The sequence below is a fragment of the Variovorax paradoxus genome, assembly GCF_030815855.1.
In the GTDB taxonomy this organism is placed as follows: Bacteria; Pseudomonadota; Gammaproteobacteria; order Burkholderiales; family Burkholderiaceae_C; genus Variovorax; species Variovorax paradoxus_M.
This window is the reverse complement of sequence record NZ_JAUSXG010000001.1, coordinates 4,879,637-4,936,152: the sequence shown is the minus strand read 5'-3', so window position 1 is coordinate 4,936,152 and position 56,516 is coordinate 4,879,637. Positions and strand designations below refer to the sequence as shown.

Here is a 56,516-nt window from a genome sequence, read left to right as displayed (position 1 = left end):
TGCTGCCCCAGACGGGACCGGTCGCACTCACCGAGCGGAGCTGGTAGGCGACAGTGTCCGGGCCAGCCACGGCGGGGCTCATCACGCCGGCGCCGGTGGTGCTGTTGTTCGACGGCAGCAGGCCGACGTTGTAGGGCGTCGACTTGGAGCAGGTGACGTTGATGTTGCTGGAAGCAGACAGGGCCGTGGCCGAGGAATTGACCGAGCCGAAATCGATGTTGGATGCCGTGCCGGCGACGACCGAGCAGGCCTTGTTCACGGTGATCAGGACCTGGAACGTGGAGGTGGTCGTGGCCGCGAATGCGGCGCTGGTGGCCGTGACGGCAAGAACTGCTGCGAGGAGGAAAGAAGGATTTTTCATGGAAAATGGCGACAGATGTAAATAAAACGAGGATGGAACGGACCGGATAGTGCCAACGATCCCGCTTGGTGAATAGTAGATTAGTTCACACAAATGCACAATTTGTTGCAGTTCGAGCGAATTTGCAGCAGGCGAATGGTTACACGGCGCGAATCTCCGAACTCGCCCCTTCTGTATTGACGAGGTTTGCCAGGGCCCGAAAAAGGGAACAGCCGCCTCAAACACATTGAAAATGTTGACAGTTCGTCAACGAACCTCCGTGTACTGCACCCTCTTCGAGGCCGAACGCTCTTTGCGGATATTCATCCCTTCGTTCTGAGTTGAATCACTTCTCCAGATACCGCCTCGCCTCCTTCTGGGCGAACGCGGTGCTCGTCGTCTCCTTGGCGCTGCTGCTGGTCATGGTGGCCTTTTTCAGCGCGACCGATGCCGAGCACGAGTCGGCGGCTCTGCACATGACGCAGGCCGACTGGCAGGAGGAAGACACGCCGGCCATCCAGGAACTGCCGCTCGCCGTGGACAGCAGGGCCTTGCCGCTCGCCTGGCAACCGGTCGAACTGCCCCTGGCCCTCCCCATTGCCTTGCTGCGCCAGGCCGACAGCGCATCGAACGCGGGCGCCACCCGCACCACATGGCTCCGGCTTTCCGCACGCAACCTGCCCGCCACCCTGGCGCCGCTGGGGTTGTACGGCGCGCGGATCAAGACGGACGGGTCCATCGCGGTGTATGCCAACGGCCGGCTGGTGCAGCGCGCGCAGGTGCAGGGTCCGCTCTGGAACAGCACGCGCACGCCGCTGTGGGTCTTGCTGGGCAAGACGCCCGACGGCGCACCGTTGAACGAGATCCTGCTGCGGCTGGAGCACTCGCGAAGCGCGCAGGTGGCGGTCTCATCGCTGTGGCTCGGGCCCGTGGGAGCGCTGGAGGGCCGCTACCGCATGCGGCAGTGGCTCCAGCAGGAGCTGCCGGCGATGCTCAGCGCGGCCTTCATGGCGGTCGGCGTGTTCGCCTTGTTCGTGTGGTTCAAGCGCCGCCACGACACGGGTTACCTGCTCTTTTTCAACCTGGCGACCACGTCCTTCCTGCGGAGCCTGCATTTCTACGTCGGCGTTCCAATTGCCAACGACTGGTTTGCCTGGCTCACCGTCAATTCCTTGTTCTGGCTGGTCGCGGTGGTGCATTTCGCGCTGCGCCAGCTGCACGGCCGGCCGCTCGGATGGCTCACCTTTGCGGTGGTTGGGTGGACCGTGCTGATCGGCGTTCTGACGCTGCCGGGGCTGGCCATCCTGAGGAACACCCCGCAGGTCACGCCGTTGATCTACATCGGCGCGGCATTGATGGGGGTCGCCGTTGCGGTGGTGGGCGGCGTGAGTGCCTGGCGGCGTTCCAGCGAAGGGCGGCTGGTGGCCGCCGGCATCGGCGTGTGCGTGCTGCTGGGCGTGTCCGACTGGCTGCTGCAGAACAACTTCGTCAGCCCCGAGGGCTGGTACCTGGGGGCGTACACCAACGCCGTCACGTTCATCGTGTTCGGAGCGCTGATGTACCGGCGCTACGTCAACGCCATTGCCGAGGTGGAGCAAGTCAACGCCAGCCTGGCGCAACGCCTGCGGGCCCGCGAAGCCGAGCTCGACCGCAGCCACCAGCGGCTGCGCGAGGTCGAGAAGCTGCAAACCATCAGCGACGAGCGCCAGCGCCTGATGCAGGACATGCACGACGGGCTCGGCTCCTCGCTGATCAGCGCCATTCGCTCGGTGGAGGGTGGCGGCATGAGCGACGACAAGGTTTCGCAGCTGCTCAAGAGCTGCCTCGACGACCTGAAGCTGACCATCGACTCGATGGAGCCGCTCGAAGACGACCTGTTGCTGTTGCTCGCCACGCTGCGCTACCGGCTGGGACCCCGGCTCGAGAGTTCGGGTGTCGCCCTGCAATGGAACGTGCAGGAGCTTCCCGCGCTCGACTGGCTCGACCCGACCAGCGCGCTGCACATCCTGCGCATCGTGCAGGAGAGCATCGCCAACATCCTGCGCCACACCCGCGCCACCGAGATCCGCGTGGGCACCGCGGCAGAGCCCTCGGGCGTGCGGGTGACCATCGAGGACAACGGCCAGGGCTTCGACGTCGAGAAGGCGATGAGCGAGGCCGGCGGACGAGGCATGCAGAACCAGCAGCGCCGTGCCCAGGTGGTCGGGGGCGCCGTCTCGTGGCGCTCGGGGCTGGAAGGCACGCTGTTTACGTTGTGGCTGCCGCTGAAGCGCGGCGGACCGGCGGCGTAGAAACGGGCGGAGGCTCAGCCGGCGTCGACGTGCTCGTTGTATTGGGGCAGGTCGTCCGTGATCGTGAACCACGGTGCCTTGGAGCCGACAAAGATGTGCGCGTTCGGGCGGATGGACGGATTGTCGATCAGCGTGCCCAGGGTCACGTGCACGAACGTGCCGTCCCGCACCACCGAGTAGAGAAGCGAACCGCATTGTCCGCAGTGCATGTCGCCGGCATCTTTCTCGCCGAAAACCAGGAGCTTGTCCTGTCCTTCCGCAATGGCCAGCTGGTGCCGCTCGATGCCGGCAAAAGGCTTGAAGGCCGAACCAGTGGCGCGCCTGCAGTCGGAACAATGGCAGTTCAGTGCATAGGCGAATTCATCGGCCACCGTGTAGCGGACGGCGCCGCACAGGCATCGGCCGGCGAGACTGCGTGCAGCCGTTTTCTCCAGGCGCGTCACAGGCTCGCTTCCCAGTCCCATCTGAAGGCTGCTCAGCCCGCAAGGCCCACGAACACGTTCTGCACATCGTCATTCGCATCGATGGCGGCCAGAAAGACTTCGACTTCTTCCAGGTGTTCGGCGCTGAGGCTGGCCGGATCGACCGGGTTCTTGGGCTTGTAGCCCAGCTTGGCCGACAACACGGTGAAGCCCTGGGCCGGCAGCGCGCGGCTCACGAGGTCGAGGTCCGCGGGGTCGGTCAGAAACGTCGTGACGCCGCTTTCGCCCGCGGGTTCGAAGTCTTGCGCGCCGGCTTCGATGGCCGCCACTTCGGCGTCGGCACCCGCGCCCGAAGGTTCGGCTTCGATCATGCCCACGTGGTCGAAATCCCAGGACACCGAGCCCGAGGTGCCCAGCTGCCCCTTGCGGAACAGCACGCGCATTTCAGGCGCGGTGCGGTTCACGTTGTCCGTGAGGCATTCGACCATCACGGGCACCTGGTGCGGCGCAAAGCCTTCATAGATCACATGCTCGAAATGCACCGCCTCGCCCGAGAGCCCGGCGCCCTTCTTGATGGCGCGGTCCAGGGTGTCCTTGGGCATCGAGACCTTGCGGGCCTGTTCCACGACCAGCCGCAGGCGCGCATTCGAGGCCGGATCGGCGCCGCTGCGCGCGGCAATCATGATTTCCTTGGCCAGTTTTCCGAACAGACGGCCCTTGGCATTGGCGGCCAGATCCTTGTGTTTTGCTTTCCACTGTGCGCCCATGGCTGATGTTCCTGTGTTGGGTGTGCGGTGTCTCGCCTCGGGCCGCGTTTGAACGCTGGGCCGAAGGGCCGACAACCGTTTGGGGCGACTACTTTAGCCGGAGCGCGCGGACAGCAGTTTTTTCCAAGTCCTGGAGGCCGGGCATCTCCATGCTTGCCCGTTCCACCACGCCGCGAGGCCACGCCACCATGCCATCCATCCACACACGACAACAGCAGCAAGCAGAACTTTTTCACCGGCTGCACGCCGGCCCGGCACCGCTGGTGCTGGTGAACGCCTGGGACGCGGCCAGCGCGCGCATCGTCGAACGCGCGGGCGCGAAGGCCATCGGCACGACCAGCGCGGGCATGGCCTGGTCGATGGGGCACGCGGACGGCGAGCGCATGCCAGTGGACGAGCTGCTCGCGGGCTGCGCGCGCATCTGCCGCGTGGCGAGCCTGCCGGTCACGGTCGACATCGAACGCGGGTTCGGCGACAGCACGCAGGCCGTGTGCGAGGTCGTGCGCTCGCTGGTCGGCATGGGCGTGGCGGGTATCAACATCGAAGACGGCACGCTGCCGGGCACGCGCCGGCTCGCGCCGCCGGAAATTCTCTGCGAGCGCATCGCTGCGCTGCGCAAGATCGACGCGCGCCTGTTCATCAATGCGCGCACCGACACCTGCTTCGTCGCCAACGACGACCCCGCGGCACGCTATGAAGACACGCTGCGGCGGGCGCGGCTCTACGCCTTCGCGGGTGCCGACGGCATCTTCGTGCCGGGCATGGCGAGCCTCGACGAGATCGCGGGCCTTGCCGCCGCGGTGCCCCTGCCTGTGAACGTGTATGCCGGCCATTCCAAGGCACCGTCGGTCGACGTTCTTGCAGGCGCCGGCGCGCGGCGCATCAGCCTGGGCTGCGGTCCTTTGCAGGCGGCACTCGGGCTGCTCGGCCGCATCGCCGCGGAAGCTCTTGAATCCGGCCACGGAGGCTTTCGCACGATGGCCGGCGAGATGCTCCCGGCCGGCGAGATCAACGGGCTCTTTGCAGCGCGCTGACTGCGGAGCGGTGTCTGGCAGGCCGGCAGGGTTTGCCGACCCTGGCCGGTCGATTGTTTCAATTCCGTGAACGCCGTGGTTCCTTTTGATCAGGGTTTTTACTTAGATGACGGCGCACAATTCATCTCACAGACCGGCCCCCAAGCCGATCTGGGTGAACAGGGCCCCGAGCGAGGTGGCCGCCCCCGAAAGGGACGGTGACCCACCCAAGACCGGTTCGAAATCATCCAAAGTCAAAACTGAACTGAATTGAAGGAAATCCAAATGACCGCCTCGAAGATCCTCTCCGCCGTTGCTGTTGCCCTGATGGCCGTTGCCGGCGCCGCCCACGCTGAAACCTATGAAGGCGTGCATCAACTGACCTCGGCCGCAAGCCGCGCCGATGTCGCCGGCCAAGCCGTGGTTGCCGCGCACAGCGCCAATCCGTACGCCACCGGCGCCAACGCAGGTCCGGCCCGCGTGATCGTTTCGTCGACCAGCCGCGATGCGGTCCGTGCCGACGCCGTGGCCGCCGCCCGCAGCGCCGATCCGTACGCCGAAGGCGCTTCGGCCCGTGTGGCTCCCGTCGTCGCCAGCACGGTAGACCGCGCCACGGTGCGTGCCGCAGCCCGCGCCGCGGCTCGTGGCGACGCGCTGCCGCTGTAAGCGACCCTCAGCGAGCGTCCGCTCTAAAAAAAGCCGGCCATGCGAAAGCATGGGCCGGCTTTTTCTTGGTCTCGCCGTCAGCGAGGGGCCAGCAGCCGCAGGCCGGCGATGAAGAAGGGCGCGCCGTCCGCGACGGCCGTGTCGTGCAGTTCGACGAACCAATGTGCCGGCGGTGCGTCCGGGTTCGCGTCGTCGGGCTCGGGCCGCGCGCAAAGCTCGCACGCGTAGAGCACGCGGCCCATCCGCGTCGTGGCGTCGCGGAACGCGACCGCCTCGTTGCGGCATGCGTCCACCACCGTCCAGCCGCCGTCGGGCTCGCTGCGGATCGACCGCCGCACGAGCCGCATCGCGATGTGCTCCGGCGCCGCCGTGCGTTCGCCTTTTTGCGCTTCGGGCACCGTGGCGAGCAGGCGCAGTTCGATCGGCTCGCCGACCCGAAAGCCTTCGCCGCGCTCCAGCGACATGCCGTTCAGCGCCACGCGCACCTGGCGGCGCTCGCGCAGCGTCGTCACGACGAAAAAGACCGTCAGCACAGAGAAGGCCGCAAACACCGGCAGTCCGACCACCATCCAGAGCCATTGCCATCCGCCGGCCAGCGCCCACGTCATGGCGTTGAAGCCGAAGAGCGCGAAGAAGGCCAGCACCGCGAGCGCGACCAGCCATGCGATCCAGTCGCCGGCCGAACGGCGCACGCGTTCCGTGGCCTGCGGCGCTACGGACGTCCACTCGGCCGGCTGCAACTCGGCCAGCGGGGCAAGGCCGACCACACGCGGGTCGGGCCATGGCGACCAGAAATCCGCCGGCGCATCTTCAAGGGAAATCCGCTGCAGATCGGTCCAGGCCGGCAGGTACGCCGTGGCCGTTTCCTCGCCTTCCACCTCCAGCGTGGCGCCCTTGAAGCCGCGCGGGTACACGCCGGGCGCCCGGTGCAGCCGGCGTTCCCGGAGGTCGACGATGACGGTGGCGCCGCCGACCTCCGCGGCCTGGTAGCGGCCATCGGACGAGGCATGGCCATAGCCCGGCGTCTGTCCGGACAGATGGGCGATCAATGCGACGGACGGATGAAGCCGGGTCATGAAGAAGAGGCGGGAAAGGCGTCGAGCATGCCATGCGCAGCCGTCTGATAAGCTGCCTCGCCCTCTCCATTCGACCTGCTCTTTCCACCCCTGTCCCTGCGAACGCACCGCGCATGTCGTCCGAAGAAAACCGGCGCCGCGACGCGCTTGCCGCCGCAGAAAACAAGAAGAACACGGAAAGCGCTTCATGACCATCGACCTCCAGACGCTCAAGTGTGGCGAGTGCGGCAGCAATGCGCTGAAACGCACCGGCCCGAACCAGTACGCCTGCCAGCATTGCGGCTCGGTGACGCTGGTCGAAGACAACGTGTCCGACCGGCTCGATCGTGTGCTCGAGCAGGTGAAGAACGCGGCGGGGCAGCGCCTCGCGCAAGAGCAGGCGCTCAAGCAAAAAATGGTCATGCGCCATGCGGGCATCGCGGTGGCGGCGGTGCTCGGCGTGGGGCTGGTGGTGATGGTGGCCAGCCTGATCTCGGCGCGCGATGAGCGTCCCCGCGCGCAGCCCGCAAGGGCAACGGTGGTCGACCGCACGATCCCGTCCGACGGGCTCAGGCTCGGCGAGCCGCGCCAGGTGCTGGTGGGCAGCGGTGGTTCGGCGCAGGCCAGGCTGCTGGTGGTGGCGCGCAACGAAACCGGCAAGCCGCTGGAGCGCGCCAACATCAAGGCGGTGTTCTACGACGGCGATACCCGGCTCGAAGAGCGCAGTGAATCGTTGCCCATTGGCGTGCTCCAGCCGGGCGAGAGCGCGCCGGTGCTGATCGCTCTGCCGAGCGCAAGAACCGCAACGCGCCATGAGCTGGAGGTGCAGCGTCTTTCGGCGCCGTACCGCTTGGCGCAGGGGCCGCGGCTGGTCTTCGATCGCGTGCGGCTGGTGCAGCAAGGCACGGCCGGGGTCCGGCTGGTCGGCCGCGTCGCCAACGCGAAAGACAACAGCGCCACGCTGGCCGGCATCGAGGCCCTCGTGACGCTGTACGACGATGCGGGAAACGTGATCGGCATCGGCCATGGCTACGCGCAGGCGAGCGAACTGAAGCCCGGCGCGCGCACCTCGATGGACATTGGCATTCGCGATTTCGGCCGCGGCGCGGCGGTGGCGGCGTGGGACTACCGCATCGGCTACAGCACGCTCGAGGCCGACGGTGCGCGCGTGGCGGTGCTGGGCACCGACCGCGTGATCCGTGCCGTGGGCGGGCCGGAGGTGTTCAACCCCGAGTTGCGCATGGGCACCGATGACCTGCTGGCCGACGAGAGCGAGCGCTTCGACCAGGCCCAGTTGGAACTGCTGCCGCTGATCCCGGGGCTCAGCACGATTCACCAGCGCACCTACATGACCGAGCTGGTGAATCGCAGCAAGGACCAGATCGCCATTGCCCCGGCGGCGGTGATCTCGCGTTTCGACGGCAGCAAGCTCGACGGCACGACCGTGCTCGGCGGCCCGGCGTACCTGTATCCGGGCGAGCGCTTTCCGGTGCAGATCGATCCATCGCGCGCCGACCGCATCACGCAGACCCGCGTCGAATGGAAGCCGATGCGGCGCGCGGCGCTGCCCGGCCCGCGCACGCCGCTGGAAGTCACGATCGACAGCACCCGCGCGACCACGGGCAGCGTGCTGCTCAACTTCAGCCAGCGCTTTGCCTACAAGGCGGTGGACATCAAGGGCAGCGTGAAGAACCCCGGCACCGGCATCGTGCGCAAGGCCCGCGTGTGGGTCAGCCTGCGCGACCGGGAGGGCCGGCTCACCGGCTTCAAGATGGTGGAGAACCTGCCGGCCATCGCCCCAGGCGAGAGCGCACCGTTCGAGGTGAGCATCGAGCAGCAGGCGCGCGACTTTGCCACGGTGGAAGCTGTCTACCAGAGCACGGAATAGCCTGCACGAGCAAGGACGGCCGGATCGCGCCATCATCCGGCCCATGATTCCGTTCTCGATCCTCGACCTCTCCCCGATCACCGAGGGCAGCGACGCCGCGCAGTCGTTCCGCAACTCGCTCTCGCTCGCGCAGCACGGGGAGAAGTTGGGCTACCAGCGCTACTGGCTGGCCGAGCACCACGGCATGCCGGGCATTGCGAGCGCGGCCACCGCGGTGCTGCTTGCCCACATCGGCGCCGGCACCTCGACCATCCGCATCGGCGCGGGCGGCGTGATGCTGCCCAACCATTCGCCGCTGGTGATTGCCGAGCAGTTCGGCACGCTCGAGTCGCTGTATCCGGGGCGCATCGACCTTGGACTGGGCCGCGCGCCCGGCTCCGACCAGCGCACGGCGCGTGCGCTGCGCCGCAACCTCGAATCCGATGCCGACCAGTTTCCGCAGGACGTGGTCGAACTGATGGACTTCATGTCGAAAACGCCGCAGCAGCCCGTGCGCGCGGTGCCCGGCGCGGGGCTCGAGGTGCCGGTGTGGATCCTGGGCTCGAGCACCTTCGGCGCCCAGTTGGCCGCGCACCTGGGCCTGCCCTACGCCTTTGCCTCGCACTTCGCGCCGCAGCAGCTGATGCAGGCGATCCAGATCTACCGCGAGACCTTCAAGCCTTCGGCGCAGTTGCAGAAGCCGTACGTGATGCTGGGCTTCAACGTGTTCGTGGCCGACACCGACGAAGAGGCTGAGTTCCGCGCGACCTCGTGGCAGCAAGCGTTCGTGAACCTGCGCAGCGGCCGGCCGGGGCGCCTGCCACAGCCCATCGAAAACTACCGGCAGAAGGTCGGTCCGGCGGAGAACGCGCTGCTCGACTCGGTGCTGTCCTGTTCGGCCGTGGGTTCGCCCGCCAGGGTGCGCGAAGGCGTGCAGGCCTTCATCGAGCGCACGGGCGCCGACGAGTTGATGATCACCTCGCAGGTGTTCGACCACGTGGCGCGGCTGCGGTCCTACGAGCTGCTGGCCGGGTTGCGCCAGCAGGGCTGAATCCCCCACGCCGCCGGTCTTGCCGCCGGGCTGGGACAATGGCGGGCTTATGGCAAAGCAACGGATCGTGGTGGGACTGAGCGGCGGGGTCGATTCCGCGGTGACGGCGCACCTGCTCAAGCAGCAGGGGCACGAGGTGGTCGGCATCTTCATGAAGAACTGGGAAGACGACGACGACAGCGAATACTGCTCGTCGAACATCGACTTCGTGGACGCCGCCAGCGTGGCCGACGTGCTGGGCATCGAGATCGAGCACGTCAACTTTGCGGCCGACTACAAGGATCGCGTGTTCGCCGAGTTCCTGCGCGAATACAAGGCCGGCCGAACGCCCAACCCCGACGTGCTGTGCAATGCCGAGATCAAGTTCAAGGCCTTTCTCGACCATGCGATGCGCCTCGGTGCCGAGAAGATCGCCACCGGCCACTACGCGCGCGTGCGGCTGAACGAGGCCACCGGCAGGCACGAGCTGCTCAAGGGGCTCGACCCCTCCAAGGACCAGAGCTACTTCCTGCACCGGCTGAACCAGGCGCAGCTGTCGAAGACGCTGTTCCCCGTGGGCGAGCTGCACAAGACCGAAGTGCGCCGCATCGCGGAAGAAATCGGCCTGCCCAACGCGAAGAAGAAAGACTCGACCGGCATCTGCTTCATTGGCGAACGGCCGTTCCGCGAGTTCCTGAACCGCTACATCTCCAAGGAGCCGGGTCCGATCAAGGACGACCGGGGCCGCAAGCTCGGCGAGCACCAGGGCCTGAGCTTCTACACGCTGGGCCAGCGGCAGGGGCTGGGCATCGGCGGCGTCAAGGAGAAGGGCGCGCAGCGCGGCTCGGGCGACCATTCGCCGTGGTTCGTGGCGCGCAAGGATGTCGAGAAGAACACGCTGTGGGTGGTGCAGGGGCACGACCATCCGTGGCTGCTGTCGTCGGCGTTGACGGCGGGCGATGCGAGCTGGGTGGCGGGCGAGGCGCCTGCACCGGGCCGCTACGGCTCGAAGGCGCGCTACCGGCAGGCCGATGCGGGCTGCGAACTCTCCGATGGCGCGAATGGCGCGTTCAGCCTGCGCTTCGGCGAACCGCAATGGGCCGTCACGCCGGGCCAATCGGCGGTGCTCTACGACGGCGAGCGCTGCCTCGGCGGCGGAGTCATCGTCTGAGCCGTCCGAAGCCGGTGCGCTGCAGCCGTCAGCGCACCGATTCGTCGACGTGGATCAGGTCGAGCGGATACCGCTTCCCGGCCAGGTAGTCCTCGATGCACTGCAGCAGCAGCGGACTGCGATGCCGCGACACGCTGGCGCGGATTTCATCGGCCGTCATCCAGACGGTGCGCACGATGCCTTCGTCGAGCGCGCGGCCCGCTTCCCTCGCGCCGAGCTCGCCGGCAAAGGCAAAGCGCATGTAGGTCACGTCTTCCTTGTTGCCGGTGCGATGGCTCGAGCGCGCCATGTAGATGCCGATCAGCGCGGTGGGCGTGAAGGCGTGCGCGGTTTCCTCGAGCGTCTCGCGGACGCAGCCTTCGATCGGCGATTCGCCGGGGTCGAGGTGTCCCGCGGGAGTGTTGAGCCTGAGCCCCTGGGCCGTGTGCTCCTCGATCAGCAGGAACTTGCCGTTCTGCTCGATCACCGCGGCAACGGTGACATTGGGTTTCCAGCGCGATATCGTCATGTGTCTTCTTTTTCTAGCGCAGCACATAGCCGCTGAAGCGCCAGACGCGGTCGGAGTCGAGATGGAAGCTCACGAGTTCGCGCAGGGTGCCGTCCGGCTTCTTGCTGAAACGGGTTTCGTACTCGATGCTGACATATTGGCCGGCCGTGTCCGCGTCCGGGTCGGCGACGGCTTGGCGGTTGACCGCCACCCAGGTCCGTTGGACAGGCGTGCCGAGCGGCGAGCGGCTCTTCGAAACCTTGGCGACGAAGTCGGTGCGTGTGGTGCGCTTTCGGGCGGCGGCCGTGGCACCGTCCCAGAGTTCTTCGGCCTTCCCCTGGTCGATCATCCGGATGGCCTGCATGCCGCCCTGCACCATGTCGCTGGCTTCCACGTCCTGTGCAGCCGCGGAGCCCGCGAGGGCGCTCCAGAGCAGGGCGGCGATCAGCAGCAGCGACCTGGTGGTTGTTTTCATCGGCCTCATTGCGCGTGCAGCGGTGGAACGAAGCGGTTGGAGACGGTATCTCCGCAGAGATTCCCCGCCTGTGCGAACCGAAGCGGCCGAATCGGCGATGCGGCGCAGCGCCGCGAACGGAAGTTTGCCTGCCTACCGGGCGAGCCCGTCGGAAAGCGGGTTCGATTCGATGGTTTCGAGCCGATAGCCCATGCCGTAGATGGCCAACAGCAGGAATCCGCTCGCCGGGCGCAGGGCGAGCTTGGTTCTGAGGCGGGAGATGTGGGTGTCGAGCGACCGCGACAGCGCTTCCACGCCGAGCCCCCAGACCGCCTCGTGAAGATGTTCGCGCGACAGCAGGCGGCCCAGGTTCTGAAACAGGAACAGCGCCAGTTCGTACTCGCGGTTCTTCAGGTCGACCTGCACGCCCTTGACCTTGAGGATGCGCGAGGGCGGGTAGAAGTGGTAGTCGCCAAACACCAGTTCCACTTCGTGCTGGGCCGGGTAAGACCGGCGCAGCAGCGCATTGACACGCGCTTCGAGTTCCTTGGCGCGGCCGGGATTGGACATGAAATCGTCGGCGCCGGCATTAAGCCCTTCAACCACATCGGCATCGTCGCGTTGTGCGTTCACGAAAAGAATGGGCAGGCGGCTTTTGAGCTCGTTGCGAACGGCCTTCACCACGTCGATGCCTCGTATGTCGGGCAACCCCCAATCGAGAATTAGGAGATCGAAGGTTTGCCGGCGCAACGCCTGTAGCAGTGTTCGCCCTTCGGTGTAGGGGTGACATTCGTGTCCGAACCCCGCCATAGCCTGGTTGATCAGTTGAAGCTGATCAGGCTCGTGATCAAGTACTGCAATACGCATTCCATCCCCTTCTTCCGACCATCGCCAGCCTCTGGGTGCCGTCGAAAAGGAAGTGTATCTATCTGCGTCTGCGGCAATGAAGGTTGCCTGCAACTAATGCACGTAATCGGAGTTTTTCCCGTCAGAGTGGCTGCAGTTGCGAACAATTGAAAACAAATATCCGTTTGCCTGCGGCCAATCCAATCAATTCGAGGCTGCGATGAGGGACGTCTCATCGCGCATCGGAGCGAGCCAGCAAACGGCCGGGCCGTCATGCACACGGCAAGGCCATCGGCGCCACGTGCGCAACACCTCGCAGCGCTAGCATTTATATAGCTGGAAATGCAATGATCACGGTCATCAAGAGGCAAATAGATGCTGCATCCAGGCGACAGTGGCAGCCGTAATCTTGCTGTAAGCTCTGCCCGCGTTCCGTGTTGCCCTTGCCCTGAGGAGATCTCTATGCTGATAGGCGTGCCTGCCGAAACGACGGCCGGCGAAACCCGTGTGGCCGTTACACCCGAGACGGTGAAGAAACTTGTCACCGCGGGGCACACCATTCGCGTGCAGTCGGGCGCCGGCGTTGCGGCCAGCGTCACCGATGCCGCCTACCAGGCCGCCGGGGCCGAAATCACCGACGTGGCAGGCGCCTTCGGGGCCGACATGGTGCTGAAGGTGCGCACGCCCGGCGACGCCGAAACCGCATTGATGAAGCCGGGCACCGTGGTCATCGGCATGCTCAACCCCTTCGATGCCGCCGGCCTGCAGCGGCTGGCCACGGCCGGTCTGACGGCCTTCGCACTCGAAGCCGCGCCGCGCACCACCCGCGCGCAGAGCATGGACGTGCTCTCATCGCAAGCCAACATCGCTGGCTACAAGGCCGTGATCATCGCGGCCGACAAGTACCAGCGCTTCTTTCCCATGCTGATGACCGCCGCCGGCACCGTGAAGGCCGCGCGCGTGGTCATCTTGGGCGTCGGCGTGGCGGGTCTGCAGGCCATTGCCACCGCCAAGCGCCTGGGCGCCGTCATCGAAGCGTCGGACGTACGCCCGAGCGTGAAGGAACAGATCGAATCGCTCGGCGGCAAGTTCATCGAAGTGTCCTACGACACCGACGAAGAGAAAGAAGCTGCCGTCGGTGTCGGCGGCTACGCCAAGCCCATGCCTGCCAGCTGGCTGGCGCGCCAGCAGGTCGAAGTGGCCAAGCGCGTGGCGCTGGCCGACATCGTCATCAGCACCGCGCTCATTCCGGGCCGCGCCGCGCCCACGCTCATCACCGAAGACATGGTCAAGTCCATGAAGCCGGGTTCGGTGATCGTCGACATCGCGGCCGGCAAGGGCCCCGATGTGAACGGGGAGATGAAGGGCGGCAACTGCCCGCTGTCGGAGGCCGACAAGACGGTGGTCAAGCACGGCGTGACGATCATCGGCGAAACCAATCTGCCGGCGCTGGTGGCAGCCGATGCGTCGGCGCTCTACGCGCGCAACGTGCTCGACTTTCTCAAGCTCATCGTCACGAAGGAGGGCGGGCTCAAGATCGACCTCGAGGACGACATCGTCGCCGCCTGCCGCGTTGCGCAGGACGGCCAGGTCACGAAGAAATAAGCCACCCCCGGCACCCCCGCGAGGAGAAAAATCATGGATCCCGTTTCCCACACCGTCATCAACCTCATCATCTTCGTGCTGGCCATCTACGTGGGCTACCACGTGGTCTGGACCGTCACGCCCGCGCTGCACACGCCGCTGATGGCCGTGACCAACGCCATCTCGGCCATCGTGATCGTGGGCGCCATGCTCGCGGCCGCGCTCACCGAAACCACGCTCGGCAAGACCATGGGCGTGCTCGCGGTCGCGCTCGCGGCGGTGAACATCTTCGGCGGCTTCCTGGTCACGCGGCGCATGCTCGAGATGTTCAGGAAAAAAGAGAAAAAGGCCGCACCCAAGGCTGAATCGGGAGCCGCGCAATGAGCGCCGAACGGCCGCCCGAAGGCGCGGGCCCCCGGAGGGGGGTGCGCGAAGCACACGCAGTGGCAAGCCTGGGGGAGAACTGATATGTCCATGAATGTCGTCACGCTGCTGTACCTCGTTGCGAGCGTCTGCTTCATCCAGGCCTTGAAGGGCCTGAGCCATCCCACGACGTCCATCCGCGGCAATGTCTTCGGCATGGCCGGCATGGCCATCGCGGTGGTGACCACCGGGGCGCTGATCTACAACCTGGCCGGCGGCCACCTCATGGGCCTGGCCTGGGTGCTGCTGGGACTGGTGGTGGGCGGCGGCTACGGCGCCTACCGCGCCAAGACGGTCGAGATGACCAAGATGCCCGAGCTGGTGGCGTTCTTCCACAGCATGATCGGCCTGGCGGCGGTGTTCATCGCGGTCGCGGCCGTGGTCGAACCCGCGGCCATGCTCGAAGGCATCGCCAAGGGCGCGCCCATCCCCACCGGCAACCGGCTCGAGCTGTTCCTGGGGGCGGCTATCGGCGCCATCACCTTCAGCGGCTCGGTCATCGCGTTCGGCAAGCTCTCGGGCACCTACAAGTTCCGGCTGTTCCAGGGGGCGCCGGTGCAGTTCGCGGGCCAGCACATGCTGAACCTCGTGCTGGGCCTGGCCATGATCGGGCTCGGCCTTGTGTTCATGGCCACCGAAAGCTGGCCGGCGTTCTTCGCGATGCTGGCGCTGGCCTTCGTGATGGGCGTGCTCATCATCATCCCGATCGGCGGCGCCGACATGCCGGTGGTGGTGTCGATGCTCAACAGCTACTCGGGCTGGGCGGCCGCGGGCATCGGGTTCAGCCTGAACAACGCGATGCTGATCGTGGCGGGTTCGCTGGTGGGATCGTCGGGCGCGATCCTGAGCTACATCATGTGCAAGGCGATGAACCGCTCGTTCTTCAACGTGATCCTGGGCGGCTTCGGCGGCGAGGCGGTCAGCGCGGCCGGCGGCGCGAAGGAGCAGCGGCCGGTGAAAAGCGGCAGCGCCGACGACGCGGCCTTCGTGCTCGGCAATGCCGAGACGGTGGTCATCGTGCCGGGCTACGGCCTCGCGGTGGCGCGCGCGCAGCACGCGGTCAAGGAACTCGCGGCCAAGCTCACCGAGAAGGGCATCACCGTCAAGTACGCGATCCACCCGGTGGCCGGCCGCATGCCGGGCCACATGAACGTGCTGCTGGCCGAGGCCGAAGTGCCCTACGACCAGGTGTTCGAGATGGAAGACATCAATGGCGAGTTCGGCCAGGCCGACGTGGCGATCATCCTGGGTGCCAACGACGTGGTGAACCCGGCGGCGCACACCAAGGGCAGCCCGATCTACGGCATGCCGATTCTCGAAGCCTACAAGGCCAAGACGGTGATCGTGAACAAGCGCTCCATGGCGGCGGGCTATGCGGGCCTGGACAACGAACTCTTCTACATGGACAAGACCATGATGGTTTTTGGCGATGCGAAAAAAGTAGTGGAAGATATGGGCAAGGCCATCGAATAGGCCAAAGGACCGCGCCCGCGCAGCGCGGGCCAGATCATCGCGGCGCCATCCAGTGCGCCGTTTTCGTTTTTTGAATGACCCGATTTGGAGGAGACACATCCATGACCGATCGTCCCTGGCTCGGCAGCTACCCGCAAGGCGTGCCTGCCGATATCGATCCTCCGCAATACCCGTCGCTGGTGGCGCTCATGGAAGAGAGCTTCGCCAAGTACGCCGAGCGCACGGCCTACAGCTTCATGGGCAAGGACGTGAGCTACGGGGAGACCAACAAGCTCAGCAAGGCCTTCGCGGCCTATCTGCAGGGTCTCGCACTGTCCAAGGGCGACCGTGTCGCCGTCATGATGCCCAACTGCCCGCAGTATCCGATCGCGGTCGCGGCCATCCTTCGGGCCGGGCTGATCCTGGTGAACGTGAACCCGCTGTACACGCCGCGCGAGCTCGAGCACCAGCTCAAGGACTCGGGCGCCAAGGCCATCGTCATCATGGAGAACTTCGGCACCACGCTGCAGCAATGCATCGCGGCCACGCCCATCAGGCACATCGTGCTGGCGGCCATGGGCGACCGACTCGGTTTCCTCAAGGGTGCGCTCGTCAACTACGTGGTGCGCAACGTCAAGAAGCTGGTGCCGCAATTCAGCCTGCCGGGCGCGGTGCGCTTCAACGACGCGCTCGACCAGGGCGCGAGCCGCACGCTGCAGCTGCCGGTCATCGGTCCCGACGACGTGGCCGTGCTGCAGTACACCGGCGGCACCACGGGTGTTTCGAAAGGCGCGGTGCTGCTGCATCGCAACGTGATCGCGAACGTGCTGCAGTCCGAAGCCTGGAACAAGCCGGCCATGGCGAAGGTTCCGGCCGGCGAGCAGCCCACGGGCGTGTGCGCGCTGCCGCTGTATCACATCTTCGCCTTTACCGTGGGCATGATGCTGAGCATGCGCACGGGCGCGAAGCTGATCCTGATTCCGAATCCGCGCGACCTCGCGGGCGTGCTCAAGGAGCTGTCCAAGCACACGATCCACACCTTTCCCGCGGTCAACACGCTCTTCAACGGGCTCGCGAACCATCCTGATTTCAATACCGTCAACTGGAAGAACCTCAAGGTCTCGGTGGGTGGCGGCATGGCCGTGCAGGCCGCGGTCGCAAAGCTGTGGCTCGAGAGAACCGGCTGCTCCATCTGCGAAGGCTACGGCCTCTCCGAAACCTCGCCCTCGGCCACTTGCAACCCGACCGACAGCAAGGCCTACACGGGCACCATCGGCCTGCCGCTGCCGAGCACGTGGCTCAAGCTGCTCGACGACGACGGCCGCGAGGTGCCGCCGGGCCAGCCCGGCGAAATCGCGATCAAGGGCCCGCAGGTGATGGCCGGCTACTGGCAGCGCCCCGACGAAACCGCCAAGGTCATGACGCCCGACGGCTACTTCAAGAGCGGCGACATCGGCATGGTCGACGAGCGCGGCTACTTCAAGGTGGTCGACCGCAAGAAGGACATGATCCTGGTCTCGGGCTTCAACGTGTACCCGAACGAGATCGAAGACGTGGTGGCGCAGGTTCCGGGCGTGCTCGAATGCGCGGCGGTCGGCATTGCCGACGAAAAGACCGGTGAGGCCGTCAAGCTCGTGATCGTCAAGAAAGACCCGTCGCTGACCGAAGCGCAGGTGCGCGAATATTGCAAAGCAAATCTAACGGGCTACAAGCAGCCGCGGATCGTGGAGTTCCGCGCCGACATGCCGAAGACCCCGGTCGGAAAGATCCTGCGGCGCGAGTTGCGAGACAGCAAAAAGTAAGGGTTCGGCCCGGGTAGGGCGGCGGCATCGATCTTGCATATTGCGGGGCGATGCTTCGCTTCCTACTCACGCGCGTGAGCTTGCTGGTGCCGACCTTCATCGGCATGACGCTGCTTGCCTTCTTTCTCATCCGGCTGGTGCCGGGCGACCCCATTGAAACCATGGCCGGCGAGCGCGGGATCGACCCCGCGCGCCATGCGCAGCTGCGCGCGGCCTACGGCTTCGACAAGCCGGTGATCGTGCAGTACGGCATCTACATCGGCCGCGTGCTGCATGGCGACCTCGGCAAGTCGCTCATCACGCAGGACTCGGTGATGAGCGAGTTTCTGGCGCTGTTTCCCGCCACGGTCGAGCTTGGTGTGTGCGCGATTGCCTTTGCGCTGCTGCTGGGGCTTCCGGCCGGCATTCTTGCGGCGGTGCGGCGCAACTCCATCTTCGACCACGGCGTGATGGCCACCTCGCTCACCGGCTATTCGATGCCGATCTTCTGGTGGGGGCTGCTGCTGATCCTGTTCTTTTCGGTGCAGCTCGGATGGACGCCCGTTTCCGGGCGCATCTCGGTGCAGTATTTCGTCGAGCCGGAAACCGGCTTCCTGCTGATCGACGCATTGCGCGCCGGCGACACCGATGCCTTCTGGTCGGCGCTGCACCACCTGATTCTTCCGGCCATCGTGCTCGGCACCGTGCCGCTGGCCGTCATTGCGCGCATGACGCGCTCGGCCATGCTCGAGGTGCTGGGCGAAGACTACATCCGCACCGCGCGCGCCAAGGGCCTTTCGCACCTTCGCGTGGTGGGGCTGCATGCATTGCGCAATGCGCTGATTCCGGTGGTCACGGTGATCGGGCTGCAGGTGGGCGTGCTCTTCACGGGCGCGATCCTCACCGAGACCATCTTCTCGTGGCCCGGCGTCGGCAAGTGGCTCATCGAAGCCATCGGACGGCGCGACTACCCGGTGCTGCAGGGCGGCATGCTGCTGCTCGGCGGCATCGTGATGCTGATCAACCTGCTGGTCGACGTGACCTACGGTGTCATCAACCCCAGGATCAGGCACTGACGATGGCCTCTACCCAAGTCATTTCCGGGCCTGGTACCGGCCAGCCGCCGCCCGGTCCCTGGCGCGAGTTCTGGACCGCATTTTCCGCCAACCGCGGCGCGGTCATCGGGCTCGCCACCATCGCGGTGCTGCTGCTCGTGGCGTTGTTCGCGCCGTGGATTGCGCCGCATGCGCCGAACGAAACCAACAGCGCGGTCTTCCTGCTGCCGCCGGCATGGCAGGAGGGCGGTTCGGCCAGCTATGTGCTGGGCACCGACGCCATCGGGCGCGACATTCTTTCGCGGCTGATGTTCGGCGCGCGGCTCTCGCTGTCGATAGGCGTTGCCGTGGTGGCGCTGTCGGTGGTCATCGGCGTGGTGCTCGGACTGGTCGCGGGCTTCTTCCGCGGCGTGCTGGAGATCGCGATCATGCGGATGATGGACATCGTGCTCACGATGCCGAGCCTGCTGATGGCCATCGTGATCGTCGCGATCCTCGGGCCGGGGCTGATCAACGCCATGGTGGCGGTAGCCATCGTGGTGCTGCCGCACTATGTGCGCATCACGCGCGCCGCGGTCATTGCCGAGATCTCGCGCGACTACGTGACCGCCGCACGCGTGAGCGGTGCCGGCACGCTGCGCCTGATGTTCCGCGAAGTGCTGCCCAACTGCGCCGCGCCGCTCATCGTGCAGGCCTCGCTCGGCATCTCGACCGCCATTCTCGATGCGGCGGCGCTGGGCTTCATCGGCCTCGGCGCGCAGCCGCCGTCGCCCGAGTGGGGAACGATGCTGGCCGACGCACGCGAGTTCGTGCTGCGTGCCTGGTGGGTCGTCACTTTTCCCGGCCTCGCGATTCTCGCGGCCGTGCTGGCTTTCAACCTGCTCGGCGACGGCCTGCGCGATGCGCTCGACCCGAAGCTCAAGAGATGAGCCCCCGCCCGGCCGCTCCGAAGGGGGCTTGCACCGCAGTGCGAAGCACGGAGGTCGTGTTGTGACGATGCTTCTGGACATCAAGGACCTGCACGTCGAATTCCCGACGCAAGGCGGCGTGCTGCACGCCGTCGACGGCGTGAGCCTTTCGCTCGATGAGGGCGAGGTGCTCGGCATCGTCGGCGAATCAGGTTCAGGCAAGAGCGTGACGATGATGGCGCTGATGGGCCTCGTCGGCTTTCCGGGCCGCGTGCGCGCGGACCACATGCGCTTTGCGGGCAAGGAGCTGCTCGGCATTTCCGACAAGGCGCGCCGCACGCTGGTCGGCAAGGAGGTCGCGATGATCTTCCAGGAGCCGACCACCAGCCTCAATCCCTGCTTCACCATCGGGTTCCAATTGATGGAAACGCTGCGGCTGCACCTGCATCTCGACAAACGCACGGCGAAGAAGCGCGCGACCGAACTGCTCGAACAGGTCGGCATCCCCGCTGCGTCGTCGCGCCTCGGCAGCTATCCGCATCAGCTTTCGGGTGGCATGAACCAGCGCGTGATGATCGCGATGGCCATTGCCTGCAACCCGCGCCTCTTGATCGCCGACGAGCCGACCACCGCGCTCGACGTGACGATCCAGGCGCAGATTCTCGACCTGCTGCGCGAGCTGCAAAAAGAGCGCGGCATGGCGCTGGTGCTCATCACGCACAACATGGGCGTGGTCAGCGAAATGGCGCAGCGCATTGCCGTGATGTATGCGGGCCAGGTGATGGAGCAGCAACGCGTCGACCGGCTCTTTGCAAACCCGCAGCATCCCTATACCGAAGCGCTGCTGGCCGCGCTGCCCGAACGTGCCGCGCCCGAGGGCCGGCTTGCCACCATCGCGGGCGTGGTGCCAGGCGTGCACGACCGGCCGGAGGGCTGTCTCTTTGCGCCGCGCTGCAGCTATGCGACGACGAAAGCCTGCAACGTGCGTCCGGCGTTGCGCGCGGTTGCATCGCAGCAGGGCGCCGAAGTGCGCTGCCATTTCCCGCTCGGCGAGCCCGGGCGCATGGCGGCCATCGAGGCGGACCGGCCCAAAGCGGTGGAGGCATTGTCATGAGCGCAATGCCGGGTGATGTTGTCGTGGAGGCGCGCAACCTGCAGCGCACCTACGAAGTGCGGCGCGGCCTGTTCCGCGCGCCCGCGCAATTGCGCGCGGTGGGCGATATCTCGTTTCGCATCGAACGCGGCCGCACGCTGGCCGTGGTCGGTGAATCGGGCTGCGGCAAGTCCACGCTCGCGCGCATGGTCGCGCTGATCGAGAAGCCGACCGCGGGGCAGCTCACACTGGTCGGCCACGATGCCGTGAGCCCGCCGGCCGAGCACCGGCGCGAGCTGCGCCAGGCCGTGCAACTGGTGTTCCAGAACCCGTACGGCTCGCTGAACCCACGCAAGAAGATCAGCGCCGTGCTCGAAGATCCGCTCGCGATCAACACCGCGCTCGGCAAGCCCGAGCGCGCCGCCAAGGCCCGCGAGATGCTCGCGCGCGTGGGCCTGCGGCCCGAGTACGCGAACCGCTATCCGCACATGTTCTCGGGCGGCCAGCGCCAGCGCATTGCCATTGCGCGCGCGCTCATGCTGGAGCCGCGCCTCTTGGTGGCCGACGAGCCGGTGTCGGCGCTCGACGTGTCGATCCAGGCGCAGGTGCTCAACCTGCTGGCCGACCTGCAGGCCGAACTGGGCCTGGCCTATCTCTTCATTTCGCACGACCTCGGCGTGGTACGGCACATTGCGCACGACGTGCTCGTGATGTACCTCGGCCATGCGGTGGAGCAGGGGCCCAAGGCGCGCATCTTCGCGCGTCCGCTGCATCCCTACACGCAGGCTCTGCTGGCCTCCACGCCCGGTCTCAGCAGCCAGCGCATCGTGCTCAAGGGCGAGCTGCCGTCGCCGCTGAACCCGCCTTCGGGTTGCGTCTTCAGCACGCGCTGCCCGCACGTGACGCAGCGCTGCCGCGAAGAGAGGCCTTTGCTGCGCGCGCTCGACGAGCGGTTGGTGGCCTGCCATTACGCCGAGAAGTTTCTCGACGGCGCGCCGCCGGTCAGCGCCGATGTGCCCTTGTCCCCGCCGTTCGTCGCGCCTTTGGCGATGAACCCCTAGCTCACTTCAACCGTGTCCCAAGGAGTTGCCATGAAGAAGACCATTCAGCCATTCGTTTCGCGTCGCTCGCCGAGGCTTGCCGCGCTGCTCGCGCCGGCGGCACTCGCCGCGCTCGCACTGGCCTCGGGCGCCGTGTCCGCCAAGACGCTGGTCTATTGCTCGGAGGGCAGTCCCGAGAATTTCTATCCGGGCGTGAACACCACCGGCACTTCGTTCGACGTGACCACGCAGGTCTACAACACCATTGTCGAGTTCGAGCGCGGCGGCACCAAGGTCGTGCCCGGGCTGGCGGAAAAATGGGACATCTCGGCCGACGGCACGCAGTACACCTTTCACCTGCGCAAGGGCGTGAAGTGGCACAGCACCAGCAAGAGCTTCAAGCCCACGCGCGATTTCAACGCGGACGACTTCATCTTCATGCTCGAGCGGCAGTGGAAGGAGAGCGATCCCTTCTTCAAGGTCACGAGCCAGAACCACTCCTACTTCAACGACATGGGCATGCCCAAGCTGCTCAAGTCGGTGGACCGCGTCGATGACCTGACCGTGAAGGTCACGCTCAACCAGGCCGAGGCGCCGTTCCTTGCCAACCTCGCGATGCAGTACGCGGGCATCCAGTCGAAGGAATACGCCATTGCCATGCTGAAGGCCGGCACGCCCGAGAAGGTCGACCAGGACCCGGTCGGCACCGGTCCCTTCTACCTCGTGCAGTACCAGAAAGACGCGGTCATCCGCTTCAAGGCCTTCCCGCAGTACTGGGGCGGCAAGGCGAAGATCGACGACCTCGTGTTCGCGATCACGCCCGATGCCTCTGTGCGCTGGGCGAAGCTGCAGAAGGGCGAATGCCACGTCATGCCGTACCCGAACCCGGCGGACCTCGACGCGATCCGCAAGGACCCGAACGTGCAGCTGCTCGAGCAGCCCGGCCTCAACGTGGGCTATCTCTCGTACAACACCACGAAGAAGCCTTTCGACGACGTGCGCGTGCGCAAGGCCATCAACATGGCGATCAACAAGAAGGCCATCATCGACGGCGTGTACCTGTCGACGGGCGTGGCTGCGAAGAACCCGATTCCGCCGACCATGTGGTCCTACAACGACGCGGTCAAGGACGATCCGTACGACCCCGAGGCCGCAAAGAAGCTGCTGGCGCAAGCCGGTTTCCCCGATGGCTTCTCGACCGATCTCTGGGCCATGCCCGTGCAGCGGCCCTACAACCCGAACGCCAAGCGCATCGCCGAGCTGATGCAAGCCGACCTTGCCAAGATCAACGTCAAGGCCGAGATCAAGAGCTTCGAGTGGGGCGAATACCGCAAGCGCCTGCAGGCCGGCGAGCACCAGATGGGCATGCTGGGCTGGACCGGCGACAACGGCGACCCGGACAACTTCCTCTACACGCTGCTGGGCTGTTCCTCGGCCAAATCGGCGAGCGGCAGCAACATCTCCAAGTTCTGCTATCAGCCGTACGAAGATCTCGTGCTGAAGGCCAAGAGCACGACCAAGCAGGCCGACCGGGACGCGCTCTACAAGAAGGCGCAAGTCATCTTCAAGGAGCAGGCGCCTTGGTTCACCATCGCCCATGCCGTGCAGCTGAAGCCGGTGCGCAAGGAAGTGGTCGACTTCAAGCTCAGCCCCTTCGGCCGCCATACCTTCTACGGCGTGGACATCAAGTAGCCGATGAGCGCGCCCGTCGCCATCGTCGCTGCCATGCACGAGGAGCTGAGTGCGCTCCTCGCGCAAATGCCGGACGAGCAGCGCGTGCGCGCCGCGGGGCGCGACTTCTGGGTCGGCCATCTGCATGGTCAGCCGATCGTCGCGGTGCTGTCGCGCATCGGCAAGGTCGCGGCGGCGGTGACGGCCACGGTGCTGCTCGAGCGCTTCGGCGTGCGCGCGATCGTCTTCACCGGCGTTGCGGGCGGGCTCGCGCCGGGCGTGAACGTCGGCGACGTGGTGGTCGCAACGCAGCTGCTGCAGCACGACCTCGACGCCTCGCCGATCTTCCCGAAGTACGAGGTGCCGCTGATGGGCCTTTCGCGTTTCATGGCCGACGCCGCGATCAGCAATTCGTTGATGGCCGTTGCCGAAGAAGCGTTGCGCGATCCGGTGGCTTTGGTTGGGCAAAAGGCCGTCGATGAGTTCGGCCTTCGGTCGCCGAAGGTGCACCGGGGCTTGCTGGTGAGCGGCGATCGCTTCGTCTCGACGGCCGCCGAGAGCGCTGTCTTGCGGCGCAGCCTGCCCGACGCGCTCGCGGTCGAAATGGAAGGCGCCGCGATGGCACAGGCATGCCACGACTACGGCGTGCCCTTCGCGGCGGTGCGCACCATCTCCGACCGCGCCGACGACGCGGCGCACGGGGACTTCACGCGCTTCGTGGCCGAGGTTGCGAGCCGCTACAGCCTCGCGCTCGTCGGCGCATGGCTCGCCACGCTGCCTTCTTCTCCCGAAACGCCCGCCGCTACTTGAGCCAGCCGCGCCGGCGGAAGTACCACATCGGCACCAGCGCGCTCGCCGCCATCAGCGCCAGCGCATAGGGGTAGCCGAGCGACCAGTCGAGCTCGGGCATGAGCTTGAAGTTCATGCCGTAGATGCTCGCGATCAGTGTGGGCGGCAGCAGCGCCACGCTGGCCACCGAAAAGATCTTGATGGTCTTGTTCTGGTTGATGTTGATGAAACCGACGGTCGCATCCATCAGGAAGTTGATCTTGTCGAACAGGAAGGCGGTGTGGTTGTCGAGCGATTCGATGTCGCGCAGGATCTGCCGTGCCTCTTCGAACTGCTCGGCGTTGAGCATGCGGCTGCGCATCATGAAGCTCACGGCGCGGCGCGTGTCCATCACGTTGCGGCGGATGCGGCCGTTCAAGTCTTCCTGCCGCGCAATGGCGCCCAGCACTTCGCCGGCCAGCTCGTCGCTGACGTTGCCTTCGAGCACCTTCTTGCCGGCAATCTCGAGCTCGTCGTAGATGTTCTCGAGCGTGTCGGCCGAGTATTCGGCGTCGGCGTCGAACAGCTTGAGCAGCACTTCCTTCGCGTCTTCGATGAGCCCCGGCGCGCGGCGCGCACGCATGCGCAGCAGGCGGAACACGGGCACGTCTTCGTCGTGGATCGAGAACAGCACGCCGCGGCTGCGAAGCTCTGTGTTGTGCTGGTTCAGGATGAAGGCCACGCGCACCGAACGCGGGTCTTCGTCGTCGTCGATCAGGAAGTCGGAGCGGATGTGCAGTTCGCCGTTGTCTTCTTCATAGAAGCGGGCCGACTCCTCGATGTCCTCGTCCATCGCGTCTTCTGGAATCGAGAGGCCGTAGTACTGCTTGATCCAGCGCTTTTCCTCGAGCGTGGGCGATTCGAGGTCGACCCAGATCGGCTGGAACTTGGAAAGCTCCTCCAGGGACTCGATCTCTTCCTGGACGAGGCGGCCGTTGGCGAGCGTAAAGATATTGAGCATGGCTCACTCCCGTGAAATGACTGAGGCGATGGGGCGAGGGAGGGGCGCTTTCAATTCCCAGGCCCGGCAAGCAGGCGTCAAAGGGGAGTTGAAAGCTGCCGAGACGGGGCGGTTTCCATGATGCGGTCTCCAGTTGCAGCGAGCGGCGATTATGTCATCGGCCATGTGACGGCAGGCCGCCGATCTGGATGGACATACAGTAAAGTCACGGCCATGCAGACCGCTGCGCTCCCCGTTTTTTCCGCCGCCGGTGCGACTCAGGCCGAGCGCCTGGCCGCCGCGCTCGCCACCCTCAACGACGAGCAGCGCGCCGCGGTCGAGCATGGCATCGGCACGCTGGTCGGCCGTGACGAGCGTCCGCTGTTGGTGATCGCCGGGGCGGGCTCCGGCAAGACCAGCACGCTGGCGCACCGGGTGGCGCACCTCATTGCCGGCGGCGTCGATCCGCAGCGGCTGCTGCTTTTGACCTTCTCGCGCCGCGCCGCACAGGAAATGGAGCGCCGCGCGGGCCAGGTGCTGGCGCGTGTGCTGGGGCTCAAGTCCGAAAAGCCCCCTGCGCTGCCGTGGGCCGGCACTTTCCACGGTATCGGTGCGCGCCTGCTGCGCGAGTACGCCGCGCACATCGGCCTGAACGACAACTTCACGATCCACGACCGTGGCGACGCAGAGGATTTGATGGGCTTGGTGCGCCACGACCTCGGCCTGTCGTCGAGCGTGAACCGCTTTCCGCGCAAGGGCACCTGCCTTTCGATCTATTCGCGCTGCGTCAACACGCGCGCACCGCTGCCCGAGGTGCTTGCGGAGTCCTTTCCGTGGTGCGCCGAGTGGGAGGCCGAGCTCAAGCGCCTATTCGGCGCCTACGTCGAAGCCAAGCAGCAGCAGAACGTGCTCGACTACGACGACCTGTTGCTCTACTGGGCGGGCATGGTGGCCGAGCCTTCGCTGGCCGGACTGATCGGCGCACGCTTCGACCACGTGCTGGTCGACGAATACCAGGATACCAACCTGCTGCAGGCTTCGATTCTTCTCGCGCTGAAGCCCGACGGGCGCGGCGTGACGGTGGTCGGCGACGATGCACAGTCGATTTACTCGTTCCGCGGTGCAACGGTCCGTAACATTTTGGACTTTCCGTCACAGTTTTCGCAGGCGGCGCGCGTGGTCACGCTGGAGCGCAACTACCGCTCGACGCAGCCGATTCTCGATGTCTCGAACCGGGTCATCGCGCAGGCCACCGAGCGGCATGCCAAGACGCTCTGGACCGACAAGCCCTCAGCCGGGCGGCCGCAACTGGTACTGGTGCCCGACGAGGCGCAGCAGGCGGTGTGGGTGGCCGACAAGGTGCTGGCGCACCGGGAAGGCGGCCTCGCACTCAGGTCGCAGGCGGTGCTGTTCCGCACCTCCACGCACAGCGCGCCGCTCGAACTGGAACTCGCGCGCCGCAACATTCCGTTCGTGAAATTCGGCGGCCTCAAGTTCCTCGAGGCTTCGCATGTGAAAGACCTGCTCGCGGTGCTGCGCTTCGCCGAAAACCCGCGCGGGCGCATGGCGGGTTTTCGCGTCACGCAGCTCATCCCGGGCATCGGACCGGCCACGGGCGCGCGGCTGCTCGATGCCATGGACTCCGCGGCCGACCCCGCGGCGGCCGTGCGCGATTTCGTCCCGCCACCGGCTGCGCGCGCCGAGTGGGCGGTGTTTGCCGAGGCCTATGCCGCGCTGCGAGCGCCGTCTCTGCCTTGGCCGGCCGATGTCGAATTGGCGGTTCGCTGGTACCTGCCGCATCTCGAGCGGCTTTACGAGGACCCTTCGGGCGTACGGCGCGGCGACGTCGAACAACTGGCACGGCTCGCGTCGGGCTACGGCTCGCGCGAGCGCTTCCTGACCGAGCTCACGCTCGATCCGCCCGAGGCCACCAGCGACCGTCCCGGCCCGCCATTGCTCGACGAGGACTACCTGATCCTCTCGACCATCCATTCGGCCAAGGGGCAGGAGTGGAATTCGGTGCATGTGCTCAACGTGGTCGATGGCTGCCTGCCGGCCGACGTGGCGCAGGGTGCGCACGAACTCGAAGAGGAACGGCGCCTGCTCTATGTCGCGATGACGCGGGCGCGCGACCATCTGCACCTCTTGGTGCCGCAGCGCTTCTATGTGACGCAGCAGGCCGTGCGGGGCGACCGGCATCTCTATGCCAACCGCACACGATTCATCTCCGAACGCGATCTTGCCGGCTTCGAGCAACAGACCTGGCCGCCGCCACCGGAGCGGCCTCCCGCGGTGCCGCCGCCGGCGGCCGTGATCGACCTTCGCAACCGCATGCGCGCGGCCTGGAGTTGAAGCCCCCCGGGCATGTCAGGTATTGCAATACCGTGACAGCTTGGGCATAGTGAATCGACCTTCTCCTCTCTTCTCACTTTCTCCCCCTCTTCTCTTCCTTTCCCCCGCACCCATATGTATTTCGCCGGCCACGCTTCATTCCGGAGTGCTGGTCATTTCCCAACCGTCAATTCCAGGAGGTCTTTCATGAATTTGACGATCAGCGGTCATCACCTCGACGTCACACCTGCCTTGCGCACTTACGTCACGAGCAAGCTGGACCGGATCACGCGGCATTTCGACCAGGTGGTCGATGTGAAGGTGATCCTCACGGTGGAAAAGCAGAAGGAAAAGGAACGCCGGCAAAAGGCGGAATGCAACATTCACGTCAAGGGCAATGACATGTTCGCGGAATCGAGCCACGCTGATCTCTATGCTGCGGTCGATGAACTGGTCGACAAGCTCGACCGCCAAGTGGTGCGCCACAAGGACCGCCTGCAAGACCACCATCACGCAGCGCCCAAGCGCGTGATGTAGGCACGGGAAGGCTGCGGCCGACCCCTGCGCAAGCCGCCTACGGGCGGCTTTTGCTTTTTATTACGTCGTTTTCTGCCCTTGACCCACGGCCTGCCGGGCCACATGTAGATAAAAAGTAAGTAAAGGGGAGTGGGGTTTTTACCAAGCAGGTGCATAATCGCCCCCGCCACGCACCCACCATGAATCGCCTCGCGTCCATCCTGCCGCCCGCTCAAGTCCTCGTGAGCGTTGACGCTACGAGCAAGAAGCGTGCTTTCGAAGAAGCAGGCTTGCTGTTCGAAAGCCTTCACGGCCTCGGACGTGCCCTGATCACCGACAGCCTGTTTGCGCGCGAGCGGCTCGGCTCCACCGGCCTGGGCCATGGGGTTGCCATTCCGCATGGCCGCATCAAGGGCCTCAAGGCACCGATGGCCGCCGTCTTCCAGCTGGCGAACCCGATCGGGTTCGACGCGCCGGACGAGCAGCCTGTCGGCCTCTTGATCTTCCTGCTGGTGCCCGAGGCGGCCACCCAGAAGCACCTTGAAATCCTCTCCGAAATTGCCGAGTTGCTGAGCGACGCCGGCCTGCGCGAGCAGATCAAGTCGAGCACTGACGCCGCCGCGCTGCACGGGCTCATTGCCGGCTGGCAGTCCACGCAAGTCGCGTAGAGGTGCTTCGCGCACCCTTCAGGAGCCGCGCCAGCGGCCCCGCAGCGCCGGTTCCGGGTTATTCTGGCCTGCTCCAACACTAGGCGCTGAGCGCCATCTCCCGCACGCATGAAGCCGACCGTCATCAGCGCCGATGCCATGTTCGAGGAATTCCGCGGGTCGCTCCGCTGGGAGTGGCTCGCAGGACTCGGTGCCTCCGAGCGCCAATTCGATCCCGAAGTCATCAGCCGCGCCCAGTCGGCGGCCGATCTGGTCGGTTACCTCAATTACATCCATCCCTATCGCGTGCAGATCCTGGGCGCCCGCGAAGTGGCCTACCTCACGCGCGGCAGCCAAGAAGACTGCGCTCGCCGCATTGCCCGCATCGTCACGCTGGAGCCGCCGATGCTGGTCTTGGCCGACGGCCAGGCCGCGCCGGACGAACTGCTATCGATTTGCGAGCGCGCCCAGCTGCCGCTGTTCGCCACCCGCGAGTCGTCGGCCTTTGTGATCGACCTGCTGCGGGCCTACCTGTCCAAGCACTTCGCCGAACGCACCTCGATGCACGGCGTGTTCATGGACATCCTGGGCATGGGCGTCATGATCACCGGCGAATCCGGGCTCGGCAAAAGCGAACTCGGGCTGGAGCTGATCTCGCGCGGCAACGGCCTGGTGGCCGACGACGCGGTCGATCTGTACCGCATCAACCAGAACACCATCGAAGGCCGCTGCCCCGACCTGCTGCTGAACCTGCTCGAAGTGCGCGGGATCGGCCTGCTGGACATCCGCGCGATCTTCGGCGAGACGGCGGTGCGCCGGAAGATGCGGCTCAAGCTCATCGTGCACCTGGTGCGGCGCGACAGCTTCGAGCGCGACTACGAGCGCATGCCTTCGGCGCCGCTCACGCAAGACGTGCTGGGCATACCCGTGCGCAAGGTCATCATCCAGGTGGTGGCCGGCCGCAACATCGCCGTGCTGGTGGAAGCCGCCGTGCGCAACTCGATCCTGCAGCTGCGCGGCATCGACACCTATGCCGATTTCGTGGCGCGCCACCACAAGGCCATGGAAAACGGCCGCGACGGGGACTGACGGAGCGATGCGGCCGCCGCCGGGCCGCCCCAAGGCGGGCCGCGCCTCCCCCTCGGGGGGTGGAGTTACACGCAGCGAAGCGAAGTGAAAAGCCGGGGGGCCTAACGCTTGCTCACGCAGTCACCGCAGAGGCCATAGAGCGACATGGCGTGGTCCTGAAGGATCCAGCCCTTGTCCTTGGCAATCATCTGCTGGCGGCGCTCGATCTCGGCGTCATAGAACTCCTCGACCTTGCCGCACGACGTGCAGATCAGGTGGTCGTGGTGCGTGCCCTCGTTGAGTTCGTACACCGCCTTGCCGCTCTCGAAATGGCTGCGTTCGAGAATGCCCGCCTGTTCGAATTGCGTCAGCACGCGGTAGACGGTGGCCAGGCCGATGTCCGAGTGCTCGTTCAGCAGCACGCGAAACACGTCTTCGGCCGTCATGTGGCGCTGGCTGCCGGTTTGAAAGATCTCGAGGATCTTCAGGCGTGGCAATGTGGCCTTGAGGCCGGTATTCTTGAGTTCGTCGATATTGGCCATGATGGTTCCTGCGCCCAGTGCTGCAGGCGGGCCTCCCAGAGGCCAGCCGCTACAATGGCCGATCATATCGCTACCCCCTTTTTCTCCCATGCCTGCCATTCTCCAACGCCGTCCGTGGCTGCTGGCTGCGGCCGTCGCCGCGACGTTCTGCCTCAGCGCCTGCAGCGGCTTCAGCGATCGCACGCGGGGTGCGCTTGCGGCCATCACGCCCTACAAGGTCGAAGTGGTCCAGGGTAATTTCGTGTCGAAGGAACAAGTCGAGGCGCTCAAGCCCGGCATGTCGCGCCAGCAAGTGCGCGAAATCCTCGGCACTTCGCTGCTGACCGACGTTTTCCACAAAGATCGCTGGGACTACGTCTTCACGATCAAGCGCCAGGGCGTCGATCCGCAGGAGCGCCGCCTGACCGTCTTCTTCAACGGCGAGCTGCTCGAACGCTTCGAGGGCGACCCGATGCCCAGCGAAGAAGAATTCGTCGCCACGCTCGATACCCGCAAGAAGAGCGGCAAGGTTCCGCCGCTCGAGGCCTCGGAAGAAGAGCTCAAGAAATTCGCCCCCAAGGAAGACGCCAGCAAAAAGGCCGACGCCACCACCACGGCTGCGAGCCAGCCGCCGCTGCCGGCGGCGTACCCCCCGCTCGAAGCGGCGCGCTGAGCACGCGCCAACCAGCGAGGGCGGGCGCACCCGCCGAGTCAGGCGGGCGCGTGCCGGTCCCCATGCCCCAATTTCGAAGGCTGAATCCGCGTGACTGAATCCATTTCTTCTCCTGTTTCCGAGTCGTCCACGCCCGCCCTGCGGCGCATTGCGATTGCCGGAGCGTCGGGCCGCATGGGCCGCATGCTGGTCGAGGCCGTGCGCGAGGCGCAGGATTGCCGCCTCGCCGGCGCGCTCGACATGGCGGGCAGCGACGCCATCGGTGCCGACGCAGCCGCTTTCCTCGGCTTCACGAGCGGCGTGCCGATCGTCTCCGACCTGCGCACCGGCCTGCAGGATGCGCAGGTGCTCATCGACTTCACGCGCCCCGAAGGCACGCTCGCGCACCTGGCCATCTGCCGTGAACTCGGCGTGCAGGCCGTGATCGGCACCACCGGCTTCAGCGACGCGCAAAAGGCCGAAATCGCAGAGATCTCGAAGGACATCGCGATCATGGTTTCGCCCAACATGAGCGTGGGCGTCAATGTCACCTTCAAGCTGCTCGAAATGGCGGCCAAGGCCATGTCGACGGGCTACGACATCGAGATCATCGAGGCGCACCACCGCCACAAGGTCGATGCGCCCTCGGGCACCGCGCTCAAGATGGGCGAGGTCATCGCCGACGCGCTGGGCCGCGACCTGAAGGAATGCGCCGTCTACGCGCGCGAAGGCATCACCGGCGAGCGCGACCCCTCCACTATCGGCTTTTCCGCCATCCGCGGCGGCGACATCGTGGGTGACCACACCGTGCTGTTCGCCGGTACCGGCGAGCGCATCGAAATCACCCACAAGTCGGCCAGCCGCGTGACCTACGCACAGGGCGCGCTACGCGCGGTGCGCTTCCTGGCGGGCCAGAAGGCGGGCCTCTTCGACATGTTCGACGTGCTCGGCCTGCGCTGAAAAAAACACAATGACCGTGCTCGAACTGCTGACCCATGGCGACGGCGTCAGCCGCTCGGTGGCCGCGCTGCTGCTGGCGATGTCGATTTCGAGCTGGGTCGTCATTCTCTGGAAAGCCTGGTTGCTGCGCGGCGGCACGCGCGACGTGCTGCGCAGCATTGCGGCGTTCTGGCAGTCGGCCACGCTGGCCGACGCGGAGCAGCGGCTCAAGGCCTTCGACCGCGCCACGCTGGTGCTGCCGGCGGTGAGCGCCATCAAGAACGCAGCCGCGGACGTCCAGGGTGCGACGCTCGGCGCTGCGGGCGACCGCAACCAGCGCCTCACGCGGGTGTTGCGTGGGGCGCTGCATGGCGCGCTGCGCCGCCTGCAGTCCGGCCAGATCCTGCTTGCCACGGTCGGCGCCACGGCGCCTTTCGTCGGTCTGCTCGGCACGGTGTGGGGCATCTACGGTGCGCTCTCCGGCATTGCCGGCCAGACGGGCGGCTTCACCATCGACAAGGTGGCGGGCCCCGTGGGCGAGGCGCTGGTGATGACGGCTTTCGGCCTGGCCGTGGCCATTCCGGCCGTACTGGCCTACAACGTGTTCGGCCGCGTCATCGGCCGCGTCGAAGCCGAGCTCGAAGGCTTTGCGCACGACCTGCTCGGCAGCTTCGGCAGTGCGCCAGCACCGGCTGCGCCGCCGCCCGCACGGCCGATGCCGGTCTGATCGAACGGAGCACACACGCATGGCCTTCGGTCGCACCTCGCTCGGCAGCAGCGCCGCTGGCGGCGGACGCGCGACCGGCGCCGGCGGACAGCGGCCGCTGTCCGACATCAATGTCACGCCGCTGGTCGACGTGATGCTGGTGCTGCTGGTGATCTTCATCATCACCGCGCCGTTGATGGCGAGCTCGATCAAGCTCGACCTGCCGCAGACCGACGCCGGCCAGCCCAACGACACGCCCAAGTTCGTGAGCGTATCGATCGATGCATCGGGCAAGGTCTTCTTCAACGACCAGGCGGTCACCGACGAAGAGCTGGCGAGCCGGCTGCAGAAAGCCGCCGCCGACAGCAAGGACACCGAAGTCCAGCTGCGCGCCGACCAGACCGTGCCCTACGGCAAGGTGGTGGCGCTGATGGGCATTGCGAACAAGGCGGGCTTGAGCCGCATCGGGTTCGTGACGGACGCGCCTGCAGCGAATCCGGCACCGCCGAATTCGCGCTGACGCAAGAAGGCCGCCCGGCTCATTCGGGCGTCGATGCTTCGCGTTTCTTCAGGCCCGGCAGTGTCCAGCCCAGCGTCATGCCTGCGGCGGCCAGCAGAATGGCGGTCGCGCCGAGAAGCTGCGCTGGATGCAACCGCTGGCCGAAGGCCAGGTAATCCACGCCGATCGCCACCACCGGATAGATGAACGACAGCGCGCCGGCCATGTGCGTCGGGAGCTTCTGGATCGCGCCGTAGAGCAGCGTGAAAACCAGCCCCGTGTAGACGACCCCCATGGCCAGGTGCGTGCCCCACACGGCGCCGTCTTTCGGCAATTGCGCCAGGTTGGCGAACGGTGCCAGCAGCACGATGCCCACGCAGACCTGGACGAGCGCGATCAGGTGCGGCGGCGTGCCGTCGAGCTGCTTCGCAACGATGGCTGCAATGGCATAGAAAAATGCCGCCCCCAACGCCATCAGGATGCCGAGAAAGTACGAGGTGCCGCCCGTGCCGCCGCCCGGCTTGGCCTCGGCGATCAGCAGGACGCCCGCGAACGCGATGCCGAGCCACGCCAGCTTGGGCGCCGTCAACCGCTCCGAAAAGAACAGCGCGCCAAGACCCACCAGCATGAACGGCTGGGCGTTGTAGACCGCCGTCGCAATCGAGATCGACGCGTGCGAGAACGATGCAAAGATCAGCAGCCAGTTGAGCACCAGCGCTGCACCGCCCAATGCCGCCAGCGCGACGACGCGCAGCGTCAGCAAGCGCCTGCGAAGCAGCCCGAGCGCGGCGCAAACCGCGAGCAGCGTGGCGGCGCCGAAAGCGCAGCGCCAGAACAGCAAATCGACCAGCGGCTGGCCGGAGCGCACGACGAACCAACCGATGGTTCCGGAAATTACCATCGCCGCGCTCATTTCGAGCGCACCTCGCAGTTGTCTTTGCATGACCGAAGTTTGTGTGGAGCAAGCCTCAGGTTGCCACCGAATGCGCGCAAGGCCTATGATTTTCCGAAGGGAAAAATCTATTCGAGGCTTAAAAAACAAGGCGAAGCCGCCTTGCCTCCAAAGGATCTGAAATGCTGGATGAGGTCGAACAAAAGATTCTCGATGTGATGCAGCAGGACGCACGCATCTCGCTGAAAGACCTCGCGGCCCGGGTCGGCATGTCGTCGCCGAGTGTCTCCGAGCGCCTCCGGCGGCTCGAAGAGCGCCGCGTGATCCGCGGCTACACCGTCGATATCGACCCGAAGGCGCTGGGCTATCAGCTGCAGGCCATCGTTCGCATCCGTCCGTTGCCCGGCCACCTGCAGGCCGTCCAGGCACTGATCGAAAGCACGCCTGAATTCAGCGAGTGCGACAAGGTCACCGGCGAGGACTGCTACATCGCGCGCCTGTTCGTGCGCTCCATCGAGCAGCTCGACCAGGTGCTGGACCGCATCGCCGACAAGGCCGAGACGCACACGGCCATCGTCAAGTCACAGCCAATACGCCGGCGCATGCCGCCCCTGCGCATCGGCTAGCCCGGTTCAGCCCAGAACCACCGGCTTCGTCTTCCAGATTTCGTGCGCGTACTGCGCAATGGTGCGGTCCGAAGAGAACGCGCCCATGCCCGCCACGTTCAGGATGGCCATGCGCGTCCATGCGTCCGAGTCGCGGTACAGCGCATCGACCTCGGCCTGCTTCGCGACGTAGCTCGCGTAGTCGGCCAAGAGCAGGTAATGGTCGCCCCAGTTCACGAGCGCGTCATAGATGCCTTGGTAGCGCGCCGGCTCGCCGTGGGAGAACGCACCGTCGCGAATCGCATCGAGCACGCGCTTGAGCTCGGTGTTTTCTTCGTAGATGTCGCGCGGCTGATAGCCATGCGCGCGGATGTCCGCCACCTCGGGCGTGGTGTTCCCGAAGATGAAGATGTTCTCCGCGCCCACGTTGTCGCGCATTTCCACGTTGGCGCCGTCGAGCGTGCCGATGGTGAGCGCACCGTTGAGCGCGAACTTCATGTTGCCGGTGCCCGAGGCCTCGGTGCCCGCCGTCGAGATCTGCTCCGACAGGTCGGCCGCGGGCATGATCACTTCGGCCAGGCTCACGCTGTAGTTGGGCAGGAACACCACCTTGAGCAGCTTGCCCACGCGCGCATCGGCGTTGATGGTGCTCGCCACGTCGTTGATCAGCCGGATCACGAGCTTGGCCATGTGGTAAGCCGATGCGGCCTTTCCCGCGAACACCACCACGCGCGGCACGATGTCGAGGGTTTCGCCCGCGGCCTGCGCATCGAGGATGCGGTGGTAGCGCGTGATCACATGCAGCACGTTGAGCAGCTGCCGCTTGTATTCGTGGATGCGCTTCACCTGCACGTCGAACATCGCGTCGGTGTCGAGCACGATGCCCATGTGCTGCTCCACCCAATTGGCCAGGCGCAGCTTGTTCTCGCGCTTGGCGTGGCGGAAGGCGCGCGCGAAAATGGGCTGCACCGCCATCGGCCGCAGCGCATCGAGCTGCGACAGGTCGCGCCGCCAGCCCTTGCCCAGGCGCTGGTCGAGCAGGCTCGCGAGCGGCGGGTTGGCTTGTGCGAGCCAGCGCCGCGGCGTGACGCCGTTGGTCTTGTTGTTGAAGCGCTCGGGAAAGATCTTCGCGAAGTCGGCAAAGATCGATTGCTTCATGAGCTCCGAATGCAGGCCCGACACGCCGTTGATCGAATGGCTCGCGAGCACCGCCACGTAGGCCATGCGCACGCGGCGCTCGCCCGCTTCGTCGACCAGCGACAGCCGGCGCAGCAGCTCGACGTCGTTGCCCGCCTTCTGCGTCACGGCCGAGAGGAACTTCGCGTTCATGTCGTAGATGATCTGCAGGTGCCGCGGCAGGATGCGGCCGAGCATCTCGACCGGCCAGGTCTCCAGCGCCTCGTGCATCAGCGTGTGGTTGGTGTAGCTGAACACCTTCTGCGTATGGGCCCAGGCCACGTCCCACGCCAGGCCGTGCTCGTCGAGCAACAGGCGCATGAGCTCGGGCACCGCGAGCACCGGGTGCGTGTCGTTCAGGTGGATGCTGACCTTGTCGGCCAGCTGGTCGAAGGTCTTGTGGTTGCGCAGGTAGCGCCGCAGCAGGTCCTGCACGCTCGCGCTGCAGAAGAAATACTCCTGGTGCAGCCGCAGCTCGCGGCCCGAGGGCGTGGAGTCGTCGGGGTAGAGCACGCGCGACACGTTCTCGGAGTGATTCTTGCTCTCCACCGCCTGCATGTAGTTGCCGCGGTTGAAGGCCGAAAGATCGATTTCCTCGGTGGCGCGCGCCGACCACAGCCGCAGCGTGTTGGTGGCCTGCGTGCCGTAGCCCGGAATGATGGTGTCGTAGGCCACGGCCAGCACATCGTGCGTGTCGACCCAGTCGGCCGCGCCGTAGGGAGCGTTGGTGCCTTCGCGCCTTTGCACGTGGCCGCCGAAGCGCACACGGTAGTTGACCTCGGGCCGCTGGAACTCCCACGGGTTGCCGCGCGTGAGCCAGTAGTCGGGCGTTTCCACCTGCTGGCCGTCGACGATGCGCTGGCGGAACATGCCGTATTCATAGCGGATGCCGTAGCCCATGCCCGGCACGCCGAGCGTGGCCATCGAGTCGAGAAAACAGGCCGCGAGCCGGCCGAGGCCGCCGTTGCCGAGCGCCGCATCGGGCTCGCGCTCGGCCAGCGCCGCCATGTCCACGCCGAAGTCGGCCAGCGCATCGCGCACCGTGTCGTAGAGATCGACCGCCAGCAGCGCGTTGGTGAAGGTGCGCCCGATCAGGAACTCCATCGAGAGGTAGTACACGCGCTTCAGGTCTTGCGCATAGTTGGCGCGCGTGGTCGCCATCCAGCGCTCGACCAGCTGGTCGCGCACGGCCAGTGCGGTGGCGTTCAGCCAGTCGTCCTGGCTCGCGGCCACGGGGTCTTTGCCGACGGCGTAGATCAGCTTGTTGGCGACTGCGCGCTTGAAGGCGGCCACGTCGCGGTCGGGATGATCATAGGCGAAGTCTTTGATGGTCATGGGCTTCGGTGAAGAAGGGTTGTGGGGTTGTGCGCCGTGGCGCAATCAGGTGCCCGCAGGCTCGAGTGCCTGCCGGTAAACGTCGATGTACTGCGCGGCGGCCGTGCCCCAGTCGGCGGGTCGCCGCATGGCGTTGCCGCGCACGCGGCGCCAGTCGGGCGCGCGCTGGTAGAGAGCGAAGGCCCGCCGCAGCGCGCGGTTGTAATCGGCGGGATCGAAGCGGTCGAACACGAAGCCGGTCGCGTCGCCGCTGGCCAGGTCTTCGAGCGTGCTGTCGACCACCGTATCGGCCAGCCCGCCGACGCGCCGCACCAGCGGCAGGCTGCCGTATTTCAGGCCGTACATCTGCGTGAGGCCGCAGGGCTCGAACAGCGACGGCACCAGGGTCACGTCGCCGCCGCCGAAGAGCTGATGCGCCAATTCTTCGTTGTAGCCGATGGTGACGCTGACCGACTGCGGCGCCGCCGCGGCGCGCTGGCGAAAGGCTTCCTCGAGCCACGCTTCGCCGCTGCCCAGCAGCGCAAGCTGGCCGCCCTCGGCCAGCAGGGCATCGAGCCCGCCGAGCACGAGATGCAGGCCCTTCTGTTCGGTGAGCCGGCTCACGAGAATGAACAGCGGCGCGTCGGGGCGCTCGGCCAGGCCCAGCTGGTGCTGCAGCACCGCCTTGCAGCGCGCCTTGCCCGCCATGTGGCGGCCTTCGGGCGTGTGATAGCCCTGCACCAGCGCGGCGTCGATGGCCGGGTTCCAGACCTTGTCGTCGACCGCATTGAGGATGCCCGTGAGCACGTCGCCGCGCAGGCGCAGCAGGCCGTCGAGCCCGAAGCCCTGCTCGGGCGTCTGGATTTCACGCGCGTAGGTCGGGCTCACGGTGGTCAGCCGGTCCGCGAAATAGAGGCCGCCTTTCATGAACGACACCTGCCCGTGGTATTCGAGGCCGTTCATGTGGAACGCCGGCCCCGGCAAACCGAGGTCAGCAAAATTCCATGGCGCGGAGATGCCCTGGTAGGCCAGGTTGTGCACCGTGAACACGCTGCCCACGCGGGGCTCACCGGCCCGCCGCGCGAAATGCAGGTACGCCGGCGCGAGCCCCGCATGCCAGTCGTGGGCATGCACAACCTCCGGCTGCCAGCTTGGATCGAGCCCCTCCGCCAGCTGCGCCGCAGCCCAGCCCAGCAGCGCGAAGCGCCGGTGGTTGTCGCCATAGGGCTGGCGCGTCGTGTCTTCGTAAGGATTGCCGGGCCGGTCGTACAGCGCCGGCGCGTCGATCACGTAAGCGGGGATTGGCGCGTTGCCGTCGATCACGATGCGGCCTGCGCGCAAACTGAAGCGCTCGCCCCACGGCGCTGCGAACTCCGCCACCTGAACCAGGTCGCGCACGCCAGCCAGAATGGCCGGGAAGCCCGGCAGCAGCACCCGCGCGTCCTGTTCGGCCGCCATGAGGGCGATCGGCAGCGCGCCCGCCACGTCGGCGAGACCACCGGTCTTGAGCAGGGGAAAGAGTTCGGCGCTGACCTGGAGAATGCGCATCGCAACGAACGGGTCAGGCCGCGGGAGCCGTGAAGCGCTTGAGCATCTCGCGCGTGACCAGCACCACGCCGGTTTCCGTGCGCTCGAAGCGCGCGGCATCGGCCTCGGCGTCTTCGCCGATCACCATCTCGTCCGGAATGACGCAGCCACGGTCGATCACCACCCGGTTGAGCCTGCAGCCGCGGCCGACCTCCACGTCGGGCAGCAGCACGGCTTCGTTGATGTCGCAGAACGAATGGATGCGCACGCCCGAGAACAGCACCGAACTGCTGACCTTGGAGCCCGAGACGATGCAGCCGCCCGAGACGATGGTGTTGACGGTCATGCCATGCTTGCCATCGCGGTCGAGCACGAACTTGGCCGGCGGCAGCTGCCGCTGGTAGGTCCAGATGGGCCAGTCTGTGTCATAGATGTCGAGTTCGGGGGTGATCGAGGCCAGATCGAGGTTGGCTGCCCAGAATGCATCAATCGTGCCCACGTCGCGCCAGTAGGCCTTGGCGTCGGGGCCGCGAGAAGCCCGCGTGACGCACGACATGCCGAAGGGGTGCGCCAGCGCACGGCCCTGCGCCACGGCGCGCGGGATGATGTCCTTGCCGAAATCGTGGCTCGAATCGGGGTTGGCCGCGTCTTCCTCGAGCAGCTGGTAGAGGTACTCGGAGTCGAACACATAGATGCCCATGCTCGCGAGCGCCACGTCGGGGTGCCCCGGCATCGCGGGCGGATCGGCCGGCTTCTCGAGAAAGGCGGTGATCTGGCGGCCGTCGTCGATCGCCATCACGCCGAAGGCCGTGGCCTCCATGCGCGGCACCTCGATGCAGCCGACCGTGCAGCCCAGGCCGCGTTCGGCATGGTCCTTGACCATGATCGAGTAGTCCATCTTGTAGATGTGGTCGCCGGCCAGCACCACCACGTAGTCGTGCTTGGTGGAGCGCGTCTGGATGATGTCGAGGTTCTGGAACACCGCATCGGCCGTGCCGCGGTACCAGTGCTCGTCGCCTGTGCGCTGCTGCGCGGGCAGCACGTCGACCATTTCATTGAGCTCGGCGCGCAGGAAGCTCCAGCCGCGCTGCAGGTGGCGCATGAGCGAGTGCGACTTGTACTGCGTGACCACCGCCATGCGCCGGATCCCGGAGTTGAGGCAGTTCGACAGCGCGAAGTCGATGATGCGGAACTTGCCGCCGAAGTACACCGCCGGCTTGGCGCGCCGGTCGGTCAGCTGCTTGAGGCGCGAGCCGCGCCCGCCGGCCAGCACCAGGGCGATGGTGCGGCGGACCAGTTGATGCGCTTGCAAGGGCGCTTGCGGCGTGCTGTGGTTGTTCATCCTGAGTCTCCGTTCGTTGTCGGGTTCGTCGTCTCGTCGTCGTCATCAGCGTTTCTGCAGTCAGCGAGCACCCTGCCGAGCAGATGGCTCCTACGTTCTTGCAACCCAGAGGCTCGAACGAGGCACTTCGACCGTGCCGGCATAGGTCGCCTGCGGCCCGGCGCCGGTGTCCAGCGCGGGGTCGGTCGCGAGGCGGCAGCGCCAGGCGCCGGGAGGCAGATCGAACGAGACAGCCTCCGGCCCTGCGTTCACCAGCACCAGCCACGCGGCCGCATCGGGTGGGGCGGCGGCGTCGAAAGCGATTGCAAGGGCCGTGCCGTGGTTCCAGTCGGCCTCCTGCATGGGCGCTCCGTCCGGCCGCAGCCAGCGCACGCCCGGCGTTTCCGGTGGCGAATCGGCCGGCCACCAGCGCGTGCTGCGCAGCGCCGGCGCTTCGCGGCGCAGGGCGATGAGCCGCGCCACGAAGGCGCTCAGCCGGGCGGCGTCGCTCGCGGGTTCATGCGTGCCGATCCACGCGAGCCAGGTGGTTTCGTTGTCCTGGCAATAGGCGTTGTTGTTGCCTTGCTGGCTGTGGCCGAGCTCGTCGCCGGCCAGCAGCATGGGCGTGCCCTGCGAGAGCAGCAACGTGGCGAGCAGCGCGCGCTGCAGGCGGTTGCGCTCGGCCAGCACGGCCGCGTCGTCGCTTGGCCCTTCGACGCCGCAGTTGTTGCTCAGGTTGTGGCCATGGCCGTCGCGGTTGTTCTCGCCGTTGGCCAGGTTGTGCCGCTCCTCGTAGCAGAGCAGGTCGCGCAGCGTGAAGCCGTCGTGCGCGGTGATGAAGTTGACGCTGGCAGTGGGCGCGCGGCCGCGGTGGGCGAACTGCGCGCTCGATGCGGTGAATCGGTGCGCAAAATCGCCGAGGCCGGTGGCGCCTTCGCGCCCCTGTCGCAGCCAGAAGCCGCGCTGCGTGTCGCGGTAGCGGTCGTTCCACTCGAGCCAGCCCGGCGGGAATTCACCGAGCCGGTAACCGCCCGCGCCGACGTCCCAAGGCTCCGCGATCAGCAGCGTGCGCGAGAGCACCGGGTCTTGCGCCACGGCCGCGAAGAAGGGCGCGCGCGGATCGAAATTGCCATCGGTACCGCGCCCCAGCACCGGCGCGAGGTCGAAGCGGAAGCCGTCCACGCCGAGCTCGCAGACCCAGTGGCGCAGGCTGTCCATCACCAGCTGCAGCACGCGCGGCTCGGCGAGGTTCAGGCAGTTGCCGCAGCCGGTCCAGTTGGCGTAGAGCGCGCGGTCGTCGGGGCGCAGGTGGTAGTACAGCGCATTGTCGATGCCACGCAGCGAGAGCGTGGGGCCGAACTCGTCGGTTTCGGCGCTGTGGTTGTAGACCACGTCGATCACCAGCTCCATGCCGCGCGCATGCACCGCGTCGGCCATGGCGCGGAACTCGCTCGCCGGCGTGGTGCCGGCGCGGCCGCTCCAGTAGCGCGCCTCGGGCGAGAACCAGCCGATGGTGTTGTAGCCCCAGTAGTTGCTGAGCCCCATCGCGAGCAGCCGCTGCTCGTCGGCGCGATGCTGCACCGGCATCAGGCTCAGCGTGGTCACGCCGAGACCCTGCAAGTGGTCGAGCACCGCGGGTTCGGCCAGGCCGGCGTACGTGCCGCGCAACGCGGCGGGCACGGCGGGATGCAGCCGGGTCTGTCCCCGCACGTGCAGTTCGTAGAGCACGCGCTCGCTGGCCGGGATGCGGGCATGGCCCGGTGCGGCCGAACTGCTGCCGCCCGCCGCGACGCGGGCCTTGAGCGCCACGGTGCCGTTGTCGCGTGTGTTGCGCTGGTCCGGCTTTGCGGGATCGTGCCCGAGGAACAGGGCGCTGCCGTCGTAGGTGCCGACGATCTCGCGTGCGTACGGATCGAGCAGCAGCTTCGCGGGGTTGAAGCGATGCCCCTGGTGCGGCGCCCACGGGCCGTGCACACGGTAGCCGTAGACCAGCCCGGCGCGGCCGCTTGGCAGCAGGCCGTGCCAGATGCCGTCGGTGAAGGCGGGCAGGTGCAGGCGCTGTTGCTCGTGCTGGCCTGTGCTGTCGAAGAGGCAGAGTTCGACGGATTCGGCGTTTGGTGCGGCCAGGGCGAAGTTCACGCCGGTCTGTGAGAGCGTCGCACCCAGGGGGAAGGGCTTGCCTGGGCTCAGCATGTTGCTGGCTTCTTTGATGGGTTGTTTTTCGGGGCCGGGATTCCGCCCGGCGGCGGACTCACTTTCTTTTGCTTCGCCAAAAGAAAGTAAGCAAAGAAAAGGCGACCCCACTGTATGCGACCCCTGCGCTGCGCTACGGGGCAACCTGCGGTGCTCGGGTTTCGCGGGGTCTCGCAGAACTCGCTTCGCTCAAACAGCTGCGAGCCCTGATCCGCGAAACCCTGCGCTCCTCGGCGCATACAGAGGGGCTTGGAAACCGAACGGGCCTTTGCTTCGCTCGGCCACCAAGCCACCGCAGGCGCTGCGCGCCCGCGGTGGTTGGTATCGGGCTGTCGGTATTGGCTGCTGGTATCGTGTCTGGGCCGAGCGAAGCGATGGCCTGTCGGCTCCCACCCCTTCTGTATGCGCCGAGGAGCGCAGATGGAGGCGGGATCAGGGCCGCAGCTGTTTGAGCGAAGCGAGTTCTGCGGACCCCCGCCGGAGTCGAGCACCGCAGGTTGCCCGTAGCGCAGCGGAGGGACGCAGACAGTAGGGGTCGCCTTTCTTTGCTTACTTTCTTTGGCGAAGCAAAGAAAGTGAGTCGCCCGCCGGGGCGAGACCCGGCCCCGGCAAACAAACAAAGCCAAGGAAATCAAGCCAGCACCCACATCACGGTACCCAGCGGCGGCACGCTGATGACGATCGAATCGGCCTTGCCATGCCAGGGCACAGGCGCGCTCTGAACCACGCCATTGCCCACACCGCTGCCCCCATACACCGCGCCATCGGTATTGATGGCCTCGCGATACGCACCCGCCGCAGGCACGCCAAGGCGATAGCCATGGCGCGCCAGTGGCGTGAAGTTGCACACGGCCACCACGAACGAACCGTCTCGCGCCCTGCGCGCAAAGGCGAACACCGACTGGTCCGCATCGTCGTGCACGATCCACTCGAATCCGGCTCTCTCGGTGTCCAGCTCGTACAAGGCGGGGAAGTGCCGGTACACATTGTTCAGGTCGCGCACCAGCCGCCGAATCCCTTGGTGGCTCGCATATTCCAGCAGGTGCCAGTCCAGGCTGCGGTCGGCGTTCCACTCGGCCACCTGGGCGAACTCGCTGCCCATGAACAGCAGCTTCTTGCCCGGGTAGGCCCACAGATAGCCGTAGAGGTTGCGCAGCCCCGCGAACTTCTGCCACTCGTCGCCGGGCATGCGGCCGAACATCGAGCCCTTGCCGTGCACCACCTCGTCGTGCGAGAGCGGCAGCACGAAGTTCTCGCTGTGTGCGTACATCAACCCGAAGGTGATCTGCTGGTGATGGTGCTTGCGATGGACCGGGTCGGTGCCCGCATAGGCGAGCGTGTCGTTCATCCAGCCCATGTTCCATTTGTAGTGGAAGCCCAGCCCGCCGTCTTCGGGCGGCCGCGTCACGCCGGGGAAACTCGTCGACTCCTCGGCCAGCGTGACGGCGCCCGGGCGCTCCACGCCCACCACATGGTTCATGCGCCGCAGGAAGTCGATGGCCTCGAGGTTCTCGCGCCCGCCGTGGACGTTGGGCACCCACTCGCCGGGCTTGCGGCTGTAGTCGCGGTAGAGCATGGAGGCCACCGCATCGACACGCAGGCCGTCCACGCCGTAGCGCTCGAGCCAGTACAGCGCGTTGCCGACCAGGTAGTTGCGCACCTCCGTGCGACCGTAGTTGAAGATCAGCGTCTTCCAGTCGTTGTGGAAGCCCTCGCGCGGGTCGGCGTATTCGTAGAGCGCCGTGCCGTCGAAGCGGCCGAGGCCGTGCGCGTCGGTGGGGAAGTGCGCGGGCACCCAATCGAGGATCACGCCCAGCCCGGCGGCGTGCGCGGTTTCGACGAAATGGCGGAAGTCGCCGGGCGTGCCGAAGCGCGAGGTGGGCGCATACAGGCCGATGGGCTGGTAGCCCCACGAGCCGTCGAACGGGTGTTCGCTGACCGGCAGCAACTCGATGTGCGTGAAGCCCATGTCGCGTGCATAGGGCACCAGCGTGTCCGCCAGTTCGCGGTAGTCCAGCCATTCGTGCCCGTTCTTGCGGCGCCATGAGCCCAGGTGCACCTCGTAGATGCTCATCGGCGCGTGGCGGCCATTGGCGGCGGCCCGTTCGGGCGGCATGGCCACCGGCGCGGGCAGCGGCGCCACCACGCAGGCCGTGTCGGGCCGCAGTCGCGAAGAAAAGGCGAAGGGGTCGGCCTTGCGCAGCACTTCCCCATGCGCCGAGAGAATCTCGAACTCGTAGCTGTCGCCCGTGGCCACCTGCGGCGCGAAGATTTCCCACACGCCGCATTCGCGGCGCCGCCGCATCATGTGGCGCCGGCCGTCCCAGTTGTTGAAGTCGCCGACCACCGACACGCGCCGCGCGTTGGGCGCCCAGACTGCAAAGGCCACGCCTTTCACGCCGTCGACCTCGCGCAGGTGCGCACCCAGCCGCTCCCAGGGCCGCAGGTGCGTGCCCTCGGCCAGCAGCCACAGGTCGGTTTCGCCGAGCACGAACGGAAAGCGGTACGGGTCTTCGAGCCGCGAGGTGTGCGTGCCCCAGTCGACCTGGAACGAATAGCCCAAGAGCGCCTCCGCCGCCGGCACCAGGCCCGCGAAGATATCGGAGCCTTCCTGGCGGGCGAGCATCGCCAGCGGCCAGCCCGTGCGCGTGTGCATCACGGCCACGCTCTGGGCACCGGGCAACAGCGCGCGCACCTGCAAGCCGTCGCGCGTCTCGTGGGGCCCGAGCACGGCGAATGGATCGCCGTGTTCGGCGCGCATCAGCGCATGGACTTCGCGTTCGGACAGCGGCATCGCGGGCATGTGCTTCAAATCTGTTCCTCGCTGGCAGGTCGACCGAAAAAGACGCCGTAGGGCGCGAGCGTCAGCATGCGCTTGTCGCGGTCGACCTGCGCGCGGGCCTCGGCGGGCGGCGAATGCGGGTGACCCGTCAGCGGTTCGAGCGCCTCGCGCAGTGCCACCGACACACGCTCGCCGCCCAGGTTGAAGAGCGCCTGCATCGAGCGGTTCCCGTCGCGCCGTTCGAACCACAGCACCGGCTCCGGGGCGTCGAAGAAGGCGATGGCGCCCGTGCGCAGCAGCGGCTGGGTGCGGCGCCAGCGCAGCAGCGAGCGGGTGAATGCGAGCATCGAATCGCGGTCGCTGGCCTGCCGGTCGACGGCCAGCGGCAAGTGGCGGCCGTAGACCGGCAGCCACGGCCCGCCGGTGGTGAAACCGGCGTGGAGCTCGTCGGCTTTCCAGGGCATGGGCGTGCGGCAGCCGTCGCGGCCCTTGAACTCGGGCCAGAACGCGCGGCCGTACGGGTCTTGCAGCAGTTCGAACGGCACCTCGGCCTCGGGCAGGCCGAGTTCCTCGCCCTGGTAGATGCTGGCGCTGCCGCGCAGCGTGAGCAGCAGCGTGAGCCAGAGCCGGTCGCGCCGGGTGTCTTCCGGGGCGCCGTTGCTCCAGCGCGTGGCCACGCGCGGCACATCATGGTTGGACACGGCCCAGCAGCCCCAGCCGCCCGTGGGCGCGAGCGCTCGGTCGAGCGTTTCGACCTGGTGCCGCAGGTGGCCGGCGCTGTGCTCGGCCGTCAGCAGGCTGAAGCTGTAGGCCAGGTGCAGGCGCTTGCCCAGCTCGGTGTACTGCGCCATGACGGGCGGCGCGTTCTCGTCGCCGACTTCGCCGAGCGCGACCGCGCCATAGTCGTCGAGCAGCCCGCGCAGGTTCTCGAGGAAGCGCAGGTTCTCCATCTGGCTCTTGTCGTAGAGATGCTGCTGCATTGCATAGGGGTTGTCGGCCCGCACCGTGCTCACCTCGTCCAGCGACGCCACGCTGGCCGGCGGGTTGTCGCGCAGCAGCGCGTCGTGGAACTGGTGGTTGCAGGCGTCGAAGCGGAAGCCGTCCACGCCGCGCTCGCACCAGAAGCGCACTTCGCCCAGCAGCGCGTCCTGCACCTCGGCGCAATGGAAGTTCAGGTCGGGCTGTTCCTTGAGGAAGCTGTGCAGGTAGTACTGCCGGCGGCGCGAGTCCCATTGCCAGGCCGAACCGCCGAACACCGAGAGCCAGTTGGTGGGCGGCGTGCCGTCGGGCCGCGGGTCGGCCCACACGTACCAGTCGGCCTTGGGGTTGTCGCGGCTCGAGCGGCTTTCGGTGAACCAGGCGTGCTGGTCGGAGGTGTGCGACAGCACCTGGTCGATGATGATCTTCAGGCCCAACCCATGGGCGCGCGCCAGCATCTCGTCGAAATCGGCCAGCGTGCCGAAGATCGGATCGACCGCGCGGTAGTCGGCCACGTCGTAGCCGAAATCTTTCATCGGCGAGCGGAAGAAGGGCGACACCCAGATCGCATCGACCCCCAGCTCCGCCACGTGCGCGAGCCGCGACGTGATGCCGGGCAGGTCGCCGATGCCGTCGCCGTTGCTGTCCATGAAGCTGCGCGGGTAGATCTGGTAGATCACCGCGCCGCGCCACCATTCGCTGTTGCTGCCGTTGTTGCTGCGCATGCTGCCCCTGTGGTCTGAAAATCATTGTGGCATGCGAGATCCGGGCCCGGTCCATGCATGGGCTTGTCGGTCACATCTGAAAAGCTTTCTACACTGGGCAGGGGTTCCATGTGAACCCGTTCCCGTTCCGTACCGCAAGATGACATCCGACTCCGCTCCCCTCGCTCCCTCCACACCATCAGACGGCCTTGCCGCGCTCGAGCAGCGGCTCGCCAGGGATCTGGAATGCCTCGGCTGGCCCGCGCGCTCCTGGATGCCCGTTCGCGAACATGGCGGCGAGCCGGTGCTCGACGTGGCCATCATCGGCGGCGGGCAGGCGGGGCTCGCGGCTGCCGCGGCCCTGGCGCAGCAAGGCATCCGCGCGGTGGTGTTCGACCGCGCGCCGGCGGGGTTCGAGGGGCCGTGGGCGACCACGGCGCGCATGGAAACGCTGCGCTCGCCCAAGGAGCTCACCGGGCCCGCGCTGGGGCTGCCCTCGCTGACCTTTCGTGCCTGGTTCGAGGCCCAGTTCGGCGCCGAGGCCTGGGCCGCGATGGACAAGATCCCGCGCCTCCAGTGGATGGGCTACCTGCGCTGGTACCGGCGCGTGATGGACGTGGACGTGCGCAACGACATGGCCATCACCGGCATTCATCCGCTGGCCGATGGGCGCGCGGTACGCCTCGACCTGCGCACGCCGGCCGGAGCGCAGCGCGTGCTGGCACGGCGCGTCGTTCTTGCCACGGGCCGCGACGGCCTTGGCGGCCCTGCCGTTCCCGCTTTCGTCAACGCACTGCCGCGCGCGCAATGGGCGCACTCGTCGGACGAGATGGACTACGGCAAACTGGCCGGCCTGCGCGTCGGCGTGATCGGCGCGGGCTCGTCGGCCATGGACAGCGCGGCCACCGCGCTGGAGGCCGGCGCGCACAGCGTCGAGCTGCTGATCCGCCGGCCCGACCTGCCGCGCGTCAACAAGGGCAAGGGCGCCGGGGTGCCGGGCCTGACGCAGGGCCATTACGATCTGCCCGATGCGCTCAAGTGGCGCATCCGTCACTACATCAACGTGGCGAACGTGCCGCCGCCGCATGGCAGCACGCTGCGCGTGTCGCGCTTTCCGAATGCGTTCTTCAATTTCGGCTGCCCGGTTCTTTCGGTCGAGCCGCAGGGCACGTCGATGCGGGTGTCCACGCCCAGGGGCGATTTCGTGTTCGACTTTCTCATCGTGTCCACGGGCTTCAAGGTCGACTGGCGCAACCGTCCCGAGTTCGACGCCATCGCATCGCATGTGCGCACGTGGAAGGACCGCTTCGTGCCCGCGCCCGGCGACGAAGACCAGGAGCTGGCCGATTCGCCCGACCTCGGGCCGGTGTTCGAATTCCAGCCGCGCACGGCGGGCGAGTGCCCGGGGCTCGACCGCATCCATTGCTTCTGCTACCCGGCGGCCCTGTCGCACGGGACCGTGTCGGGCGACATTCCCGCGATCAGCGAAGGCGCCAGGCGGCTTGCGAGCGGCATGGCCAGCCTGTTCTACCGCGAAGATTTCGAGCACCATTTCGCGAACCTCGAGGCCTACGTCGAGCCCGAACTGTTCGGTGACGAATGGGTGCCCGCGCCACCGCCGGCCGAACGCACCTGAACCTGCAGACCCTCTTTCTTTTCATCGAAGCGCATGACAACTTCTTACGACTCATCTCCCGTCGTCGACGTGATCGACGCCGCGGTACCGCTGGCGCCGAATCAGGCCACCCGCATGCTGCGGCTGCAGCGCGACAAGGTCGTGGCGGCCACGCAAGGCAGCTATGACGCGATGTTCTCGCCCTCGGTGGAGGGCCTGTCGGTGGCCGAACGGCTGCTGGTCGCACTGCACGCCTGCAGTGTCTCGAAGGCGGCCACGCTTGCTGCGCATTACCGCGAGCGACTCCTGGCCGATGGCGCGGACCGCGAGCTCATTGCTGCCGTGGGAAGCGGCGCGCAGGTGGCGGATGCGCGCCTGCGCACGGTGCTGGCATTCACCGCCAGCCTGATCGAGCGCCCGATCGAGGGCGACCGCACCGCGGTGCGCGCGCTGGCGGACGCGGGCCTCTCGACGCCCGCTGTCGTCGCACTGGGCCAGCTGATCGCCTTTCTCTCCTACCAGGTGCGCGTGGTCGCGGGCCTGCAGGCGCTGGCCGCCGCGGAGCTGGCCTCGGAGCGACCGGCCGGGCCGGCCCCCGCAAGCCCGCACCCCGGTGCGAAGCACGAAGCGCTTCCAGCGAACACGCCGATCCGCATCAAGGGCTTCACCAACGAAGTGCTGGGCTGGAAGCCCTGGCTCGAACCCGTCGATGTCGCCGCGGCCACGCCGACGCAGCTGGCCGCGCTCGACGAGATGAGCCCGCAGGCGCGCACCTCGCCGTATTTCCTGGTGCTGGCGCACCAGCCCGAGATGCTGCTGCAGCGCTCCATCGCCTTCAACGCGATCATGTTCGCGCCGGGCGGCATGCCGCGCGCGGAGCGCGAGCTGGGCGCCACGGTGGAATCGCGCGTCAACGGCTGCGTGTACTGCGCCTCGGTGCACGCGCAGCGCTTCGAGCAGCTTGCCAAGCGCAACGACGTGATCTCGCAGGTGTTCGACGAGCCGGCTTCGGCCGGCACCACGCCGCGCGAGAAGGCGATTGTCGAGTTCTCGATCCGGCTCGGTGCCGAGCCCGGCAAGGTGTCGGCCGAGGACGTGCGAACGCTGAAAGAGGTGGGACTGGCCGAGCTCGAGGTTCTCGACCTGATTCATTCGGTGGCGCTTTTTGCCTGGGCCAACCGGCTGATGCTCAACCTGGGCGAGCCGGTGTTTCCCCAAGCCGTGTCATAAGCTTCACAGGCGGCCGAGCAGCCCGGCCACGGTTTCACGCGCCAGGCCGAGCGGTTCGAGCAGATCGTTTTCCCGCCGGTAATCGGCGCCGTTGACCAGCGACGCGGCATCCACGATGGTGCGCGTCGCGGGCGTGGGCACGCCGGCAATCCGGCCGAGTGCCTCCACGAAAGCCAGGCCGTAGGGCATGTCTTCGGTCAGGTAGCGGGTGTCGGTGCGCACCGGCCCCGGCGGGCCGCCGCGCTTGGCATGCAGCTCGGCCGCGATGTCTTCGAGCCGCGTCGATTCGGTGCCGAAGGAGCGCGCGAAGTGTTCCTCGATGGGACCGAGTTCGATGCCGAAGGCCTTGGCGACGGCGCGCCGCTCCAGGTCCAGCGCCTCGATGGCGCGGGCCACGCCGGGCGTCATACAGTGGTACTGCGGCCAGTTCTCGGCGCGCTCGATGCGGGTCCAGTTGAAGACGGCGAGCGGGCCGTGGGACTGCGGATTGACATTCGCGAGCGCGCTGGCGAGCGTGTTTTGCTGCGGGAAGAAGCCGTCGCCGAACAGGGCCGCGCACAGGTCGATGGCCTGCGAGAGGCTGGAGCTCGGCAGGGCGGACACGCCGACGGCCTTGCGCCGCGTCATGACCTTGACCTGCGTGGCGGATTCCCGCCGGGCGGTCAGCACCGTGGTGCCGAAGCTCGCGACCGTCACCTGTTTGCTCGCGCGCCTTGCGCTTTCATAGAGATAAAGCGACGACAGCGAGGCCATCGAGCTGACGATCACCGTCTGCCCGTCGCGCAGAAAGGGCAGCAGCGCGTCCATCACGTGCTTGTGGCCGTTGACCGGCAGCGCCAGCAGCAGCACGTCCGACACATGGCACAGCTGCGCCGCGTCGTTGGCGACTTCGACCGTCACCGTGCAGGGCTGCACGCCACCGGCTTCGAGCGGCTGCGTGCGCAGGGCCTCGGCGCCCTGGCCGCCCGGCGACCAGAGCGTGACGCCGTGGCCCGCCTGCCGCAGCCATGCCGCGCTGGCGAGTGCAATCGCGCCGGTGCCCGCAATGCCGACGCGATAGCGTCCTCCCGTGGCTTCAGTCAACCTTGATCCCGCCCTGCTTGATCACCGTCGCCCAGCGCTGGCTGTCCTCCGAAATGACCTTGCCCAGCGCCGCGCCGGCGCCGCAAGTGTTCACCGCGCCGAGCTGTGCGAAACGCTGTTTCGTTTCCGGCAGGTTGCACACCTCGACCAGTGCCGCGGAAAGCTTCTCGACGCTGGCCGCCGGCATGCGCGCAGGGGCCATCACGCCGACCCAGACCGGCACGTCCATGCCGGCGAGGCCCGTTGCTTCGGCCACCGTCGGCGGCGTGCCGAGGCTGGGGAGGGCCGCGCGGGAAAACGTGCCGAGCACGCGGGCTTTACCGCTTGCGACCATCGGCTCGATGGAGGCCGCGCTGGTCACGATCAACGCCACCTGTCCGCCGAGCAGGTCGGTCAGCGCCGGCGCCGCGCCGCGGTACGGCACATGCAGCAGGTTCACGCCGCCCGCCTGCGCCAGCAGCGCGCCCGTGAGGTGCGACACCGTGCCGTTGCCGGTCGAGGCGTAGGTCACCTGGCCGGGCTTGGCCTTGGCGTCGCGCAGCACGTCGGCCAGCGTCTTGTAGGGGCTTTCGGTGCGCACGGCCACGGTCATCGGCGTGTCGCCGACCAGCGCCACGGGCGCGAGGTCGTGTACCGGGTCGTAGGGCAGCTTGGCCTGCAGATGGGGCGCGATGGTGATGGCGCCGCCGGTGGCCAGCAGCACGGTGGCGCCGTCGGTCGCCTTGGCCACCGCGTCGGCCGCCAGGATGCCGCCCGCGCCCGCCTTGTTGTCGACGACCACGCTGCCGCCGAGCTTCTCGGTGAGCTTGGCGCCCAGGTAGCGGGCAATCACGTCCTGCGCGCCGCCGGGAGCGAAGGGCACGACGATGCGCAGCGGCTTGTCGTTGGCCGGCTGCGCATGAAGCGGCAGAACGGCGAGGCCGGCGGCGGCCGCGAGGCCCAAGGCGAGGTGTTTCAGCAGCAGTTTCATGGTGTTTTTCCGTCCGCATCATGCGATGGCAGTCGTGCATTTTTCGCGAAACACCGAGGAACCGGCTTTGCCGGGCCGCTGGTGTTGCCCCCGGTAGGGGGTGGGAGAAGCGACACGAAGTGCGCGAAGCCTGGGGGCGAGTCTAGTCCGGCGCGATAATCCGCCTTCCCCGGCCGCTCCGAGCCGGGCTCTGCCGAACCGTCATGAACCCCAGCTACAAACCCAGCGACGTCGAGTCCGCTGCCCAGGCGCAATGGAGCGCCGCCGATGCCTACCGCGTCACCGAGGACGCGGGCCGTAAAAAGTACTACGCCTGCTCGATGCTGCCGTACCCGAGCGGCAAGCTGCACATGGGCCATGTGCGCAACTACACGATCAACGACATGCTCACGCGCTACCTGCGCATGAGCGGCTACAACGTGCTGATGCCCATGGGCTGGGATGCGTTCGGCCTGCCGGCCGAGAACGCGGCGCTCAAGAACGGCGTGCCGCCGGCCAAGTGGACCTACGAGAACATCGACTACATGCGCGGCCAGCTCCAGGCCATGGGCTTGGCGATCGACTGGAGCCGCGAGATCGCCACCTGCGATCCGAGCTACTACAAGTGGAACCAGTGGCTGTTCCTGAAGATGCTCGAAAAGGGCATTGCCTACCGCAAGACCCAGGTCGTCAACTGGGACCCGGTCGACCAGACCGTGCTGGCCAATGAGCAGGTGATCGACGGCAAGGGCTGGCGCACCGGCGCCACGGTCGAGCGCCGTGAAATTCCGGGCTACTACCTGAAGATCAGCGACTACGCCGAAGAGCTGCTCGAGCACACCCAGCACAAGCTGCCGGGCTGGCCCGAGCGCGTCAAGCTGATGCAGGAGAACTGGATCGGCAAGAGCGAGGGCGTGCGCTTCGCCTTCACGCACGACATCCAGGACGCGAGCGGCCAACTGATCCAGGACGGCCGCATGTACGTGTTCACCACGCGCGCCGACACCATCATGGGCGTGACCTTCTGCGCCGTGGCGCCCGAGCATCCGCTCGCCGCGCATGCCGCCACGCTCGACCCCAAGGTCGCGGCCTTCATCGAGGAATGCAAGGCCGGCGGCACCACCGAGGCCGAGCTCGCCACGCAGGAGAAGAAGGGCGTGCCCACGGGCCTCACGGTCAAGCACCCGATCACCGACGAACAGGTGCCGGTGTGGGTCGGCAACTACGTGCTCATCAACTACGGCGACGGCGCCGTGATGGGCGTGCCCGCGCACGACGAGCGCGACTTCGCCTTCGCCAACAAGTACGGCATCGAGATCATCCAGGTGGTGCTGGTCGACGACGAGCCGCACTTCGACTATCACAAGTGGCAGGACTGGTACGCCGACAAGCAACGCGGCGTGACCATCAACTCCGACAACTTCAGCGGCATGACCCACAAGGAGGCCGTGGCCGCCGTGGCACACGCGCTGGCCCAGAAGGGCCTGGGCGAGATGCAGACCACCTGGCGCCTGCGCGACTGGGGCGTGAGCCGCCAGCGCTACTGGGGCACGCCGATCCCGATCATCCATTGCGACGAGCACGGCGCGGTGCCGGTCCCCGAGCAGGACCTGCCGGTGGTGCTGCCGACCGACTGCGTGCCCGACGGCTCGGGCAACCCGCTGGCCAAGCACGAAGGCTTCCACGCCGGCGTGGTCTGCCCCGTCTGCGGCAAGCCCGCGCGGCGCGAGACCGACACGATGGACACCTTCGTCGACAGCTCGTGGTACTTCATGCGCTACTGCGACCCGAAGAACGACCAGGCCATGGTCGCCGAGGGCGCGGACTACTGGATGCCGATGGACCAGTACATCGGCGGCATCGAGCATGCGATTCTTCACCTGCTGTACGCGCGCTTCTGGACCAAGGTGATGCGCGACCTCGGCCTGGTGAAAGTCGACGAGCCCTTCAGCAAGCTGCTCACGCAGGGCATGGTGCTGAACCACATCTACTACCACCGCGACGAGCGGGGTGGCAAGAACTACCACCCGCCGCTGGAAGTGACGCCCGTGCTCGACGCGCAGGGCCGCATCGTCGGCGGCACCACCGCGGACGGCAGCAAGGTCGAATACGGCGGTGTCGGCAAGATGGGCAAGAGCGAACGCAACGGCGTCGACCCGCAAGACCTGATCGAGAAGTACGGCGCCGACACCGCGCGCCTGTACACCATGTTCACCGCGCCGCCCGAAGCCACGCTCGAGTGGAACGACGCGGCCGTCGAAGGCAGCTACCGGTTCCTGCGCCGGGTCTGGAACTTCGGCGTGGCGCAGGCCGACGTGCAGCCCGTGGCGGCCGGCGGCCAGTCCTTCGGCAAGAACGCCCAGGCGCTGCGCCGTGAGGTGCACACCGTGCTGCGCCAGGTCGACTACGACTACCAGCGCATGCAATACAACACCGTGGTGTCGGGCGCGATGAAGCTGCTCAACGCGCTGGAGGGCTTCAAGCCCGACGGCAGCGCCGGCGACACCGCCGCGCTGCGCGAAGGCTTCGGCATTTTGCTGCGCTGCCTGTACCCCGCCACGCCGCACATCGCCTTCCAGCTCTGGCAACAGCTCGGCTACGACAAGGAACTCGGCGGCCTGCTCGATGCGCCTTGGCCGGTGGTCGACGTGGCCGCGCTCGAGCAGGACGAGATCGAGCTCATGCTCCAGGTCAACGGCAAGCTGCGCGGCGCGCTGCGCATCCCGGCCGGTGCTTCCAAGGCCGAGATCGAGCAACTCGCGCTCTCGTGCGACGACTTCGTCAAGTTCGCCGAAGGCGCGCCGGCCAAGCGCGTCATCGTGGTTCCCGGCCGGCTGGTCAACGTGGTCATTTGAACGAACGACAGAAGCATGAAGAACAACCATCGCATTGCCTCGCTGCCGCGCCGCGGCCTTCTTCTGGGTCTCGCCGCCGCGGGCGCGGGCCTGGGCCTGTCCGGCTGCGGGTTCGAGCTGCGCAAGGCACCCGTGTTCGCGTTCAAGACACTGTCGGTGTCGGGCAATTCGGAGCTGATCAACCGCCTGCGCCGCGAAATGCGCGCTGCGGGCACCGTGACGCTGGTGCCGGCCACCGAGGCCCAGACCGCCGACGCGATCCTCGAGATCCTTGGCGAAAACCGCGACCGCATCGTGATCTCGACCAATTCGGCCGGGCTGCTGCGCGAACTGCAACTGCAGCTGCGCGTGCGCTTCACGCTGCGCACGCCGGGCGGCAAGGCGCTGCTGCCGCCGACCGAGGTATCGCAGACGCGCGACCTGAGCTTCAACGAGACCAACGCGCTCGCGAAAGACGGCGAGGCCGAGCTGCTGTACCGCGACATGCAAGCCGACATCGCACAGCAGCTGATGCGCCGCCTGGCGGCCGTCAAGGAACTCTAGGCGCGGCCTGCGCCCTGCCGCGACTCATGCAACTTGCCAGCGCCCAACTCGGCTCCCATCTGCAGAAGGGGCTGAAGCCTCTCTACACGATCCACGGCGACGAGCCCTTGCTCGCGCAAGAGGCCGCGGACGCCATTCGCACCGCGGCCCGTGCGCAGGGCTACACGGAGCGCAGCTCGTACACCGCGGCCGGCGCGCACTTCGACTGGAGCGCGGTGCTCGCGGCCGGCGGCTCGCTCTCGCTGTTCGCCGACAAGCAGATCGTCGAGATCCGCATTCCTTCGGGCAAGCCCGGCAAGGACGGCAGCACCGCGCTGCAGCAGCTGGCCGAGGCGGCCCAAGGCAACGACAGCACGCTGACGCTGGTGATGCTTCCGCGGCTCGACAAGGCCACGCGCACCGGGGCCTGGTTCTCGGCGCTCGAGAACAACGGCGTGAGCCTGCAGGTCGACCCGATCGAACGCGCCGCGCTGCCGCAGTGGATCGCGCAGCGCCTGGGCCTGCAAGGCCAGCGCGTGATGCCGGGCGACGAAGGGCAGCGCACGCTGCAGTTCTTTGCCGACCGGGTCGAGGGCAACCTGCTTGCGGCGCACCAGGAAATCCAGAAGCTCGCCTTGCTGCATCCGGCGGGCGAGCTGAGCTGGGAGCAGGTCGAAGGCGCGGTCAACAACGTGGCGCGCTACGACGTCTTCAAGCTCTCCGAAGCGGTGCTCGCCGGCAACCCGCAGCGCGTGGCGCGCATGCTCGACGGCCTGCAGGCCGAGGGCGAGGCCGAAGTGCTGGTGCACTACACGATCGCCGAGGACATCCGCGCGCTCAAGCGCGTGAAAGACGCCATGGCTTCGGGCCGGCCGCTGCCCATGGCGCTGCGCGAAAACCGCATCTGGGGTCCGCGCGAGCGTGCCTTCGAACGCGTGCTGCCCCGACTCGACGACCGCATGCTGGCCCGGCTGCTGCGCGCCGCGCATGTGGTGGACGGCATCTGCAAGGGGTTGAAGCAGCCCGATTGGCCCGCGAGCGGATGGCAGGCGTTGCAGCGGCTGGCGCTGATGCTGTGCCGCGCCTGCAGCAGCGCTGCTCTTGCTCCCTCTCCCTCCGGGAGAGGGGTGGGGTGAGGGCCGGCGGCCTTCATTGCGTCGCGCGTTTTCGGGTGCCGCAGCCCTCCCCCTGGCCCTCTCCCAGGGGGAGCGGGGACAAAGCCCAAGGGTGCAAAGCCCCGGGGTGATCCAAATGCAGGAAAATGCCGGCATGAACGCGTTCAACGTCAGCGAGCACATGCAGACCCTCGGCCTGCAAGCCAAATCCGCCGCATTCCTCATGGCCCGTGCGGATGCAGCTACCAAAAACAGAGCATTGAAGGGCCTGGCCAAGCGCCTGCGCGAAGCCGGGCACGGGTTGGCAGCCGCCAATGAGAAGGACCTGGCGCGCGCCACGGCCGCAGGCCTGTCGGCGCCGATGGTCGACCGCCTCAAGCTCACGCCCAAGGTCATCGAGACCGTGGCCCTGGGCTGCGAGCAGCTTGCCGGCATGGCCGACGTCATCGGCGAGATCATCGGCATGAAGCAGCAACCCAGCGGCATCCGCGTGGGCCAGATGCGCGTGCCGATCGGCGTGTTCGGCATGATCTACGAGAGCCGCCCCAACGTGACGATCGAGGCCGCGAGCCTCGCCATCAAGAGCGGCAAC

The 56,516-nt window shown here is 66.9% G+C and carries 49 protein-coding genes (2 of these 49 running past the window's edge); 31 read left to right on the top strand and 18 right to left on the bottom strand.

Annotated features, from left to right (window positions below; all coding sequences use genetic code 11):
* Positions 1-361: the 5' portion of a Csu type fimbrial protein gene (locus QFZ42_RS23510; RefSeq protein ID WP_307703277.1), read on the bottom strand. Its footprint begins 146 nt before the window's first position; 361 of the gene's 507 nt are visible here — the first part of the coding sequence; the start codon lies at positions 359-361; its stop codon lies beyond the left edge, outside the window.
* A gap of 383 nt (positions 362-744) precedes the next feature.
* On the opposite strand from QFZ42_RS23510, the gene QFZ42_RS23505 reads away from it, so the two are divergent.
* Positions 745-2,631, top strand: a complete 1,887-nt coding sequence (locus QFZ42_RS23505; protein WP_373423407.1) for a sensor histidine kinase — start codon at positions 745-747, stop codon at positions 2,629-2,631.
* A 14-nt stretch (positions 2,632-2,645) separates the two neighbouring features.
* Here the strand turns inward: QFZ42_RS23505 and QFZ42_RS23500 are convergent, their stop codons facing one another.
* Complete coding sequence (locus tag QFZ42_RS23500; RefSeq protein WP_307703276.1) at positions 2,646-3,095, bottom strand: GFA family protein; 450 nt, start codon at positions 3,093-3,095, stop codon at positions 2,646-2,648.
* Positions 3,096-3,106: 11 nt separating this feature from the next.
* On the bottom strand, positions 3,107-3,820 hold the full coding sequence (locus QFZ42_RS23495) for a YebC/PmpR family DNA-binding transcriptional regulator (RefSeq protein ID WP_307703275.1): 714 nt from the start codon (positions 3,818-3,820) through the stop codon (positions 3,107-3,109).
* A gap of 188 nt (positions 3,821-4,008) precedes the next feature.
* On the opposite strand from QFZ42_RS23495, the gene QFZ42_RS23490 reads away from it, so the two are divergent.
* Both QFZ42_RS23490 and QFZ42_RS23485 read left to right on the top strand, forming a co-directional pair.
* The gene (locus QFZ42_RS23490; RefSeq protein ID WP_307703274.1) at positions 4,009-4,854 is read left to right on the top strand and encodes an isocitrate lyase/PEP mutase family protein; all 846 of its coding nucleotides are present in this window, start codon (positions 4,009-4,011) and stop codon (positions 4,852-4,854) included.
* Positions 4,855-5,118: 264 nt separating this feature from the next.
* On the top strand, positions 5,119-5,499 hold the full coding sequence (locus QFZ42_RS23485) for a helicase SNF2 (protein WP_307703273.1): 381 nt from the start codon (positions 5,119-5,121) through the stop codon (positions 5,497-5,499).
* Positions 5,500-5,576: 77 nt separating this feature from the next.
* Here the strand turns inward: QFZ42_RS23485 and QFZ42_RS23480 are convergent, their stop codons facing one another.
* The gene (locus QFZ42_RS23480; RefSeq protein ID WP_307703272.1) at positions 5,577-6,575 is read right to left on the bottom strand and encodes a hypothetical protein; all 999 of its coding nucleotides are present in this window, start codon (positions 6,573-6,575) and stop codon (positions 5,577-5,579) included.
* Between the two features lie 187 nt (positions 6,576-6,762).
* Here QFZ42_RS23480 and QFZ42_RS23475 point away from each other — a divergent pair, with 187 nt between their 5' ends.
* Genes QFZ42_RS23475 through mnmA form a run of 3 tightly spaced genes read left to right on the top strand, consistent with a single transcriptional unit; the run spans position 6,763 to position 10,622 of the window.
* Positions 6,763-8,442, top strand: coding sequence for an FxLYD domain-containing protein (locus QFZ42_RS23475; protein WP_307703271.1), 1,680 nt, complete (start codon positions 6,763-6,765; stop codon positions 8,440-8,442).
* Between the two features lie 43 nt (positions 8,443-8,485).
* On the top strand, positions 8,486-9,472 hold the full coding sequence (locus tag QFZ42_RS23470; RefSeq protein WP_307703270.1) for an LLM class flavin-dependent oxidoreductase: 987 nt from the start codon (positions 8,486-8,488) through the stop codon (positions 9,470-9,472).
* Positions 9,473-9,521: 49 nt separating this feature from the next.
* Positions 9,522-10,622 (top strand): tRNA 2-thiouridine(34) synthase MnmA, encoded by a 1,101-nt coding sequence (gene mnmA, locus QFZ42_RS23465; RefSeq protein ID WP_307703269.1) that lies wholly within the window; start codon positions 9,522-9,524, stop codon positions 10,620-10,622.
* A gap of 28 nt (positions 10,623-10,650) precedes the next feature.
* Here the strand turns inward: mnmA and QFZ42_RS23460 are convergent, their stop codons facing one another.
* The 3 genes from QFZ42_RS23460 to QFZ42_RS23450 all read right to left on the bottom strand — a co-directional run bounded on the left by QFZ42_RS23460 (position 10,651) and on the right by QFZ42_RS23450 (position 12,430).
* Complete coding sequence (locus QFZ42_RS23460) at positions 10,651-11,130, bottom strand: NUDIX hydrolase (protein ID WP_307703268.1); 480 nt, start codon at positions 11,128-11,130, stop codon at positions 10,651-10,653.
* Positions 11,131-11,143: 13 nt separating this feature from the next.
* Entirely contained in the window at positions 11,144-11,584 is a 441-nt protein-coding gene (locus QFZ42_RS23455; RefSeq protein WP_307703267.1) for a DUF4019 domain-containing protein, read from the bottom strand.
* Between the two features lie 132 nt (positions 11,585-11,716).
* Positions 11,717-12,430: a response regulator transcription factor gene (locus tag QFZ42_RS23450; protein WP_307703266.1), complete on the bottom strand. Its 714-nt coding sequence runs from the start codon at positions 12,428-12,430 to the stop codon at positions 11,717-11,719.
* A 441-nt stretch (positions 12,431-12,871) separates the two neighbouring features.
* Here QFZ42_RS23450 and QFZ42_RS23445 point away from each other — a divergent pair, with 441 nt between their 5' ends.
* From QFZ42_RS23445 to QFZ42_RS23400, 10 genes are all read left to right on the top strand, one after another.
* Entirely contained in the window at positions 12,872-14,014 is a 1,143-nt protein-coding gene (locus QFZ42_RS23445; protein WP_307703265.1) for a Re/Si-specific NAD(P)(+) transhydrogenase subunit alpha, read from the top strand.
* Positions 14,015-14,047: 33 nt separating this feature from the next.
* Positions 14,048-14,377, top strand: coding sequence for an NAD(P) transhydrogenase subunit alpha (locus QFZ42_RS23440; protein ID WP_307703264.1), 330 nt, complete (start codon positions 14,048-14,050; stop codon positions 14,375-14,377).
* A gap of 84 nt (positions 14,378-14,461) precedes the next feature.
* Positions 14,462-15,889, top strand: a complete 1,428-nt coding sequence (locus QFZ42_RS23435; RefSeq protein WP_307703263.1) for an NAD(P)(+) transhydrogenase (Re/Si-specific) subunit beta — start codon at positions 14,462-14,464, stop codon at positions 15,887-15,889.
* Positions 15,890-15,990: 101 nt separating this feature from the next.
* On the top strand, positions 15,991-17,670 hold the full coding sequence (locus QFZ42_RS23430; protein WP_307703262.1) for a long-chain-fatty-acid--CoA ligase: 1,680 nt from the start codon (positions 15,991-15,993) through the stop codon (positions 17,668-17,670).
* Positions 17,671-17,720: 50 nt separating this feature from the next.
* Positions 17,721-18,725, top strand: a complete 1,005-nt coding sequence (locus QFZ42_RS23425; protein ID WP_307703261.1) for an ABC transporter permease subunit — start codon at positions 17,721-17,723, stop codon at positions 18,723-18,725.
* 2 nt (positions 18,726-18,727) lie between these two features.
* Positions 18,728-19,633, top strand: a complete 906-nt coding sequence (locus QFZ42_RS23420; RefSeq protein ID WP_307703260.1) for an ABC transporter permease subunit — start codon at positions 18,728-18,730, stop codon at positions 19,631-19,633.
* Positions 19,634-19,694: 61 nt separating this feature from the next.
* On the top strand, positions 19,695-20,726 hold the full coding sequence (locus tag QFZ42_RS23415; RefSeq protein ID WP_307703259.1) for an ABC transporter ATP-binding protein: 1,032 nt from the start codon (positions 19,695-19,697) through the stop codon (positions 20,724-20,726).
* Positions 20,723-21,766 carry a peptide ABC transporter ATP-binding protein gene (locus QFZ42_RS23410; protein WP_307703258.1) on the top strand — a complete coding sequence of 348 codons (1,044 nt, stop codon included), beginning with the start codon at positions 20,723-20,725 and terminating at the stop codon, positions 21,764-21,766. Before QFZ42_RS23415 ends, QFZ42_RS23410 begins: the two co-directional genes overlap by 4 nt.
* 30 nt (positions 21,767-21,796) lie before the next feature.
* Complete coding sequence (locus QFZ42_RS23405) at positions 21,797-23,437, top strand: ABC transporter substrate-binding protein (protein WP_307703257.1); 1,641 nt, start codon at positions 21,797-21,799, stop codon at positions 23,435-23,437.
* A 3-nt stretch (positions 23,438-23,440) separates the two neighbouring features.
* Positions 23,441-24,226, top strand: a complete 786-nt coding sequence (locus QFZ42_RS23400) for a 5'-methylthioadenosine/adenosylhomocysteine nucleosidase (RefSeq protein ID WP_307703256.1) — start codon at positions 23,441-23,443, stop codon at positions 24,224-24,226.
* Here QFZ42_RS23400 and corA read toward each other — a convergent pair.
* The gene (corA, locus tag QFZ42_RS23395) at positions 24,219-25,205 is read right to left on the bottom strand and encodes a magnesium/cobalt transporter CorA (protein ID WP_126748819.1); all 987 of its coding nucleotides are present in this window, start codon (positions 25,203-25,205) and stop codon (positions 24,219-24,221) included. The genes QFZ42_RS23400 and corA overlap by 8 nt on opposite strands.
* Before the next feature lie 213 nt (positions 25,206-25,418).
* On the opposite strand from corA, the gene QFZ42_RS23390 reads away from it, so the two are divergent.
* From QFZ42_RS23390 to hprK, 4 genes are all read left to right on the top strand, one after another.
* Complete coding sequence (locus tag QFZ42_RS23390; protein ID WP_307703255.1) at positions 25,419-27,536, top strand: ATP-dependent helicase; 2,118 nt, start codon at positions 25,419-25,421, stop codon at positions 27,534-27,536.
* A 186-nt stretch (positions 27,537-27,722) separates the two neighbouring features.
* Entirely contained in the window at positions 27,723-28,052 is a 330-nt protein-coding gene (hpf, locus tag QFZ42_RS23385) for a ribosome hibernation-promoting factor, HPF/YfiA family (protein ID WP_126748817.1), read from the top strand.
* 179 nt (positions 28,053-28,231) lie between these two features.
* Entirely contained in the window at positions 28,232-28,699 is a 468-nt protein-coding gene (locus tag QFZ42_RS23380) for a PTS sugar transporter subunit IIA (RefSeq protein ID WP_126748816.1), read from the top strand.
* Between the two features lie 108 nt (positions 28,700-28,807).
* Positions 28,808-29,767 (top strand): HPr(Ser) kinase/phosphatase, encoded by a 960-nt coding sequence (hprK, locus tag QFZ42_RS23375; RefSeq protein WP_307703254.1) that lies wholly within the window; start codon positions 28,808-28,810, stop codon positions 29,765-29,767.
* Positions 29,768-29,868: 101 nt separating this feature from the next.
* On the opposite strand, the gene fur is transcribed toward hprK, so the two are convergent.
* Entirely contained in the window at positions 29,869-30,288 is a 420-nt protein-coding gene (gene fur / locus QFZ42_RS23370; protein ID WP_108141380.1) for a ferric iron uptake transcriptional regulator, read from the bottom strand.
* Between the two features lie 88 nt (positions 30,289-30,376).
* On the opposite strand from fur, the gene QFZ42_RS23365 reads away from it, so the two are divergent.
* The 4 genes from QFZ42_RS23365 (at position 30,377) to QFZ42_RS23350 (ending at position 33,084) form a co-directional block, all read left to right on the top strand.
* Positions 30,377-30,940 (top strand): outer membrane protein assembly factor BamE, encoded by a 564-nt coding sequence (locus QFZ42_RS23365; protein ID WP_307703253.1) that lies wholly within the window; start codon positions 30,377-30,379, stop codon positions 30,938-30,940.
* 90 nt (positions 30,941-31,030) lie between these two features.
* A complete protein-coding gene (gene dapB, locus QFZ42_RS23360; protein WP_307703252.1) occupies positions 31,031-31,879 on the top strand; it encodes a 4-hydroxy-tetrahydrodipicolinate reductase in 849 nt (282 codons plus the stop codon).
* Positions 31,880-31,889: 10 nt separating this feature from the next.
* On the top strand, positions 31,890-32,585 hold the full coding sequence (locus QFZ42_RS23355) for a MotA/TolQ/ExbB proton channel family protein (protein WP_307703251.1): 696 nt from the start codon (positions 31,890-31,892) through the stop codon (positions 32,583-32,585).
* 19 nt (positions 32,586-32,604) lie between these two features.
* Positions 32,605-33,084: an ExbD/TolR family protein gene (locus QFZ42_RS23350; protein ID WP_307703250.1), complete on the top strand. Its 480-nt coding sequence runs from the start codon at positions 32,605-32,607 to the stop codon at positions 33,082-33,084.
* Between the two features lie 19 nt (positions 33,085-33,103).
* Here the strand turns inward: QFZ42_RS23350 and QFZ42_RS23345 are convergent, their stop codons facing one another.
* A complete protein-coding gene (locus QFZ42_RS23345) occupies positions 33,104-34,006 on the bottom strand; it encodes a DMT family transporter (RefSeq protein ID WP_307703249.1) in 903 nt (300 codons plus the stop codon).
* 131 nt (positions 34,007-34,137) lie between these two features.
* Here QFZ42_RS23345 and QFZ42_RS23340 point away from each other — a divergent pair, with 131 nt between their 5' ends.
* Positions 34,138-34,581, top strand: a complete 444-nt coding sequence (locus QFZ42_RS23340) for an Lrp/AsnC family transcriptional regulator (RefSeq protein ID WP_307703248.1) — start codon at positions 34,138-34,140, stop codon at positions 34,579-34,581.
* 6 nt (positions 34,582-34,587) lie between these two features.
* On the opposite strand, the gene QFZ42_RS23335 is transcribed toward QFZ42_RS23340, so the two are convergent.
* From QFZ42_RS23335 to QFZ42_RS23310, 6 genes are all read right to left on the bottom strand, one after another.
* Entirely contained in the window at positions 34,588-37,071 is a 2,484-nt protein-coding gene (locus QFZ42_RS23335) for a glycogen/starch/alpha-glucan phosphorylase (RefSeq protein WP_307703247.1), read from the bottom strand.
* 45 nt (positions 37,072-37,116) lie between these two features.
* A complete protein-coding gene (gene glgA / locus QFZ42_RS23330) occupies positions 37,117-38,598 on the bottom strand; it encodes a glycogen synthase GlgA (protein WP_307703246.1) in 1,482 nt (493 codons plus the stop codon).
* Positions 38,599-38,611: 13 nt separating this feature from the next.
* On the bottom strand, positions 38,612-39,919 hold the full coding sequence (glgC, locus tag QFZ42_RS23325; RefSeq protein WP_307703245.1) for a glucose-1-phosphate adenylyltransferase: 1,308 nt from the start codon (positions 39,917-39,919) through the stop codon (positions 38,612-38,614).
* Positions 39,920-40,009: 90 nt separating this feature from the next.
* Positions 40,010-42,091: a glycogen debranching protein GlgX gene (glgX, locus tag QFZ42_RS23320; RefSeq protein WP_307703244.1), complete on the bottom strand. Its 2,082-nt coding sequence runs from the start codon at positions 42,089-42,091 to the stop codon at positions 40,010-40,012.
* 631 nt (positions 42,092-42,722) lie between these two features.
* Entirely contained in the window at positions 42,723-44,894 is a 2,172-nt protein-coding gene (gene glgB, locus QFZ42_RS23315) for a 1,4-alpha-glucan branching protein GlgB (RefSeq protein WP_307704294.1), read from the bottom strand.
* 5 nt (positions 44,895-44,899) lie between these two features.
* Positions 44,900-46,576: an alpha-amylase family glycosyl hydrolase gene (locus QFZ42_RS23310; RefSeq protein WP_307703243.1), complete on the bottom strand. Its 1,677-nt coding sequence runs from the start codon at positions 46,574-46,576 to the stop codon at positions 44,900-44,902.
* 139 nt (positions 46,577-46,715) lie between these two features.
* Here QFZ42_RS23310 and QFZ42_RS23305 point away from each other — a divergent pair, with 139 nt between their 5' ends.
* Positions 46,716-48,191: an FAD-dependent oxidoreductase gene (locus QFZ42_RS23305; protein ID WP_307703242.1), complete on the top strand. Its 1,476-nt coding sequence runs from the start codon at positions 46,716-46,718 to the stop codon at positions 48,189-48,191.
* Positions 48,192-48,224: 33 nt separating this feature from the next.
* Positions 48,225-49,400 (top strand): CMD domain-containing protein, encoded by a 1,176-nt coding sequence (locus QFZ42_RS23300; RefSeq protein ID WP_307703241.1) that lies wholly within the window; start codon positions 48,225-48,227, stop codon positions 49,398-49,400.
* Between the two features lie 3 nt (positions 49,401-49,403).
* Here the strand turns inward: QFZ42_RS23300 and QFZ42_RS23295 are convergent, their stop codons facing one another.
* Complete coding sequence (locus QFZ42_RS23295) at positions 49,404-50,483, bottom strand: NAD/NADP octopine/nopaline dehydrogenase family protein (protein ID WP_307703240.1); 1,080 nt, start codon at positions 50,481-50,483, stop codon at positions 49,404-49,406.
* Complete coding sequence (locus QFZ42_RS23290) at positions 50,476-51,453, bottom strand: Bug family tripartite tricarboxylate transporter substrate binding protein (protein WP_307703239.1); 978 nt, start codon at positions 51,451-51,453, stop codon at positions 50,476-50,478. Before QFZ42_RS23290 ends, QFZ42_RS23295 begins: the two co-directional genes overlap by 8 nt.
* 203 nt (positions 51,454-51,656) lie before the next feature.
* On the opposite strand from QFZ42_RS23290, the gene leuS reads away from it, so the two are divergent.
* From leuS to QFZ42_RS23270, 4 genes are all read left to right on the top strand, one after another.
* On the top strand, positions 51,657-54,287 hold the full coding sequence (leuS, locus tag QFZ42_RS23285) for a leucine--tRNA ligase (RefSeq protein ID WP_307703238.1): 2,631 nt from the start codon (positions 51,657-51,659) through the stop codon (positions 54,285-54,287).
* A gap of 15 nt (positions 54,288-54,302) precedes the next feature.
* A complete protein-coding gene (locus QFZ42_RS23280) occupies positions 54,303-54,830 on the top strand; it encodes an LPS-assembly lipoprotein LptE (protein ID WP_307703237.1) in 528 nt (175 codons plus the stop codon).
* A gap of 26 nt (positions 54,831-54,856) precedes the next feature.
* The gene (holA, locus tag QFZ42_RS23275; protein WP_307703236.1) at positions 54,857-55,945 is read left to right on the top strand and encodes a DNA polymerase III subunit delta; all 1,089 of its coding nucleotides are present in this window, start codon (positions 54,857-54,859) and stop codon (positions 55,943-55,945) included.
* Positions 55,946-56,078: 133 nt separating this feature from the next.
* Positions 56,079-56,516 carry the 5' end (the start) of a glutamate-5-semialdehyde dehydrogenase gene (locus QFZ42_RS23270; RefSeq protein ID WP_307703235.1) on the top strand. The gene runs 855 nt beyond the window's last position, so only the first 438 of its 1,293 coding nucleotides appear in the window; it begins with the start codon at positions 56,079-56,081; its stop codon lies off the right edge, out of view.

What these genes read in the sequence shown, in the direction of transcription:
- QFZ42_RS23500 (WP_307703276.1), bottom strand. Translation starts at nt 3,095, where the DNA reads ATGGGACTGGGAAGCGAGCCTGTGACGCGCCTGGAGAAAACGGCTGCA.
- QFZ42_RS23495 (WP_307703275.1), bottom strand. Translation starts at nt 3,820, where the DNA reads ATGGGCGCACAGTGGAAAGCAAAACACAAGGATCTGGCCGCCAATGCC.
- QFZ42_RS23490 (WP_307703274.1), top strand. Translation starts at nt 4,009, where the DNA reads ATGCCATCCATCCACACACGACAACAGCAGCAAGCAGAACTTTTTCAC.
- QFZ42_RS23485 (WP_307703273.1), top strand. Translation starts at nt 5,119, where the DNA reads ATGACCGCCTCGAAGATCCTCTCCGCCGTTGCTGTTGCCCTGATGGCC.
- QFZ42_RS23480 (WP_307703272.1), bottom strand. Translation starts at nt 6,575, where the DNA reads ATGACCCGGCTTCATCCGTCCGTCGCATTGATCGCCCATCTGTCCGGA.
- QFZ42_RS23475 (WP_307703271.1), top strand. Translation starts at nt 6,763, where the DNA reads ATGACCATCGACCTCCAGACGCTCAAGTGTGGCGAGTGCGGCAGCAAT.
- QFZ42_RS23470 (WP_307703270.1), top strand. Translation starts at nt 8,486, where the DNA reads ATGATTCCGTTCTCGATCCTCGACCTCTCCCCGATCACCGAGGGCAGC.
- mnmA (WP_307703269.1), top strand. Translation starts at nt 9,522, where the DNA reads ATGGCAAAGCAACGGATCGTGGTGGGACTGAGCGGCGGGGTCGATTCC.
- QFZ42_RS23460 (WP_307703268.1), bottom strand. Translation starts at nt 11,130, where the DNA reads ATGACGATATCGCGCTGGAAACCCAATGTCACCGTTGCCGCGGTGATC.
- QFZ42_RS23455 (WP_307703267.1), bottom strand. Translation starts at nt 11,584, where the DNA reads ATGAAAACAACCACCAGGTCGCTGCTGCTGATCGCCGCCCTGCTCTGG.
- QFZ42_RS23450 (WP_307703266.1), bottom strand. Translation starts at nt 12,430, where the DNA reads ATGCGTATTGCAGTACTTGATCACGAGCCTGATCAGCTTCAACTGATC.
- QFZ42_RS23445 (WP_307703265.1), top strand. Translation starts at nt 12,872, where the DNA reads ATGCTGATAGGCGTGCCTGCCGAAACGACGGCCGGCGAAACCCGTGTG.
- QFZ42_RS23440 (WP_307703264.1), top strand. Translation starts at nt 14,048, where the DNA reads ATGGATCCCGTTTCCCACACCGTCATCAACCTCATCATCTTCGTGCTG.
- QFZ42_RS23435 (WP_307703263.1), top strand. Translation starts at nt 14,462, where the DNA reads ATGTCCATGAATGTCGTCACGCTGCTGTACCTCGTTGCGAGCGTCTGC.
- QFZ42_RS23430 (WP_307703262.1), top strand. Translation starts at nt 15,991, where the DNA reads ATGACCGATCGTCCCTGGCTCGGCAGCTACCCGCAAGGCGTGCCTGCC.
- QFZ42_RS23425 (WP_307703261.1), top strand. Translation starts at nt 17,721, where the DNA reads ATGCTTCGCTTCCTACTCACGCGCGTGAGCTTGCTGGTGCCGACCTTC.
- QFZ42_RS23420 (WP_307703260.1), top strand. Translation starts at nt 18,728, where the DNA reads ATGGCCTCTACCCAAGTCATTTCCGGGCCTGGTACCGGCCAGCCGCCG.
- QFZ42_RS23410 (WP_307703258.1), top strand. Translation starts at nt 20,723, where the DNA reads ATGAGCGCAATGCCGGGTGATGTTGTCGTGGAGGCGCGCAACCTGCAG.
- QFZ42_RS23405 (WP_307703257.1), top strand. Translation starts at nt 21,797, where the DNA reads ATGAAGAAGACCATTCAGCCATTCGTTTCGCGTCGCTCGCCGAGGCTT.
- QFZ42_RS23400 (WP_307703256.1), top strand. Translation starts at nt 23,441, where the DNA reads ATGAGCGCGCCCGTCGCCATCGTCGCTGCCATGCACGAGGAGCTGAGT.
- corA (WP_126748819.1), bottom strand. Translation starts at nt 25,205, where the DNA reads ATGCTCAATATCTTTACGCTCGCCAACGGCCGCCTCGTCCAGGAAGAG.
- QFZ42_RS23390 (WP_307703255.1), top strand. Translation starts at nt 25,419, where the DNA reads ATGCAGACCGCTGCGCTCCCCGTTTTTTCCGCCGCCGGTGCGACTCAG.
- hpf (WP_126748817.1), top strand. Translation starts at nt 27,723, where the DNA reads ATGAATTTGACGATCAGCGGTCATCACCTCGACGTCACACCTGCCTTG.
- QFZ42_RS23380 (WP_126748816.1), top strand. Translation starts at nt 28,232, where the DNA reads ATGAATCGCCTCGCGTCCATCCTGCCGCCCGCTCAAGTCCTCGTGAGC.
- hprK (WP_307703254.1), top strand. Translation starts at nt 28,808, where the DNA reads ATGAAGCCGACCGTCATCAGCGCCGATGCCATGTTCGAGGAATTCCGC.
- fur (WP_108141380.1), bottom strand. Translation starts at nt 30,288, where the DNA reads ATGGCCAATATCGACGAACTCAAGAATACCGGCCTCAAGGCCACATTG.
- QFZ42_RS23365 (WP_307703253.1), top strand. Translation starts at nt 30,377, where the DNA reads ATGCCTGCCATTCTCCAACGCCGTCCGTGGCTGCTGGCTGCGGCCGTC.
- QFZ42_RS23355 (WP_307703251.1), top strand. Translation starts at nt 31,890, where the DNA reads ATGACCGTGCTCGAACTGCTGACCCATGGCGACGGCGTCAGCCGCTCG.
- QFZ42_RS23350 (WP_307703250.1), top strand. Translation starts at nt 32,605, where the DNA reads ATGGCCTTCGGTCGCACCTCGCTCGGCAGCAGCGCCGCTGGCGGCGGA.
- QFZ42_RS23345 (WP_307703249.1), bottom strand. Translation starts at nt 34,006, where the DNA reads ATGCAAAGACAACTGCGAGGTGCGCTCGAAATGAGCGCGGCGATGGTA.
- QFZ42_RS23340 (WP_307703248.1), top strand. Translation starts at nt 34,138, where the DNA reads ATGCTGGATGAGGTCGAACAAAAGATTCTCGATGTGATGCAGCAGGAC.
- QFZ42_RS23335 (WP_307703247.1), bottom strand. Translation starts at nt 37,071, where the DNA reads ATGACCATCAAAGACTTCGCCTATGATCATCCCGACCGCGACGTGGCC.
- glgA (WP_307703246.1), bottom strand. Translation starts at nt 38,598, where the DNA reads ATGCGCATTCTCCAGGTCAGCGCCGAACTCTTTCCCCTGCTCAAGACC.
- glgC (WP_307703245.1), bottom strand. Translation starts at nt 39,919, where the DNA reads ATGAACAACCACAGCACGCCGCAAGCGCCCTTGCAAGCGCATCAACTG.
- glgX (WP_307703244.1), bottom strand. Translation starts at nt 42,091, where the DNA reads ATGCTGAGCCCAGGCAAGCCCTTCCCCCTGGGTGCGACGCTCTCACAG.
- glgB (WP_307704294.1), bottom strand. Translation starts at nt 44,894, where the DNA reads ATGCCCGCGATGCCGCTGTCCGAACGCGAAGTCCATGCGCTGATGCGC.
- QFZ42_RS23310 (WP_307703243.1), bottom strand. Translation starts at nt 46,576, where the DNA reads ATGCGCAGCAACAACGGCAGCAACAGCGAATGGTGGCGCGGCGCGGTG.
- QFZ42_RS23305 (WP_307703242.1), top strand. Translation starts at nt 46,716, where the DNA reads ATGACATCCGACTCCGCTCCCCTCGCTCCCTCCACACCATCAGACGGC.
- QFZ42_RS23300 (WP_307703241.1), top strand. Translation starts at nt 48,225, where the DNA reads ATGACAACTTCTTACGACTCATCTCCCGTCGTCGACGTGATCGACGCC.
- QFZ42_RS23290 (WP_307703239.1), bottom strand. Translation starts at nt 51,453, where the DNA reads ATGAAACTGCTGCTGAAACACCTCGCCTTGGGCCTCGCGGCCGCCGCC.
- leuS (WP_307703238.1), top strand. Translation starts at nt 51,657, where the DNA reads ATGAACCCCAGCTACAAACCCAGCGACGTCGAGTCCGCTGCCCAGGCG.
- QFZ42_RS23280 (WP_307703237.1), top strand. Translation starts at nt 54,303, where the DNA reads ATGAAGAACAACCATCGCATTGCCTCGCTGCCGCGCCGCGGCCTTCTT.
- holA (WP_307703236.1), top strand. Translation starts at nt 54,857, where the DNA reads ATGCAACTTGCCAGCGCCCAACTCGGCTCCCATCTGCAGAAGGGGCTG.